Below are 57,671 nucleotides of genomic sequence, written 5' to 3' on the forward strand. Positions count from 1 at the left end.
TGTGCATGGCCACGGAATTTGAAGCCAGAACGGGCAGGGTAGTCGGGCAAATAGCCTCCCTTGATCAGTATTGTGACGCTCACCAACGAAAGCGGTACAGCAAGCATAATCAGCGGCTCGGCTGAATCCAATAGCAATCTGAATGTCATCTATCAGCATTAAGCTGAGAATTTCTTACGTGTAAAAATTCCTTTTGAAGAAGCCAGAACCACAGACGTCTCTCATTACGCCTTAAAACGCCCATATTGTGTTTTAACTTCCTGCAGTGTGAACAAAAAAAGCTGAGTTTCTATAGAGCTATCAGCTAGTGCCTGTCTAGTTAAAGAGGAGATATATGCCTGTCTAATTAAAAAGAGGTGCCTGTCCTGATATGAGGGTATTAAAACGCCCATATTGTGTTTTAACTTCCTGCTGTATGAACAAAAAATGCTGAGTTTCTATAGAGCTATCAGCTAGTGCCTGTCTAGTTAAAGAGGAGATATGTGCCTGTCTAATTAAAAAGAGGTGCCTGTCCTGATATGAGGGTAAAACGCGTTTTGTTGATGGCGTTTTACCCTGAGGGGTGGGCGGCTAGTAGTATTTTCTGAGGTGGTTGGTTAGTAGCATTTTGCTTGTTTTTGGCGGGATATTAGGGTGTCGTAGATGGCGAGGTTGGCGGGCATGTTGGTTTGTAAGTCTTCAATGCGGGTGTCATGTGAAGGGTGGGTGGATAGCAGTTCTGGGGTTTTGCTGCTGCCTGCGGCTGCCATGTTACGCCACAGTGCGACGCTTTCTCTGGGATCAAATCCGGCTTTTGCCATGTATTCTAAGCCAAGTAAGTCTGCTTCAGATTCATGTGTACGACTAAATGGCAGAATAATACCCACTTGCACGCCGATACCGAGGGCTTGGAAAATAGCGGTTTTCTGCGCTGAGTCTTCACCGCTTAGTTGGTAGCCTAATGCTAAGGCTTGGCTGGTGGCCATTTGTGTGGAAACCCTTTCGTTGCCGTGACGGGCGATCACATGGGCGATTTCGTGGCCTACGACTGCAGCCAATTGAGATTGATTTTTGGCGACGCTTAGAAGGCCAGTATAGATACCGATTTTATAACCAGGTAGTGCAAAGGCGTTCACTTGTTTGTCGTCAAATAGCACCACTTCCCAATCTTGAGTACGGTATTTGTCGGGTAATATGGCGATGAGTGCATCGGCCACGCATTGTACTTGTTGACGCAATTGGGTGTCGTTGGAGGTGGGGATTTCTTGTTTCATGGTGGTAAAGGATTCTTCCCCCATTTGGTCTAGCTGACTGTCTGGTAATGCGACGAATTGAGTCCGGCCTGTGGGTGAGGCGCTGCAGCCAACTAGAAGAATGATTGCGGCCGCTAAAGTGATTTTTTTTGAGTGTGTTGTAAGTTTCATATCTGAACCGCCTTGAAAATGATCAATATAGGGTCGAGTTTTCTTTATTTTAGCAGCAAATATTTCGCTTTAACTGTGAGATATTTGTTAATGAGTGTTGAGTAAGGATGAGCCAGCAGAGCATTTCTAGCCACTGCAAACCAGTTTAGTAAGAGTGATTTGTCTCTCTGACCGATTTTTATGTCTCATCTATTGAAGATGACACTTTTTTATCGCTGCTTGAGTCGAGTATAATTGTGGCCCCTCCATCAACACGTTACGAAGCATTTTTATGACAGAATCCAGTTTCAGTTTAGATTTGGCCGCTGAATTAAAGGCCATTGTAGGAAGTCAATATACCTTAATGGATGAAGACAAAAAGCAGCCATATTGTCAGGGTTTTCGTCTTGGTGGTGGTAATGCTTATGCGGTAGTGCGACCAGGCAGTTTGGTGGAGGTTTGGCAAGTACTAAAAGCCTGTGTGAAGGCGGATGTGATTGTCATTATGCAAGCGGCAAACACCGGCTTGACTGGTGGTTCTACCCCTAATGGTACTGAGTACGACCGCCCAATTGTGATTATTAGCACTATGCGCATTAACGATATTCAATTGATCGACCAAGGCAAACAAATTGTTGGTTTGGCTGGCAGTACTTTATTTGGCTTAGAGGAAACATTAAAGCCATACGGTCGCGAGCCTCATTCGGTGATAGGCTCGTCGTGTATCGGTGCGTCGATTGTTGGCGGTATTTGTAACAACTCAGGCGGGGCCTTGGTACAGCGTGGTCCTGCCTATACTGAAATGTCCTTGTTTGCTCAGGTGACAAGCGATGGCGAGTTAGAGTTGGTCAATAACTTGGGCATTGATTTAGGTGAAACACCGGAGCAGGTGTTAGAAAACCTTGGTAATCAAAATTACCAAGAGAAAGACATTCATTTCCCCGATAAGCGGGGCTCGGATAATGAATACCAGCAACGTATTCGTGACGTCGATGCCGACACGCCTTCTCGCTTTAATGCTGATGCAAGACGTTTGTTTGAAGCCTCAGGCTGTGCGGGTAAGTTGGCGGTTTTTGCGGTGCGTATTGATACCTTCCCGATCCCAGAAAAATATCAGGTGTTTTACATTGGCACTAACGATCCTGCGGTGATGGAAAAAATGCGTCGCGATATGTTGTCGACCTTTAAAAACCTTCCCGTGTCAGGGGAGTACATGCACCGCAGTAGTTACGATATCAGTAAAAAATACGGTAAAGATAGCTTTTTAGTGATTGATAAATTAGGCACTAAATACATTCCTAAGATGTTTGCCTTGAAGCGTACTGTCGACCGTTGGGCAAGCAAATTTAAGTTTATGCCGAATAAATTTTCGGACCGTTTGATGCAGTACATTAGCCAAATGTTTCCGAATCATTTGCCGAAGCGAATGGAAGAATACCGTGATAAGTATGAGCACCATTGGATTGTAGAAACCAGTAACGATGGGGTAGCAGAAACCAAGGCCTATTTGGAAAGCTTCTTTAAAAGCAATGAAGGGGATTTCCTAGAGTGTACCGAGCGTGAAGCCGATCAAGCGTTATTACATCGTTATGTGACCGGTGGTGCATTGGGCCGTTACCATGTAATGAATGGGAAGGATTTAGGTTCTATCATGACTATAGATGTGGCGTTCCCGCGAAATGAACAAGATTGGTTTGAGCAATTGCCGCCGGAGATCGACGATAAAGTGGCGGTAAAAATGTACTACGGACATTTCTTCTGCCACGTGATGCATCAAAATTACATCATGAAAAAAGGCGTGGATGCGAAGGCGGTTAAAAAGCAAATCCTATCAAGCTATGACGCCCGTGGTGCTGAGTACCCAGCAGAACATAATGTTGGTCACGAATACATCGCAAAACCGGCGTTGCGTGAGTTTTATCAAAAAACGGACCCGACCAATAGTTTTAATGCAGGTATTGGTGGGACCAGTAAGCTGAAAAACTGGCAATCGCTGGACGATAAACATCAGGGTTGTGGCTGTAAATAAGCGCGCCTAGCGTTACAACTAGATGGGTTAGAAGCCGAGATGGATACGTCTCGGCTTTTTTAGATTTGCCGCATAAGCTCTTTTATGGTGAATAAATGCCGTGGCACTTTTACGGGCAAGAATTGTCTATCTCATTTATGCTATGTTTTGCTTTATTATAGCTCGACTGTATTTTTGCTTTTACCTTGGAACCCAAAAATTATGAACAGCACACCCACACACAAGCCACGTCCGATGGTTGATCTTATGGTAAGTGTTATCTTGCCTTCTTTTATTTTGATGAAAATGAGCGGTGAAGACAAACTTGGCGTAAGTGGTGGCTTAGTGGCTGCACTTGCGTTTCCTCTTGGCTGGGGGGTGTTTGAGCTTATTAAATATAAGAAATTCAACTTTATCGCCTTATTAGGTTTGGTCAGTGTGTTGCTCACTGGCAGCATTGGTTTGTTTGAATTAGACAACCAATGGCTGGCCATCAAAGAGGCGGCGATTCCTGCGCTAATCGGTATCGGCGTTTGGCTCTCTACCTTTACCCGCTATCCATTGGTGCGGGCGCTGTTTTTTAATGCCTCTATCATGGACGTTGACACCATTAAACAAAAGCTCGAAGAAAACCACAGTACGGCTCAGTTTGAGCGACAGCTGATGAAGGCTACCTACTTTATTGTGGCGTCGTTTGCCTTTTCTGCGACGATGAATTACATCTTGGCCAAATGGATTGTAACCAGTCCCGCAGGCACTGAGGCGTTCAATGAAGAGTTGGGTCAGATGACATTGTACAGCTACCCAATGATTGCGATTCCGTCGATGATCATGATGATGAGTATTTTTTATTATTTATGGCGTAGCATTCATAAAGCGACGGGGCTAAAGCTCGAAGAGCTGCTGCAAAAAAAGTAGGCAATTTCTCGTCTCTTGGTTCACATCTTAGCTTTTTGAATCGTATCAACTCTCCCATGGCCATGCTTATTCTTGTCGATAAGCATGGCCATTTTTATGCTGGCGAGCAGAACGCCTTTTCGCGTTCGCGTCTCGTTTTCTATTCTTTGTTTTTCTTCCTTACTGCATTTTTCTAGCGAATCCTTCCTAGCGATGACGGCGCTCATCATTGCCTGATAGCTTTTGCGCGAGTCGCTTTTGGTATTCCTCTCGTCGTTTCCAGCCAGCTCTCTGTTGAATCGAAAAATTACACTGAGTTTATTGGTGTTTAGCAATTTTAGAGCCTCGATGTTAATCAGGAAGGAAGCGCAATGAACGCAGCAGAATTACATCAAAAAGCCATTGTGATCGATGGTTTGATTTGTGCGAAGTGGAACCGTGAACTCTTTGAAGACATGGCCAAGGGCAAGTTAACTGCCGCTAATTGTACTGTGTCGTTCTGGGAAAACTTTGAAGGTACTGTTCGTAATGTGGTGGAAATGAATCAGTTGATCGAAGCTAACAGCGATTTATTAACCAAGGTTTATACCACCAAAGACATTTATCGAGCCAAAGCGGAGGGTAAGACAGGGGTCATGATGGGGTTTCAAAACGCCCATGCCTTTGAAGACCAAATTGGCTATGTACAAATATTTAAAGAGCTAGGCGTTGGAATTGTTCAAATGTGCTACAACACGCAAAACTTAGTTGGCACAGGTTGCTACGAGCGTGATGGCGGTTTATCAGGGTTTGGTCGTGAGATTGTCGCTGAGATGAACCGTGTTGGTATGCTGTGTGATCTCTCTCATGTGGGACCAAATACCGCAAAAGAAGTGATTCTTGAATCGAAAATGCCAGTCGCTTATTCCCATTGTTTGCCCTCAGGATTAAAAGAGCACCCTCGAAACCGCAGCGATGAAGAGCTTAGGTTCATCGCTGACCATGGTGGCTTTGTTGGGGTCACCATGTTTACCCCTTTCTTGCGTGCCGGCGTTAATGCCACAGTTGAAGATTATGTCGAAGCCATTCGTTATATCTACAACATAGTAGGTGAAGACGCCATCGGTATTGGCACCGATTTTACTCAAGGTCACGGTGAAGACTTTTTCGAATATCTAACCCATGACAAAGGTTATGCCCGTCGTTTAACGCGTTTTGGGGAAATCATTAATCCGAAAGGCATTCGTACCGTAGGGGAATTTCCTAATTTAACCGAGGCGCTATTAAAAGGTGGTTTTAGCGAGCGCCAAGTAAGCAAGATCATGGGTGAAAACTGGGTCTCCTTGCTGGAAAACGTCTGGGGCGAGTAAAACACAATGCCACCTAAAATGAATAAACACAGTGAAACAGTCACGGCAAAAGGAAAAATTATGGGAACGCACGCACCAGAAATGCCAATTGAAGTGGACGATGAAACCGGTGTTTGGAATACCGATGCTTTGCCCATGCTGTACGTACCACGCCACTTTTTTGTTAATAACCATATGGGCATCGAAGCGGAGATTGGTGCGGAACGATACGCCGAAATTCTCTACAAGGCGGGTTATAAGTCGGCGTATTTTTGGTGTGAAAAGGAGGCCGAGCTACACGGTTTTACTGGCGATGAAGTGTGGCACCATTATTTAAAACGTCTGTCGCAACGCGGATGGGGGTTGTTTATTACCGAGGCCCTAAACGTTGCAGAAGGAACGGCCAGAGTACGTTTAGAAAACTCCGCGTTTGTTTATCACTATCTGCAAGAGCATGGCGCCAAGGTGAATCGCAAAGTGGATTATATGTTCACAGGTTGGTTTGCTGGTGCCCTGGACCAAGTGGCTGCCAGCCAAGGGTTAGCGGTGCGCAGCCAAGCCATTCAAACACAGAGTGCTGCAGAAGAAGGTTGTGATGTGGGCTATTTCTCTGTGTCACCGCGTTAATCTGTTTATTGACTGTCCGTTATTTTAACTAAGGCGGGGTTTTACTATGTCCCAGTATGATGCGTTATTCGAGCCACTCAAGATCAATAAATTAACGATACGCAACCGTATTGTTAGTACGGCTCACGCGGAGGTCTATGCAACAGATGGCGGGATGACCACCGACCGCTATGTGAAATATTACGAGGAAAAAGCCAAAGGTGGATGCGGGCTGTGTATTTGCGGCGGCTCCAGTGTGGTGTCGATCGACAGCCCGCAAAGCTGGTGGAGTTCGGTGAACCTGTCTGTCGACCGTATTATTCCGCATTTTCAAAACCTAGCCGACGCTGTGCATAAGCACGGTGGCAAGATCATGATTCAAATTACCCACATGGGGCGCCGCTCCCGCTGGGATGGTGAAAACTGGCCCAGCCTGATGTCGCCGTCGGGTATCCGTGAACCCGTCCATCGGGCGACTTGTAAAACCATCGAAGTAGAAGAAATTTGGCGTATTGTGGGGGATTTCGCTCAAGCCGCGCGCCGTGCCAAAGAAGGCGGGTTAGACGGTGTTGAGCTGTCTGCAGTACACCAACATATGATCGATCAGTTCTGGTCACCACGAGTTAATAAGCGTACCGATGAATGGGGCGGGACTTTTGAAGGGCGAATGAAATTCGGCCTAGAAGTGCTCAAAGCGGTGCGCGCAGAAGTCGGTCCAGACTTTGTTGTGGGCCTGCGTATTTCTGGTGATGAATTCCACCCAGATGGTTTGAATCACGAGGACATGAAACAGATTGCCAAATACTTTAACGACACCGGCATGATCGATTATTTCGGTGTGGTGGGATCGGGGTGTGATACGCACAATACCTTGGCCAATGTGATTCCTAACATGAGCTATCCTCCTGAGCCATTTTTACATCTTGCGGCTGGGATCAAGGCAGTCGTCGATGTGCCTGTGATTCATGCGCAAAATATTAAAGACCCAAATCAAGCCAAGCGAATTATTGAAGGAGGGTATGTGGATTTTGTTGGTATGACGCGCGCGCACATTGCCGATCCGCATTTTATCGCCAAAATCAAGATGGATCAGGTGGATCAAATTCGCCAGTGTGTTGGTGCAAATTACTGTATCGACCGTCAATACCAAGGTTTGGACGTGCTCTGTATTCAAAATGCAGCGACCTCTCGAGAGTACATGGGGCTGCCCCATACCATTGAGAAAACCAGTGGTGTAATTCGTGAGGTGTTGGTAATTGGTGGTGGACCAGGAGGAATGGAAGCCGCTCGCGTGGCCGCAGAGCGCGGACATAAAGTCACGCTAATTGAAGCGGCGTCTGAATTAGGTGGGCAAATTAATTTAGCGGCAAAAGCGCCACAGCGAGATCAAATTGCGGGCATCAGTCGCTGGTTAATTATGGAGTTAGAGCGTTTAGGCGTGACGATTCGAGTTAATACCGCTGCGGATGAATCTCTGGTAACCAGTTTGGCGCCTGACGTTTGTATTTTGGCAACGGGAGGGCGCCCTTTCCTTGAGCAGAACCCAGAGTGGGGAGCGGAAGACGACTTGGTGGTATCCACTTGGGATATTTTAAGCGGCAAGGTCGAGCCTGGTAAAAATGTACTGATCTACGACACGATTTGCGAATTTTCTGGTATGTCTGCCGCGGATTATTTGGCGGCAAAAAGGGCCTTGGTGGAACTAGTAACGGACGACATCAAGCCTGGGGTGGGCATTGGTGGCACTACGTTTCCGACTTACTATCGTTCGCTGTATGAGCAAGAAGTTATTATGTCTTCAGACCTCAAATTGGAAAAAGTCTATCGTGAAGACAGTCATTTAGTGGCGCTGTTAGAAAATGAATACACCGGCCAGCAAGAAGAGCGGGTGGTTGATCAAGTGGTGATTGAAAACGGAACCCGCCCGAATGAAGACTTGTACTACGCGTTAAAAGCAGCGTCTTGCAATAAGGGGCAGATTGATATGCAAGCCTTGTTTGATATCGAGCCACAGCCAGTGCTTAAGGCGCAGGGTGATGAGGCAGTGGATGGCATGATTCTATGGCGGTTAGGGGATTGTGTGTCACAGCGAAATATCCATGCGGCGCTATACGATGCTTTGCGCCTTTGCAAAGACCTTTAACGATGAGCCTATTTGGCGGATGAGGATTCATCATGGCGATTGACTGGTTACCTTCAGTATTGATTGTGACACTGCTTATATTGGCGGTGATTGGCGGTGTGCGGCGAGCCAATTTATGGCGTGCAGGGCAGCCAGAAAAAGTCGATATAGTGGCTGGCTTGTTGGCACTGCCAAAACGCTACTTGCAGGACCTTCATCATGTGGTTGCACGGGACAAATACATGTCTCAGAGCCACGTTGCCACCGCCGGTGGTTTTGTCTTATCCATGATTTTAGTGCTCTTAGTGCATGTCTTTGGCGTCAGCAATCGGTTATTGGCAGGGGCGTTATTAGTGGCGTTAGGACTGATGTTTGTTGGTGCTTTATTTATCGCGAAACGTCGTTTACAGCCGCCTAGTCGGTTATCCAAAGGGCCTTGGATGCGCTTGCCGAAAAGCCTACTGACGTTTGCTGTGACATTTTTTGTACTGACGCTGCCCATGGCTGGAGTATTGCCTGAGGGGACTGGCAATTGGTTGTTAACGATGATTTTGTCGGCAGGCATCATTATCAGCTTGTCGGAGCTGCTGTTTGGTATGACGTGGGGCGGGCCGATGAAGCATGCTTTTGCGGGGGCGTTACACCTTGCTTTCCACCGTCGTCCGGAGCGATTTGGTGGTGGTCGTTCGACTGGATTGAAGCCCGCAGCCTTGGGGGGAGAGGTTCATGGGGTGGCCAAACCGAGTGATTTCAAATGGAATCAATTGCTGGGTTTTGATGCGTGTGTACAGTGTGGCAAATGCGAAGCCATGTGCCCCGCGTTTGCCGCAGGGCAACCATTGAATCCAAAGAAGTTGATCCAAGATATGGTGGTGGGCTTGGCGGGCGGCACAGATGCTAACTACGCTGGCAGTCCTTATCCAGCTGGTAAAGGCGAGGCCAGAGCGTTAGGCAGTGCCAAAGGCGGGGCCGATAATGTGATCACCGCAGGTTTGGTTGATGCCGATACTTTATGGTCTTGCACCACATGTCGCGCCTGCGTAGAAGAGTGTCCGATGATGATTGAACACGTGGATGCCATTGTGGATATGCGCCGCTTTGTAACGATGGAAAAAGGCCAAACCCCTAATAAGGGGGCGCAGGTGTTAGAAAATATAATTGCCACCGATAACCCCAATGGCTATGCCCCAGGGAGCCGAACCCATTGGGCTGCTGACCAGAACCTGCCTTTGATGAAAGATAAGCAGCAAGTGGATGTATTATTTTGGGTGTCTGATGGCGCTTTTGATATGCGCAGTCAGCGTATTCTTCGCGCTTTTGTGACGCTTATGAAAGCCGCTAAGGTGGACGTGGCTATCTTGGGTGACGAAGAGCGCGACTGTGGCGATGTAGCGAGGCGGTTAGGCGATGACGCCAGTTTTCAGAGTTTGGCGAAGCGTAATTTGGCCACACTGTCGCAGTATAAGTTCAACAAAATAGTCACTACTGATCCCCATGCTTACCACTGCTTGCGTAATGAATACAGTGACTTGGATGTGAATGGGGTGCTTTCTCAAGGGGCATCAGGACAAGCTGTTGAGGTGCTTCATCATACGACTTTTTTGAATCATTTGGTTGAACAAGGCTTGCTTAATTTTGAGCGCTTTAGTGACACCCGGATGACTTACCATGACCCTTGTTATCTAGGTCGTTATAACGGTGAATACGAAGCACCTCGTGAGCTGTTGCGTTCGTTAGGCATTAATATTACCGAGATGGCCCGCTCCGGCTACCGTTCTCGCTGTTGTGGCGGTGGCGGCGGTGCACCGATTACCGATATTCCAGGAGAGCGTCGTATCGCCGATATGCGCATGGCCGACGTCACTGAGACCGGCGCTGAGCTGGTGGCAGTTGGCTGTCAGCAATGCACAGCCATGTTGGAAGGGGTGGTTGAACCTCGACCAGTGGTGAAAGACATTGCGGAAATTCTGGTAGGGCAGTTGATTGAGGAGGTCCATTGATGAATGACTTCTCCTCTGTCGCTGTGTCCCCTGTGGGGGTGGTACGGCGTGATCCGCGTAAAGAATGGATGGCTCGAAATCGCTTACACCCACGACATCATGAGGTGATTAGCGAAGGCGTCGGCGGCGAGATGGGGGCAAATGGCTTAATGCGTAGAAACCCACGTCAAATCGGGTTTATTGGCCCTAATGGTATTAAGCGCATTGATCGCCTCAAAGGAAATGCAGTTCAGACGCCCAATAAACGACAATCGGTAGTGCCAGAAGTCGTGTTGCCATGGCATGTAGTCGCCACGGCAGATTTCTATATTTTCGTGGTGCCGGATATGGTGGGGGGGCGATTATCTGGCCATGACAAAGACATATTAGGCCTGGCTCATCGCTTACAAAAGGAAATAGCAGGACAAGGTGCGGTGGTGGCGGTGTGCTTTGGTGAAGTCAAAGAAACACAGTTTGAGTTGGCTGGAGTGGATCGCTTGGTGCACTTTGCAGGCGCTGAGTTTGAGGGCTTTGCAGCAGAAGCAAAAGCCGCCGCGTTGGCTGCTATGGACGAACGATGGGCACCAAAACACTGGCTGTTTCCTGATAGCATTCATGGTGGTACAGATTTGGGCTCTCGTCTTGCGGCTGAGTTAGGAGAGCGGCCGGCGACGCAAGCATGGCAAGTGGATCTGGAAAAAACCGTCGCTCGTGGCGCAGGGGGGAGCCTTGATATAAGCCGAGCCACGCCACGTATTTTATTCTTGCTAGAAGAATGTGCGTACCCCATTGATGAAACGCGTCATCAAGTTTTATCTCTAGAGATGCCTGAGGTACAGCGTCCTGCGCCGCGCTTACTTGACCAAGGGTTAGTGGCTGTCGACCCGAATGAAATTCCATTGGCTGAAGCCGAGTTCATATTGTCGGCAGGCAATGGCATCCATAACTGGGCGCAATTTCACCAGACTGCTAAGGCGTTAGGCGCCACGGAAGGAGCGAGTCGAGTGGCGGTTGATGATGGTTTTATGCCACGTTCTCGTCAAGTGGGCGCATCGGGCACCTGGGTGACAGCGCGTGTTTACATAGCCGTGGGCATTTCAGGGGCAATCCAGCATCTACAGGGGATTGCCCAGTGCGACAAAATCATAGCGATTAACACTGATGCAGGTTGTGACATGGTAAAACGAGCGAATTTAGCTGTGATTGACGACAGTGATGCGATTTTGTCTGCCTTGATGATGTTAGCGAACGAGAAGCTTGTTGAGCCCGGTGCTGTTCAAGGAAACACTAACAAGGAGGACAGCGATGCCGCTTAATATTGTGTCTTTGGTGTCAGTGGGCCGCCACCCTCAGTCGGGGCGGTCGCGACGTGCTGAACAAGATGGCCGTGCTGTCGAAATGGGGTTGAAGCTTGCAGGTCAGCAATTATCAGTGGTTCATGTGGGCAACCCTGATGAGCCAGTTTTACGTCAATATGCAGGTATGGGACTATCGTCTTTAACGGTTTTAAAACAAGCAGATAGATTTGATGCTGTGCCTGTTCTGCAGCGTTATTTAGAACAAAAAAACATCGACATAGTGCTCACTGGAGTCCGTAGTGAGAGTGGTGAGTCGTCTGGTATGGTGCCCTATTTATTAGCACATGCTTTAGGTTGGCCAGTGGTGGCTCGAGTAGCAGACATTGTGTGTGTAGAAAAGGGGGAGGCGCAGGTGTTATTGGCGTTACCACGGGGTCAACGCCGTGCGGTGCGAGTTGCATTACCCTTTATTGCTAGCCTGGATTTGGCTGCCCCCCCTGCGCGTCAAAGTGCGTTTGGGGTCGGCTTACGGGCCAAAATAGAAACCATTGAGAGTATTGGAGAAGTAGACCAGATTCGTGTAGATTGGCAAGAGGCTGAGGCAAAACCTCGTGCCAAACGTCTTAAAACGGTAAAAGCGAAAACCGCTGCCGAACGCTTTAAGGCGGCCACAGCAAAACCGCAAGGTGATGCTGGCAAGGTGCTGATAAACGAAACGACGCAACAAAAAGCACAAGCTATTTTTGATCTATTACTGGAAGAGAAAGTGATTCGCTAGGTACTAAACTATGATGATTGTAGACTTGGTTGATGAAGTAGATTTTAAAGAAAAATTGATCGCCCTAGGGGCACCTGTTTGCCAGGAGCAAAGCTTGGAGGAAGTCCGCGAGGCGACCTTAGCGTGGTTAAAGGAATACCCGGAGCAGATATCGTTTGTGCAACAGCTTTGCCAAGAAATGGAGCACAACGAAGTAACGGTTCTGCCGGAAGTAAAAGCCTTGCTGCGGCGTTTTATTGGCTTTACAGGAATGGTATAAAAACCACGTTTGGTGTGGGTCTAATCAGCGGGTACTCAGCAGGCTGCACTCTAGTAAGATTCTTTAAAATGGGCGCTGATTAAGCGCCCGTTTTGGTTTGGCAGGGAGAGTTGTCGATCCGCCCAATTAGGGTGTGACAAGATTCTTTTGAATGGTAGAGGTGTACCATTCTAAAAAGTTAATGATGCCAAATTCATAGGTTTCTGAATAAGGTCCAGGCTGATAGCCAATCGAGTTAATGCCCATTTGGTTGCGCTCGCCAAGGTTTTTGTCTTGCTCGTTAGTGGCATCCCAGACATGACGTAGTTTTTCTGTCTCGTAGTCCACCCCTTCTACCGCATCTTTGTGCACAAACCACTTTGTAGTGACTATGCTTTCTTGAGCAGAAATAGGCAGTACTCGAAACACAATAAAGTGGTCTGATTGCATGTGGTTCCACGAATTAGGCAGGTGCAAAATTCGCATCGACCCTAATTCAGGATTTTTTACTCTGCCGAGCAATTTTTTGCAGGCTACGCTGCCATCCATGGTCATCACCTTAGTGCCTTTTTTTAAGGGCATACGAACCATGCGATTGCGCTGGGATCTGCCAAAGCTTTTATGTTGATGGGGAATTCCTTCGGCATCCCATTGGGCCGCTTGGGCATTATAATGATCGATGAAATCTTGTGGCGCCCTTGGGTCGTGGGTGTCGTCCCATTCGAGCAACGAATTTAACAGTTCTGGGTGGCTGCCAGCGCAGTGATAACACTCACGATTGTTTTCCAGTACCAGTTTCCAATTGGCGCGTTCATACATAGTTGATTCGGCCGCCAACTTGGTATTTTCCACATCGTAAGGGGCCATGTAATCGTCCAGTGAAGAGAGAAAGGCATCAAACTCATCATCGGGAGCCGTCTGCGCTAAACAGACAAAAATAAACCCGCCGGAGTGCTTGCAGTGAGCTGCTTGCAAACCGTGTTGGCCTTTATCAAACCCTTGATTCATCTCATTGCCAGCAAACAGCAGATTGCCTTTGAGGTCGTATGTCCATTGGTGATAGGGGCAGACGAGGTTCGCTACTTTACCGCGCTGTTCATGGCAAAGAACGGATCCTCGATGACGGCAAGTATTGTGAAAGGCATTGATATTGCCTTGAGCATCGCGCACTACCAGAATAGGGTTTTGACCGATTTGAACCGTAAAATAATTACCCTTGCTGGGGATTTCGCTGGTCATGCCAACGAACAGCCATTCTTTTTGAAACACTTCCTCCATATCGATGCGAAAAACATGAGGGTCATTGTAAAAGCGTGCTTCAAGTGAATGGTTGGTTAGGCGTTTACGCAGCGCATCCAACATGTCTGAGCGCGCCTCATCAAGGGTGGTATGGCGGACATTAAGCAGATCGTTTTGATTCATCTTTCTGGACCCTTAATTGCAAAAAGAATTAACTATATAAGTTGCTAAATTCGTCATGCTGAAGACAGCGTTTGCGGCACACGGGCATGCCGAAATTGGGCATAACCTTAAGGCTATATTGCGCTAATAACAGCCGAGTAAAGTGCCCAATCGCGACATGCTATGGTATTCAAATCGACTCTCAATGTCTGATCTCGTGCGGCTTTGGTGGCAATGAGCAAGTTATTGTCGTTTAGAGTTAATTGGTGTCTCTCTAGTCGAACGAGAATGAGCGGAATAACAGATTAACGTGCCACTGATTGGGAAGCCGCTATGACCGATTCGACGCCTAGTGTAAACGCTGATTACTTAGCCCCAGTTAATACTCAAACCTGGGTCAATGGTCGTCACAATGTACGTTGTGTAAAAGTAATTCATGAGACATGGGATGTGCGCACGTTTTGCTTTATGGCACAGCAACCTGTGATGTTTTTCTTTAAGCCTGGCCAGTTTGTGACGTTGGAGTTGGAGATAAACGACAAACAGGTGATGCGTTCTTACACCATTTCGAGTTCTCCCTCTGTGCCCTATAGCTTTTCTATTACGGTCAAACGCGTACCTGGAGGTGAAGTCTCAAATTGGCTCCATGACAACATGGTAATTGGCAGTGAGGTAGCAGTACATGGGCCGGTTGGGCAATTTAATTGTATAGATTTTGCCGCAGAGAAAGTGCTTTTGTTATCTGGGGGGGTAGGTATTACTCCTGTGATGTCGATGGCGCGTTGGTGGTTTGATACGAATGCGGATGTGGACATTACTTTTATTCATAGTGCTCGCTCTCCCCGTGATGTGATTTATCCGCGTGAGCTGGATCATATGGCGTCGCGTTTAGATAACTTTGGCCTCTACTTGATTGTAGAGCGAATGGAGAACGGTTTGCCGTGGCAGGGTTATCGGGGCTTTTTTGATGAAGATAAGCTGCGCATGATCTCCCCTGATTTTATGGAGCGAGAGATTTTTTGTTGTGGCCCGACACCCTATATGAATGCAATCAAAGCGCTGTTGCAAAAGCATGGTTTTGACATGAGTCATTACCATGAAGAATCCTTTGGTGCGACACCAGAAAGTGTGGTGGAAGATGCGCTAGAGCAGGCAGAAGTGGCGCAGGCAGAAGCGGATGCGATTAACCAAGATGATTTGCTGCGAGTCGAGTTTGTTAACAGTGGTAAAAGTATTCAAGTGTCGGCTGGGGAAACCTTGCATACCGCGGCAGCAAAATTGGACTTAATGATACCGAAAGCCTGTGGAATGGGAATCTGCGGTACATGCAAGGTGCTGGTAACAGAGGGTAAAACTCAGATGGATCATAATGGTGGCATTACTGATGATGATGTAGAAGAGGGGTATGTGCTGTCTTGTTGTACTGTGGCTAAGACTAATGTGGTTGTGGAATTCTAACGAAAAGGCTATTTTTATTAAATGCTGGATCAATAAAAGAGCCATGGTGGATTAAAACAGTGCAAAATTTTTATCAAAGATGGGGGCTACTGACCTCAGGGTTGCTAAATAACGCTGTATTGTGTGTCTAGAGCAGTCCAATGCCATGGTTTTGTCTCTTATTGCGACGGTATCACCCCAAATAATAAAAAATGCATTTTCTTTAATCTTGGTCTGATTTTTGCCTAAGTTTAAGAAGTGAAAATAAGAGGGCACAGCCATGGTCACAACAACACATTCCATTCCTCCTCAAACAGCGAAAAAAACCACAAAAGTCGGCTTTTTGCTGCTCGATCACTTTACTATGATTGCCTTAGCGTCTTCGATAGAACCCTTACGAATGGCAAATCAACTGTCAGCGGAAGAGCTTTATAGCTGGCACTTAATTTCTGAGGATGGATTGCCCATATCGGCCAGCGACGGTTTGAGTCTAACGCCAGACCATGCCATGGCAAATGCGCCAGATTTGGATTTAATTATTGTGGCTGGTGGATTAGATATTACGCGCTCTTTTACCGGTAAACAGGTCACTTGGCTACAGCAAAAAGCTCGCAAAGGTGTTCACCTTGGTAGTATTTGCACTGGGGCGTATCTTTTGGCCCATGCCGGTTTGCTTGATGGTTATAACTGCAGTGTGCATTGGGAATGCCTCACCGCACTGCAGGAACGTTTCCCTAAAGTAAATTGCAATAATCTGCTCTTTTCTATTGATCGTAATCGATCTACCTCGTCTGGTGGCAATGCGCCGATGGACATGTTTTTAACAATGATAGCGCGTCAGCATGGGGTCAAACTGTCCAATGCGGTATCCGATATGTTTATCTGTGAACGGATTCGTACTGAATCCGATCAGCAGCGAATGCCGTTACGCCAATTAAACAATGGAGGGGGATGTAAACCTAAATTGGTGGATGTGATTCAGTTAATGGAAAACAACTTAGAAGAACCGATTGAATTAGATGAAATGGCGAGCTTCGTGAATGTCTCTCGCCGTCAAATAGAGCGTATGTTCCATAAATATTTGGACTGCTCGCCTTCGCGCTATTATTTGCGCTTGCGATTGGATCGTGCGCGCCAATTATTAAAACAGTCGAATATGTCGATTGTCGAAATTTCTACCGCCTGCGGCTTTATATCCACTCCGCATTTTAGCCGCTGCTATCGTAAGCATATTGGTATTTCGCCGCGGGATGAGCGCAAAATGGCATGGGCTCATGCTGGTATGCTACCAACGATTAATGGCACCAATACAAGCAGTATGATGTATATCGCTCATGCCTCTTCTGCATTACAGCATGCTCATGCGGAACCAAGCTATGGTTCGGTTACGATTTAGCCATTGCTGGCAAGCAGAAAAAGTCAGTTAAATAAGGGAGGCGTGGCCTCCCTTATTTAACTGCGTTACGCGCTGATTTATTGCTGGCAATACAACAGTGTCTTTTTGCGCTCTTGGCTTCTTTGTGAACAAGACCAATTAGGGTAGCTTTCCTTAGCATCAGATCGTTGCACGATGAAAAAAGGCTTGTGCTGGGCTTTTAGCCAAGCTTTATTGGCCTCTGAGCGCTGTAATGCTTTGCCATTGGAATAGAATTGTGCAGAAAACGGACGGTGTCTTAGATAGAAAAGGTCCGCACTTTCACTTTCCTTTTGTTGTTTCCAAATGGCCATAATGCCGGCTTCTGAACGAGCCTCTCCATAGTGAAAATGAAGAGCGGTAATAAACACAATTAACATAGCAGGGGTTAGGAAACCGATGCCATAGAGCCAGCGAGGGAGGGCCTGTTGACGCTGATAATGTAGCAGTAATAGCGCCGTGGCAGGTAAAGAAGGCATTACATAAGTGATTAAGATATTGCCAGCAAAAGTGAATAACAAAAGAGGGGCTATGGCCCAGCAAAGAAGGAAGCTGCCAAATCCGCTAGCGGCTTCTTGAGTGTCTTGGTTGCTGCGCAGCAATCTTGCCCATTGGGCAAAAATAAGAGGTGTCCAAGGTAACATGGCAATCATGCCATAGAGCCAGATGGTGCCCCGCACACGTTCATGAGCGGTACCATACAGATCACCTTTCCAGCCTCCAATAATAAAACGTTTGATGTGCTCGCCGACAATAAAGTAATCCAAGAAACCGGGCGTTCGATATTCTGCGAGGGCATACCAAGGCAATGTAATCAGTAGCAACAGCAGACTGCCATAACCCCAAGGTAAAACCTGCCATAGTTTTTTCCAGCGAGCATTGGGAAGCAACCAGAGTGCCAGGCTGATGCCTACCAGTACCAGTGCAAGAGGGCCTTTTGAAAGCATGCCGAGCGCCAAACCGACAAAGAATAGGTAACCCCAAATAGGGTGCTTTTTGTTCCAGGCGAACCAAAAACTGACCATGCTAAGCGCAATGGAGAAGGTGAGAGCTGTGTCTGTTGTAACGGCGCCAGAAATCAGAATAAAAGAGAAGCTAGAGGCCAGAATGCTGCTGGCAAATAATCCCATTTTTCTTGAATTATAATGTGTTTTTGCCAACAAATAGGTGAGCCAAAGAATGCCTAAGGCGACGAGCAAATGAGGTATTCGAGCGGCAAATTCAGTCACGCCAAACAGTTCAAATCCCGCACTGCTAAGCCAGCTAAAAATGGGGGGCTTTCCCCAAAATGGCACATTGTAATCAAACATGGGGGTTATCCAGTTGCCTGTTTCTACCATGATGCGAGCCATTTCGCCGTAGCGTGCTTCTGTGGTGTCCATTAATGGATAAAGGCTGAGGGAAAACAATCGTATCAGTAGACAGCTAAATAGCAGTAGCATGAGCTGTTTTGAAGTAGGTAATGCGTGGCGATTAAGGGGCATACTCGAGTTCCTGGTGGGTACAAGTGGGGTGACTGAATGACTCTTCCATAAGGACATAAAGTGGTCGTTGTTTGGATTCAATGAACAGGCGTCCTACGTATTCACCAAGTACGCCAATTGACAGGAGCTGAATGCCGCCTAAAAATAAAATCATCAGCATGGTGGAAGGGTAACCGGTCACTGGATCTCCCCAAAGAAGGGTTTTGGTGAATATTATTAGCGCCATGACAAAGGCGCTGAGAGAAGTAAGTACACCTGCGGTTGTGGCCCAGCGTAATGGCTTAGTACTAAAGGAGGTAATCCCCTCTAATGCCAAATGAATGAGTTTTGAGTAGTTCCATTTCGTGCTGCCCGCTAGGCGAGGATCACGGTCAAATTGCAAGATGGTACGCTGAAACCCTGGCCACGCGAGAAGGCCTTTCATAAAGCGAGTGCGCTCTGGTAGCTGATTAATCACGGACACGACTTTTTCATCCAACAGGCGAAAGTCACCGACGTTCTCAGTGATCGGCTGATCGCTCATTTTCGACATCAGTTTATAAAACAGACGTGCGCTAAAACGCTTCAGGAAATTTTCTCCATGACGCGCTTTGCGTTGCATCTCAACCACATGAGCGCCATTTCGCCAGGCTTGTACCATCTCTTTAATGCATTCTGGTGGGTCTTGTAGATCTGCATCCAATAAAATGACACAGCGAGCGGTTGCGGCTTTTAATCCTGCGCTGGTAGCGGCTTCTTTGCCAAAATTACGGCTAAAACGTAAGCATCTAACCTGATGCATCGGATGATTAAAGCGTGTTACCAAGCGCCAGCTGAGGTCTGTACTACCATCATCGATGTAAAGGATTTCACAATGCTGGCCAAGCGCATCCAGTGCTCGACAGACGCGTTCATGGCAGATGGCTAAGACATCCATTTCATTGAAGAATGGAATAATAACGCTTACTAATGCTTGTTCTGATGTTGGCTTTCTTGTTGGCGCTTTATAAAGGTAGGGTACTGCACTCATGATTCACCTTTTCTGTACCTTGATGGGAATAACACGATGTTACGCATCAACAAGTCGTAAAAAGATGATTCACTTTTTTTTCATGCTGCTATGGCATAATTTAGGCTAGCGAAGATGCGACTGACTGAGACAGAGAGCGAATGAAATTACTATTAGTGGAAGACCATAAAGATATCGCAGGGGTTATTTTTGATTATTTTGAAATCAAAGGTGACATCCTAGACTACGCAAGCAATGGTGTGCAAGGCCTCGAATTGGCGAAAAATGGTCACTACGATGCGATTATTCTGGACGTAATGCTACCAAAAATGGATGGTTTAACCGTCTGCCGGTTATTGCGTGAAAGTGGCAAGGATACCCCTGTTTTGATGCTCACCGCGCGTGATACAAAAGAAGATATTCTAAGTGGTTTTAGTCATGCCGCAGACGATTACTTAATTAAGCCTTTTGATTTAGAGATTTTAGATACGCGGTTGCAGGCGTTAATACGACGTCATACTGGTGCCGTCGCCAATCGAGTATTAAATTTTGGTGCTTTAACCCTTGATATGAATACGCGCGTGTTACAACGTGAAGGCAGTCGCTATTCATTAAACCCTTCGCAATATACTATTTTAAAATGTCTAATGAACCGAGCACCAGAAGTGGTGAGCAAAGCAGAAATTTGTGATGCTTTGTGGGGAGACGAAGAGCCTGATAGTAAAGTGCTGCGCAGCCATATTTACCAGTTGCGCAGTTTGATTGATCGTCCTTTTGAACATGCTTATTTGCGCACGATTTCGAAAGTGGGATATCGCTTGGTGGCAGAAGACGAAGTATGAGGCTAATGAGAACTTCAAAACAATTGACGGTTACCTATTTCTCGATTGTCGCCTTCGCCATTATTGCGTTTCATTTCTCTATGCTGGTCTCAATGATAGAGAATATGGAGTCGATTTATGCAAAAACCCGAATGGATAAAGACATAGCGACAGCAACGGATATGTTTCAAGGTACCACGCTTTCACATGTTACTGTGCCGCCGTTTTCCGATGCATATTTAGGTAAGCAGAATTTGCCTGTTTGGGTGGTATTAAAAGACGATGTTTCTGATGACAAGCCTTACCATTTGGATTCTGACTCTGACACCAATCTTGAATTTTTCTCGATGGTGAAAAAGGTGGTTATTAACGGCCAGGCCCGCGATCTTTATTTGATTCACTATGATGAAATCTACGAAACCAGTGAAGCTAAGATGTTTGATACGCAGACCACTCAGTTGGCGATTTCACTCTTATTGTTGGTGGTGAGTCTGTGGGTGGTAATGCGTATTTCAAGCCGTTTAACAGCACCACTGTCTAGCTTGTCTAAGAATTTAGCATCACGCAGTCCAGAAGATTTTGCACCTATTCCCGTGCCAGATGGCGCAGCGACACGTGAAATACACCAGCTAGTGGAGCGTCTCAATAGCTATCAAAGCCAAATTCGCAGTTTGATCGACCGTGAGCGAGCGTTTAACCGTAATGCAAGCCATGAGTTACGAACACCGTTAATGGTCATGCGTGGCGGTCTCACTCTGTTGGCGAAATCCGATTCAAAAGAGTTTATTGAGCGCCAGCGCCAGCGCATGATGCATGCTTGCCAAGAAATGGAAGACTACATTAAGACGTTATTATCCTTAACGCGGGATGAAGATACAGAAAGCCTGTCGTTACGTATTTTAACCGAGGCGGAACTGCAATTGATTTGCAGTGCTCATATGGATTTTCGACCGAAAAGTGACGTGCTGTTAGAGACGGTCGTAGAAGGCACGGTGGCAACCAAACTGCCGTTGCCTACCTTGCATATCTTGATCGGCAACTTGGTGAAAAATGCCTTGTCGTGTACCGAATCCGGCTCGATTAAGTTGATTATGCAGGACAATGTGATCAAGGTTGTCGACACTGGATGTGGCTTGCAAGGCAAGCCGTCGGGTGAAAGTTACGGCTTAGGTTTGATGATTGTGCGAGACATATGCAGCAAATATCATTGTCAGTTTTCACTGGTGGATAATGACACGGTTGGCTGTACCGCCAGCATAGTATTTCCTGCTGAGTAGGCGCTTTAAGGTGCTAAGTTGTTCTCTGGAGAAGGGCTACTATCTATGGAAGTAGCCCTTTTTTATGCTTTGGGGTTGGCAAATACCCAAGATCGAGACAAACTGTAATTAAATAAAAGCCCTATTAGGATGCCTGGAATCATAGCGAGATAGGGCCATAATAAAACGAATTCAGAAGCACTAGGTTGAAGCTTGATTAATAGGTAATAACATCCCCAGTTAGGGACAAAAGATAGGGTGGAACAAAATAGAAAATGCAACCATTGGCGTAGTTGTTGTGAGCGCTGCATTGAAGTTTGCGCTTGAAAGGTGAAGCGCCGGTTCCATAACCAGTTAGAACTGGCAGCAAGCCAGAATGAACCGATTCTTGCTGTTATCGGCGGCAGCCAAATGGACAAGAGTAGCATGGAGCCAAGGTCAACAAGAAAGCCAATACTGCCCACTAGAGCAAAGCGCATAAAAGTTTTTTGAAGAAAAGTAAAAGTCATGCATTTAGTATGACAATGAATGCATCAAAAAAAGATGAATTGCGAGTCCATTTAATTTAGGAGAAAAGCGATGAAAGTATTAGCATTTGGCGCAAGCTCAAGTACGCACTCTATCAATAAAGCCTTAGCGACTTATGCCGCTGGCATGATTGAGGGGGCGACGGTGACAGTATTGGATTTAAATGACTTTGCGATGCCGGTGTTCTCCGAGGACCGAGAAAAAGAATTTGGGGTGCCCAATGAAGCTCAGGCGTTTCTTGATGAAATTGCCGACGCGGATTTGCTGGTTGTGTCTTTTGCTGAACATAATGGCTGTTATACCGCAGCCTATAAAAACACCTTTGATTGGGCGTCGCGCCTAGTGAATAAGGTTTATCAAAATAAGCCTGTTATCGCATTATCTACCTCCCCAGGTCCAGGAGGTGCTAAAAGTGTCTTGGCGTTAGCGCTAAACAATCTGCCGTTTTTCCAAGCCAAGGTGTTGGGTAGTTTAAGTGTCCCTTCTTTTTACGATGTGATGAAAGAGGGGGAAATTGTCGATGCAGGAGTGAAACAGTCTTTAGCAGAGCTGATGGCGAAAGCTCAGGCATAATTTTTTGGATGATGAGGTGTCACATGGATCAGGAAGTAAAATTAGTGGTTTTAATCGATGTGCAAGCGGGTAAGGCAGAGCAGCAAATTCGTCTCTTTAATAACCTAAAGCCTTTAGTACTTGAGGAAGAAGGCTGCTTTGAATATGAGCTGCATCGGGTGACGGATAACGAAGATCAGCTTGTGCTAACTGAGCGTTGGTCCAGTGAAGCGGCTTGGAAAGCCCATCATGAAACGCCTCACATGAAAGAAGCCAGTAAGCTAACGCCTTCGTTTCGAGCAGGTCCAACTAAAGTACTGCGTTTAGACTTGGTTTAACCGCTCTTTTGGGGAGCCAGAGGCATAATAAAGCAAAAATTTAAGGATGATGAGTGATGCCGCTAATGTGGGTAGTGATAGGGACTTTTGTACAATTGGGGTTGGCTGTATATGTATTCATTGCCAGCGTTTTCGCTGGCGGTGCTATTGCTCAACACCATGTACTGACAGACTTTGACGGCAAGGTTATTAATTCATCTTTTTTCGTTTTGCCTCTGTCCTTTGTGAGCGCTGCTATTTTGGTGTTGATTCAATACTGGAGAGGCGGTTCAGGCACAAGTTTTTGGTGGTATGCACTGCCGTGGAGTGTCATCGCCTTGTATATTTTCTATAGTATGGTGTTTTTACAGCCCGAAACATAATCGGGCTGATGGCCTTTTTTGTGATACGAACATTATGAGAAAAGGTAGCTATCTAACGATAAAATGTCCCTCTCAACGTCTTTGTGGAGGCGTTCTACAGTTAATAAATCACTGCTGCCTAGGGCGGAAATCAACGGCAAAAAGTGCTCTTGAGACGGGTGATTAAAAGACGCATAAGGTGCTTCTTGTTGATAATTTAATAAGGCATCAAGATCTTTGTGGATCAACTTATCATGTACCCAATCGGTGAAGCTGCTGACCATTTCTACGCGGTTTTTTGTTGGCGTTCGACTGAATAGTTCTTTTAGATTGTGGCTGATACCGCCGGAGCCGATGATTAATATATTGTCGTCTTTTAGAGAGCTAATGAGTTTTCCGTAAAGGTGATTTCTGGATGCGCCTAAGCCACTATTAATGGATATTTGAACAATCGGCACGTCGGCATTTGGGTACATTAGTCGCAACGGAATCCATACTCCATGATCCCAACCTTGGTTCTCATCTAACACTGGATGTAATCCAGAATTCTCAAACAATTGGGCGATTTTCTTGGCCAATGCTGGATCGCCAGGGGCGTTATATTGGATTTCATAAAATGATTTCGGGAAACCGTAAAAATCATGAATGGTTTCAGGCTGCTCGCCTGAGGTGATAACAATGTCTGCCGCCATATCAAAATGAGCCGAGAACACGATGATAGCCTTAGGTCGACTTAATTCCTTACCTAATTGGCTCAGAAAAATGGAGGTGCTACTGATTTCAGCGGCCATCATTGGGGAGCCGTGTGAAATGAACAAGGTAGGTTGTCGGTTCATAAGTAATGTCTCAATCAAAAGAAAAGGAAGTCATCCGTATAAGCTCATCACAGCCATCTGACTAACCGTCTTGCGGTATTGTGTCTTTAACGGTAGTGAGTCTCTAGGCTCTGTTGTTGAGCCGTAGTGCGTGTGAGCTAACGTGTTCGATGCACTGAAATAGCCCTGTGTGCTTTTGTCTCGTTTTATACGAACGAATGGTAATATCATATTGTCCTCTTATATGAAGATAAATCCTGATGCTGTTTAATGATTAACAACGCCATGTTGCTAATTGGCAATGATCTATCATGGGATTTAGCTGTCTGCTTGCAGTTTCTCGCGCTAAGGTGTATCTGTTGCGAGTCGCAATGTGAGATGTTTGGGGCGCTGTCAGGCTATGTATTTAGCCAGCTAATTTTTTATTGATGGTGTTTTCAGGGAGAGACGTATGGTCAGTATCGAGCAAATGGCAAAAGTATTAGAAGCATTACCGGACCCCGTCTTTGTGCTTTCTAGAAGTGGTCGCTATGTGGCGGTGTTTGGCGGCCATGATACGCGTTATTACCATAGTGCAGAGGGGCTGGTAGGGCTGCGAATTAGCGACATAGTCAGTGCAGATAAAGCAGATTGGTTTCTAGAGCAAATAGCGGTTGCCTTAGAAGCTGAGACCCTATTGATCCGAGAATACGAACTCAGTATCAGAGAGGTTGGCAGTGATGTCGAAGAGGGGCCAGTTGAACCGATTTGGTTTGAAGGACGGATTCAAAAACTAGACTTTCAAATAGCCGGTGAGGACGTGGTGCTCTGGATGGCCAGCAACATCACAGAACGTCATAAGCTGGAGGCCAAATTACGCAAACTGAGCGATACCGATAAGCTCACTGGACTGTTTAATCGGCGCCGGCTTGAGCGTGAGCTAAAAGCCGATTACCGTGCTTTTATCGGGCAAGGAGTGCCAACGTCAATTGTGATTTTTGATCTGGATAATTTAAAAACCATTAATGACACTTTAGGGCACTATGTTGGTGATGAGGTCATTGTTGCCATCGCGAATATCTGTCGTAATGAATTAGCTGACCATGGCATAGCGTGTCGTTACGGTGGGGATGAATTCGTAGTGGCTTTATTTAATGCTGAGGTCACACAGGCAAAGCAGTTTGCAGATAGGCTGCATGAAAAAGTGATGCATCATTTCCAGCAATTTTTCACCAAGAATCTAGCCGCTAGTATTGGTATTAGCGTCGGCATTTCTGGCATGTTGCCTGATGACACTTCATACAAGGCGGTCTTGAAACGTGCTGATGATGCTTTATATCAAGCTAAGCGCAGTGGTAAAAACAAAACGATTGTCGGTTGATATAGGCGTTTTTGGTCTTTTTAACGCCATCTTATTCTGGTTTTCTTATGCCTAAATCCAGCCCTTAAAATCTGCGTTAAAATAGCGCTAAAAATTCTTCTTAGTTACCCAATTTGCGCCCCTAATTGCTTTTACAAACGCCCTCTCAAGCCTCATGCTTAGCGCCTTTGAAGCTGGTCTAGGAATACATTAGTTATATGTGGGTTTTTATCACTTTGTTCGCGGCAGCGTGCCAATCGGTTCGTACCGCTTATCAAAATACATTGGCGACTGAAGCGGGTTTTTTACACGCGACTATGGCGCGATCGCTTTATGCTTTGCCTTTGGTAACAGGGTATTTGTTGCTCTGTATTGTGTTGTTTGGTGGGGTGTCATTGCCTACTGATTCGATGTTTTTTATGGCGGCTAGTCTTTGTGCGTTAGCACAAATTATGGCGACTTATTTCATGCTTCGAGTGTTTCAGTCAGGCAGTTTTGCCTTGGGTACCATGCTGGCTAAGACTGAGGCGGTGTTAGCGGCATTAATTGGTTTGCCTTTGTTGCATTATGGGTTATCTGCCATGGCTTGGTTAGGTATTGCAGTTGGTGTATTTGGTGCTTTGGTAATGAGTATAAAGTGGAAAAACTTGGCCAATATTCACCGTGATGCCTCCTTTGTATTTGGCTTGGGAAGTGGGTTTTGTTTTGCGGTTACGTCTGTTATGGCGTCGTTGGCAAGTCACTCATTTGAGGGCTCAATCATGACCAGTGCGGGAGTCACCTTGTTGTATGTTCTCCTCTTGCAATCGGCTATTTTGTGTGGCCTTCAGATGGTGAAAAGCCGTGACCTTATGACCCCTTTTAGAAAAAGCCCACAGCTAAGTTGGAAAGTTGGAATAATGAGTGGTTTAGGGTCAATTGGTTGGTTTACCGCCTTTGCGTTGGTGAATCCGGCGATGGTGAAAACCTTAGGGCAATTGGAGATCTTAGGCACTTTGTATTACTCAAAATATCGCTTTTCAGAGAAAATGAACATGCGTCAGTGGTTTGGTGGTGTGATGATTATTATCAGCGTGATCTTGGTAACCGCCGCGACGATAAAGTAATAAAGATTGCTAGAAAAAAGGGTTTGAGGACAGTCTTCAAACCCTTTTTTTTGCCTGTGCTAGTGCGAATTGCTTAGGCGCTGAATTCGTTGCAGAGGTTTATGTCCCATTGGTTATGGATATCCTGGTAGTCATTACCTTGTGCTAGCAAGAAGTGCAATTTGCAAAAGGCCGCTTCTAAGGTCATGTCGTATCCACTGAGTACTTTCATAGAAGACAGTACAGAGCCTGCGGCATACGCACCTTGAGAAACACCACCATGCAAACACTGGGTCAGATTTACCACGACTTTTTTGCGCAACAAGGTTTCGCTTAAGAAATCTAAGAATGTGGTATTTTGGTCTGGTACATTGCCTGCGCCATAGGTCATTAAAACAATCGCCTGACAATTTTCATCGTCTAGCACACTTTGATAAATAGACGCTGGCTGGCTTGGGTGAAGTGTCAATACTGCCACAGCGCCTTCTTTAAAGGTGAGGGCTCGTTCAGAGATCGGTTGAGAATCTGCTGATGAGGTTTGTTTGAGCATGCGGTCGTAGTGCAACTGCATGTCAATGGCAATTTCACCTAATAGTTCGTCGTTAGGTGTGGCAAAGGCTTTGAAGCGGCCGCTGCTGACCTTTTGCACACGATTGCCCCGCATTAGTTTTCCATCAAAAACCAGACTGACGTCTGGGATTGGGTGGTTGCATGCCAGTGATAAGGCGGCTTGTAAATTACTGGTTGCATCGCTGCGGTTCATTCCTAGCGGGATTTGTGAGCCAGTAACGAGAACATTTTTATCACAGCTGCCCAGCATAAAAGACAGGGCAGACGTAGTGTATGCCATGGTGTCAGTGCCATGCAGAATGATAAAGCCATCGTAATCTTGCCAGTGTGTCGCCAGAGTGCTGACTAATTGTGTCCAGTTGCTCGGGGTAATGTTGGCACTGTCGATTAAAGGCGACAGCTCCATAACCTCAAAGCTGGGTAAATCTGGCAAGCTTGCGCCCATTGCCAATTCAATGCGTTCTTGCAGGCCAGACGCCGGCGCTAAGCCTAAGTCTGTCTGTACCATACCAATGGTACCGCCAGTATAAAGTATTAAAACTTGAGATTTCATACACCAACCTTACTAGGAGATAGCATAGATTTAGGGTCTAACAGAGTGTTTAGCTGCTCTTCTGTTAATAGGTTTTCTTCAATCACTAAAGCGCGTACTGTGCTGCCGGTATTGAGTGCGGTATTGGCAATACGAGACGCATTAGCGTAGCCGATATGCGGTACCAGTGCAGTAATAATGCCAATGCTATTTTCAACATGCCCAGCACAAACGCTTTCGTTGGCTTGGATGCCTCGAATGCAGCGGTGCTCCATCATATGGCATGCTTCTTTTAGCATTTTTAGTGAGTTAAGTAAGTTGTATATGATCATAGGTTCCATGGCGTTTAGCTGCAATTGGCCCGCTTCAGCCGCCAGTGTTACCGCCAAATCAGAAGCGATGACTTGGTATGCCGTTTGGTTCATTGCCTCTGGAATAACAGGGTTTACTTTGCCAGGCATGATAGAAGAACCGGGTTGCATTGCAGGTAGGTTTATTTCACCCAAACCGGTACGAGGTCCGCTAGAAAGCAAGCGTAAATCATTGCTCATTTTGCTTAGCTTAATCGCCAGGCGTTTTAAAATGCCGGAGAAGAGTACGAACGCGCCCATGTCAGACGTGGCTTCTACTAGGTTGCTCGCAGGCACTAATGGTTTCGCGGAAATGGTTGCCAGCTTTTCTACTACCAAGTTGGCGTAGCCTTCAGTGGTGTTAATGCCGGTGCCGATGGCTGTACCACCGAGGTTGACTTCGCAAAGTAGAGCGCATGCTTCGCCGATACGATCAATGTCTTCCCCTAGGGTCACAGCGAAAGCGTCAAACTCTTGGCCTAGTGTCATAGGTACCGCATCTTGTAATTGTGTGCGACCCATTTTGACAATGTGCGCAAACTCTCGGCCTTTCTCTTCTAGGGCTTCTTTGAGAGAAGCCAAACTTGGAACAAAGTTATCGGCCGCAAACTGAATACCCAAGCAAGCCGCTGTTGGGTAGGCGTCATTAGTAGATTGTGAGCGGTTTACGTCGTCATTAGGGTGTAGGTGCTGGTATTCACCTTTGTTATGACCCAGTTTGCCTAAGGCAATGTTGGCGATCACTTCGTTGGCATTCATGTTTGTAGAGGTGCCAGCCCCGCCTTGAATGACGTCGACAATAAATTGGTCGTGATGATCACCTTGTATGAGATCTTGGCAGGCAAAGACAATGGCATCGGCTTTTTCAGTAGACAGCAAATTCATTTCTTGGTTGGTTCGAGCTGCCGCTGCTTTTACCATTGCCAACGCCTTAATTAACTCAGGAAAATGAGAAATAGGAACGCCAGTAATGGAGAAGTTTTGTGCCGCACGCTGAGTCTGGATGCCATACAAGGCGTCAGCAGGGACTTCCATATTACCAAGTAAATCGTATTCAGAGCGTGTAGTCATGTTAGCAGGTCCTCATTACTAAAAAGGAGCGCCACACCTCTTTAGGTGTGGCGTTTGGGGTTAGTGGCTATTTTTATTGGCTTCAGGCCAGGCTTTCTTATCTAAATCGAGTTCGGGAAATTGCGCCGAATCAAACACAGGCTGGGCTGTGCCCGCTTTTATCTGTTTGTCGTAGTCGTTAATTACGCTGCGAGCTTTGTTAAACAAAAGGGCTAGGCCAAATAGGTTAGCAAGCGCGAGTAGACCCATTGTTAGGTCAGCAAAAGAAAAAATCGTGCCCAAATTCAGCACCGCACCGAGGCAACATAAAACCAGAATTAAGATACGGAAGGCATTCATTAGCAGCTTGCTGTTTTTCCCCTTGGTTAGATAGCTTAGGCTATTTTCACCTAGGTAATAGTTATAGAGCACCGTACTAAAGCTAAACAGCAATAAAGCTATGCTGACGAAGATACGACCTGTCTCACCAATATGGGTTGCGAGTGAGGCTTGGGTCAAAGCAATGCCATCTGCTGCGCTGACGGTAGTTGGGTCGTAGGCAGTGCCAAGCAGAATAATCAAAGCGGTGCAGGTGCATAGTAGGATGGTGTCAATAAAAACGGAGAACGCTTGTACCACGCCTTGGCTAGCCGGGTGAGGAACATAAGCCACTGCGGCAACATTTGGCGCGCTACCAAGGCCTGCCTCGTTAGAAAATAAGCCTCGTTTTACACCCATTAGAATAGCCGCGCCAACGCCGCCACCCACAGCAGGTCCTATACCGAAGGCACTGTTAACTATCATCATTAAGGTGTCAGGGATTGCGCTGATGTTCATTGCGAGTACCACAAGCGCAATAATTAAGTAGCCGCCAGCCATCACAGGAACCAAGATTTCAGCCACCTTAGCAATGCGTTTAACGCCACCAAAAATAATTAAGCCAACCACAATGGCGAGGCCAATACCGCTGTAAGAGAGGGGGATGTTGAACGCATCTTGTAGCGAATTGGCGACTGCATAAGACTGTAAAGCGACGAACGCAATACCAAATGTGATGAACAGCAAAATAGCGTACACCACGGCTAACCATTTCCATTGGGCGCCTAAGCCCTTTTCGATGTAATAAGCCGGGCCGCCTCGATAAGTGCCATCGTCTTCAGCCGTTTTATAAACTTGGGCGAGGGTGCACTCAACAAAGCTGGTTGCCATGCCGATCAGGCCTACAACCCACATCCAAAAAATAGCGCCAGGGCCGCCGAGAGTAATAGCAACCGCTACCCCAGCAATGTTGCCGCCACCAACACGGCCAGCAACCGATAATATTAATGCTTGAAAGGAGCTCAAGTGACCATCGGTGTCATGATGGCGAGCGGTTAGGATAGAAAACATTTTACCGAAGTAACGAAACTGGATAAAACGCGACGCGAGGGTAAACCAGAGACCTAGGCCAAGTAGAACGGCAATCAGGATTTTACTCCATAGAAGGTCGCTTAAAAGAGAAAGCATATATGTGCTCCTGTATAAGGAATGTGTAGATTGTTTTTATTCAAATTCAGCGAGGCTATTGAACAGCAGCGGCTGGGTCATAGGTAGTTTGTGACCTGTTACTGATTGGTGCTAGTTGATGCTATTAAGGATTCAACTTGCACTATTTTGGGGTTCGGCTTTGGCTTTTTTTACTTTAGAATGGGCGCCCTAGACTCGGGGGAGCACAATGGGTTATGAGTGATGACTTTAAAGATAATTTGCGATTGCTATGCAGCTATTACAAATCGACGGCTGAAGTATGTCGACGGCTGGGCATTAATCGACCGCAATTTAATCGATATTTAAGTGGCACTAATCGACCTTCGGCCAACACCATGCGCCGCTTTTGTGAGTTTTTCGGAGTGGAAAACCATGAGATAGTCTTGCCACATCAAGAATTCTTGCGTTTGGTGCAGACGCGCCCAGTGTCTCTTAAGCAGCAAAGTAGTTCGGTTGCGGCGGCGCATCTGTCTAGATTAAATGAGCTAGGGCAAACTGGGTTAGCGTCTTATTACGGCTATTATTTTGAATATTATCTTTCGATGGCGCACCCAGGTGAAATATTACGAACCCTGATTTGCATTGAAGAGCATGACGGTCATGCGGTTTATCAAAGAACAGAAAGATTGTTGGAAGATGGCCGCAGTAAACCCTTTCATAATGTTTATAAGGGGATGGTGCAGTTTCTGTCAGGACGAATTTTTTTAATGGATTATGAGTCGCTTACTGGCGTTGAAATGACCCAAACGATTTTATTTCCCTCTTTCAAAAGCCGTATCGACCGCTTAAATGGGTTGCGTTTAGGGGTTTCTGGGAGTGGTGAGAGAATGCCGTGCTGTGCTCGAGTGGTATACGAATATCTTGGCGAGAAGATAGATCAATACCGAGCTTTGCGTCAATGTGGCCTGTATTCAAGAGACAGTGAGGACATTGATTTTGGTATTCGTCAGTCGATTATCAATCAAATGGCACCCGATGAATGGCATTTTCGGGCGCGTTTTTAGTGCTAAGCGCGTAGCAAGCTAATTGGCGGTAAGGAAACCGCCATAAACAGAGAAGTGGTTAGCCTTGAGGCTCGTCTGCTGACTCTGTTGTGCTGCTGACTTCGCCATTCTCAAGAGCGGTGTTTTCCGCTTCCATCTTTGCTCTATCTGCTTTAGAGATATACTTTGGCTTAGCTTTCTTCGGATTGGCTTTTAAGTTGGCTTGCTTCATCCGCTTATCGTAGATGTCTTTGATCTTTTTGCGACGATTCATCGGCTAGGTTCCTAACGTAGGATTGTTGAACATTCCATTAAGGAACGAAAAAAAAAGCCCTGATCAAAGATCAGGGCTTTTTTATGTTGGTACCAGTAGGCGGACTCGAACCGCCACGCCTTTCGGCAACGGATTTTGAATCCGTCGTGTCTACCAATTCCACCACACTGGCCTTGAAAAAGGTGAGGCGTATCTTATAGGAATTAATTATCTTGTCAATACGCTTATTGCCTTTTTTTCATTATGTTTCAGGTATTTCTTTATGGTCGTACCTTTTTGGGTGGAAATTCGCTAAAATGCCGGGTCATTTTTTCTAGGTCGTTTTCTTTATCATGCGAGTTTCTGATTACCATTTTGACTTACCAGAAAAACTAATTGCCACCTATCCTATGCCGGATAGAACGGCGAGCCGCTTGTTGCACCTTGATGGCGAGAGTGGCAATCTGGCGCACCTACAATTTCCAAATATATTAGATCTAGTTCGCCCAGGCGATTTAATGGTCTTTAATAACACTCGCGTGATTCCTGCGCGCGTGTTTGGGCAAAAAGAGTCCGGCGGTAAAATCGAAATTTTGATTGAGCGTATTGTCGATGAAAAACAAGCCTTGGCTCACATACGAGCAAGCAAGTCCCCCAAGCCTGGTAACAAGTTAATTCTTGGGCAGGACAAAGGTGAAGCCATTGATGCTGTGATGCTCGATCGTTCGGGGCCTTTGTTTCGGGTTGCCTTTGCTGAGCCAGTATTAGATGTGCTGGCACGGATAGGGCATATGCCTTTGCCGCCATACATTGAACGGCCTGATGAAGACAGTGACCAAGAAAGGTATCAAACTGTTTATAATCAAAAGCCTGGAGCGGTTGCCGCACCTACTGCGGGTCTGCATTTTGACGAGACAATACTTGCCAAGCTCAAAGAAAAAGGCGTAGACACAGCGTTTGTTACCTTGCACGTTGGGGCGGGAACCTTTCAGCCAGTGAAAGTAGAAGATGTGAAAGATCACATCATGCACGCGGAATATGTTGAAGTAGAAGACAGTGTTGTTGAACAGGTTCGCGCGACAAAAGCCCGTGGCGGACGCGTTATTGCGGTAGGCACAACAAGTGTACGTAGCCTTGAGTCGGCGAGTCAAAGTGGCGAGCTGCAGGCGATGAAAGACGACACCAGTATTTTTATTTATCCAGGCTATAAATTTAAAACAGTTGACTGCATGGTAACGAATTTTCACTTGCCAGAGTCAACGCTAATTATGCTAATCAGTGCGTTTGCTGGTTATGATCAAGTGATGGCGGCGTATCGGTCTGCTGTCGAAAATGAATATCGCTTTTTTAGTTATGGCGATGCCATGTTTATAACGCGAAATGAGCAGGCCAAAGGCCCGCAGAGTGAGGAATAAGGCGTATGTCAGATAAACGTCCAGAATGTTTTATGGACTTTGACCTTCACACAACATCAGGAAAGGCGCGTCGTGCTACGCTGACCTTCCCTCGTGGTAAAGTGGAAACCCCAGCTTTTATGCCGGTGGGTACTTACGGTACAGTGAAAGGCATGTTGACCAAAGATATTGAAGAAATTGGTGCCGATATTATTTTGGGTAACACCTTTCATTTGTGGTTACGTCCGGGTACGGAAGTGGTGAAGGCGCACGGTGATCTGCACGATTTCACCCAATGGAAAAAGCCAATTTTGACGGATTCAGGTGGTTTTCAGGTTTTTTCGTTAGGCGAAATGCGTAAAATCACGGAAGAAGGTGTGAGCTTTCGTTCACCAATAAATGGCTCTAAGGTCTTTTTAAGCCCTGAAATATCGATGCAGGTGCAAAAAGATTTAGGCTCAGACATTGTGATGATTTTTGACGAGTGTACGCCTTACCCCGCGACCCCTGAACGAGCGGCGGATTCCATGCGTATGAGTTTGCGTTGGGCAAAACGCTCGAAGCAAGAGCATGGCGACAGTCCATCGGCTTTGTTTGGTATTATTCAAGGCAGTATGTATGAAAACCTAAGAGATGAGTCTCTAGAAGGGTTGGTAGACATTGGTTTTGATGGTTATGCTATTGGCGGTTTGTCGGTGGGTGAGCCAAAAGAAGAAATGATGAAAGTACTGGACTATGTCACCCCGAAAATGCCGCAAGATAAGCCGCGTTATTTGATGGGCGTGGGTAAGCCAGAAGACTTGGTCGAAGGTGTGCGTCGTGGCGTTGATATGTTTGACTGTGTAATGCCGACACGAAATGCACGTAATGGTCATTTGTTTACTTCTGAAGGGGTTGTGCGCATTCGAAACGCAACGCATCGTCATGATACGGCGCCTTTGGATAAAGAATGTGATTGTTACACTTGTAAAAACTTTTCTCGGTCTTATCTACATCATTTGGATAAGTGCCAAGAAATGGTTGGTGCTCAATTAAACACCATTCATAACTTACGGTATTACCAAACGCTCATGGCGGGATTGCGTCAAGCGCTCGATGAAGGTAGATTTGACGCCTTTGTTGATGAGTTTTATGCGAAGCGTGGCTTGGAAACACCACCTTTGAGTGAATAATAATCAATTTATAAGAGTCACTTTGTATCAGAGTGACTCACAGTTTCATAAACCATTGGAGAGTTTAACACCATGATCTCATTGATCTCATCCGCGTACGCGGCAGATGCAGCACCAGCCAGTGCCGGCATTTTTAACTTAGTTTTGCTTGGCGGCTTTGTCGTTATCTTTTATTTCCTTATGTGGCGCCCACAAGCAAAACGTACTAAAGAGCATAAAAATTTGATTGCGTCTTTAGCGAAAGGTGCAGAAGTAGTAACTGGCGGTGGCGTACTAGGTAAAGTGTCCCGTGTAGATGATAACTACGTTGTACTAGAAGTTGCTGATGGCGTTGAAATCAAATTCCAAAAGTCTTCAGTGGCTGCAGTGTTGCCAAAAGGAACGTTGAAATCCATCTAACCTTCCCTGAAAAGCGCCGAGTAAGGCGCTTTTCTTATTTTAGTCTGTCTTAATTTTTTAGGTGTAAGGGATTTTTCATGCTCAACAAGTACCCCTTGTGGAAGTATTTGCTAATTCTTCTTGTATTGGCGTTAGGGGTTATCTACGCCGTGCCCAATTTATATCCGGATGATCCGGCGTTGCAAATATCGACTCAAAAAGCAACGGCCGTGGTTGATGAGCGCACATTAGAAAAAGCAAAAAAGGCGCTTTCTGACGCCGACATTAATTTGAAAAAAGCAGAGCTTACCTCTGCTGGTGGTACCTTGCGCTTCAATAGTGGTGAGGACCAATTAGCCGCTAAGCCAGTAGTGGCTGCAGCGCTAGGCGACAACTATGTAACGGCATTAAACCTTGTGCCAACTACGCCAAATTGGTTGGCGTCCATTGGTGCGGGCCCAGCTAAGCTAGGTTTGGATTTGCGTGGTGGTGTGCATTTCTTATTGCAAGTCGATATGCCTGCTGCGCTTAAGCAGAAGCTCGATGTAGCTTCAAGTGAAATGAAAGCCGCGTTGCGTAAAGACCGAGTGCGTTACCGCAGTGTGACGATCGATAACGGCGTTTTATCTATTCGCTTCTTGCAAGAAGGTGACCTGGATCGAGCTGAATCCTTGCTGAAAGACCAATTTGGTGAGTATGTTTACAGTACCCGCCAAAATGGCTCGGATTATTACCTTGATGCGGGCTTTACTGAAGCCTCTCGCAAGAGTATCGAGTCCTATGCGATTCAACAAAACCTTACCACCTTACGTAACCGTGTGAATGAGCTGGGTGTTGCTGAGCCATTGGTGCAGCGTCAAGGCAGTGATCGTATTGTGGTCGAGCTTCCAGGTGTTCAAGATACCGCAGCGGCAAAACGTATTATCGGTGCGACAGCAAACCTAGAGTTTCATTTAGAAGCGGGTTTGGATGACCAAGGTGGCGATGTTGAAACGTTAAATTTCCGAAATGGCAGCGGCCGTACCGCACGTTTGGATCGCGATATTATCATCACGGGTGATAGTGTATCTGATGCGAGCTCATCGTTTGATGAGAATGGTCGTCCACAGGTTAACATTAGCCTGGACTCTAAAGGTGGTCAGAAGATGGCAAAAGTCACGCGTGCGGCGGTTGGTCGTAACATGGCGGTTGTCTTCATTGAGCATAAATCACGAACACGTTTTGTTAAAACCGATGGTAAGCTTGAAGAGGTGCGTAAGAGTTACAGTGAAAAGGGCATTATCTCTTTAGCCACCATTCAAACAACGTTGGGTAATTCATTCCGAATTACAGGTCTTGATAGTCCTCGTGAATCTTCTGAATTGGCCTTGCTGCTACGCGCTGGTGCGCTGGCTGCGCCAATTTATTTTGTCGAAGAACGTACCATAGGGCCAAGCTTGGGTGCTGAGAATATTCATTTGGGTATGGTTTCTGCGCAAATTGGTTTGTTGGTCGTGATGCTGTTTATGCTGGTGTATTACCGAGTGTTTGGTATTTTCGCGAACGTTTCTTTGGTCTTGAACGTAGTGCTTCTATTGGCCTGCATGTCTGTGCTTGGGGCGACGTTAACTCTGCCTGGTATTGCTGGTATCGTACTGACGATGGGGATGGCGGTGGATGCCAACGTGCTCATATTCTCTAGGATAAAAGAAGAGTTGGCGAATGGAACACCAAGCCATCAGGCGATACATTCCGGCTTTAATCGTGCCTTTACAACCATATTTGATGCCAACATAACCACTTTATTGGTGGCAGTTATCTTGTTTGCAGTCGGTACTGGTTCGGTGAAAGGGTTTGCGGTGACCTTATCGTTAGGTATTTTAACCTCCATGTTTACTGCCATTGTAGTGACACGCGCACAAGTGAACCTTGTCTACGGCGGTCGCCCTAACAAGAAACTTTATATTTAAGGAGAAAGCCATGAAAGTGACAAAAATTCCATTTATGGCGATGCGTAAAGTCGTAGCTTTGATTTCGATTACGCTGATCCTTATTTCTATTGCCTCTTTGGCGACCAAGGGTATTAAGTTCGGCTTAGACTTTACTGGCGGTACCTTGATTGAGGTTAGCTACCAACAGGCGCCACAGCTCGATGATGTGCGTGGGCTGTTGGACAAAGGTGGCTACAGCGATGTGGTAGTGCAAAACTTTGGCTCTCCAACGGACGTTGTGGTGCGTATGGCAAATGCTTATACGCCAGAGTTGGGTAGTCAGGTTTTGGCGACGCTTGAGGATAGCGGCAATGTGTCTGTTTCTTTGAAGCGTTCAGAGTTTGTCGGCGCGCAAGTGGGTGAAGAGTTACGTGAACAGGGCGGCCTAGGTATGTTGCTAGCACTGCTGATCGTAATGATTTACGTTGCGGTACGTTTCCAGTTCAAGTTCTCTGTAGCATCCGTTGTGGCCTTGATTCACGATGTGACCATTACATTGGGCTTTTTCTCTTTGTTTGGTTATGAGTTCGATTTGACTGTGTTAGCGGCTATTCTGGCGCTGATCGGTTACTCATTGAATGACACCATAGTTGTGTGTGACCGGATCCGTGAAAACTTCCGTATCCTGCGTGATATCAAGCCTTATGACTTGATTAACTTGTCCATCAACCAAACATTAGGGCGTACTATTATCACGTCCTTAACGACCTTGTTTACCTTGTTTGTGTTGTTCTTCTATGGTGGTGAATCAATTCACAACTTTGCTTTGGCTTTGTTGTTTGGTATTTTGATTGGTACTTACTCTTCTATTTTCGTAGCGGCAAACTTGCTACTGACAATGAAGGTGACTCGCGAAGACCTTATCCCTGCACCAAAAGAGCAGTTGGAAGACGAGCTGCCTTAGTCTGCTGACATTGCGCCCTTATTGCGGGCGCGGTGTTTTGTTTTGAATGAAAAAAAAGCCTGCATCAGCAGGCTTTTTTTTGGGGTTGTCTTGTCTATTGGGGTTGGTTGATGGTGCCAAATGGCATGCCCATAGTGGTTGGGGTTTCAGCTTGTAGGCTCTCTTCCCAATTCACTGCATCTTTGCCGAATAGAACGATGGCGGTTGAGCCTAGTTTGAAGCGACCCATTTCTTCACCTTTTTGTATTTCGACTTGATTCAGGGCGCTGTAATCCCAGGTCACCACATTTTTATTAAAGGGCGTCACTTGTCCTGCCCAAACTGTTTCGATGCTGGCAACAATCATAGCGCCAACCAGAATGACAGCCATCGGGCCTGCTTCGGTGTCAAATAGGCAGACCGTGCGTTCGTTGCGAGCAAAAACGCTAGGAATTTGTTCTGCGGTTACCTTGTTGACTGAAAATAATTTGCCTGGGATGTGAATCATCTTTGTGAGTTTGCCTGTCAGTGGCATGTGCACACGGTGATAATCTTTTGGCGATAAGTAAACCGTGGCAAAAGAGCCGCCTAGGAACTGGTCAGATAAAGCAGCGTCACCACCTAGTAAGCTGGTTAGGCTGTAATGATGGCCTTTCGCTTGCAAAATGGTGCCGTGTTCAATTTTACCTAATTGGCTGATGGCTCCATCTGCAGGGCAAGCAATGCTGTCGCTTTGCTCGCTGATAGGGCGCAGTTCTGGGCGAATAGCGCGGGTGAAAAAATCATTAAAGTTGCGGTAAGACAGAGGGTCACTGTTGATTGCCTCAGACATATCAACTTGGTATTTCTTGATAAACTGAGTAATGAAAGTGTTTTTAACCCAAGATGTTTCGCATTCTGCAATTTTGCCTATCACTCTGGAAAGGGTTTTTTGTGGTGTTATTTGTTGCGCGAACGCAAAAAGTTGATCTTTGGTCACAGGTTTTTCCTAGTTTAAAGTGTCTATCTGGGATTGTGGCTGATAAGCATCACAATTTTCTTTAGGGTCGAGTAATCTTTGTTGTTAAATTGTTGGGCAGTGACTAGCCAAAAAATCCCCGTTTCTGTTGCTGAGATTGGGGTTGACGCAAGCATCAATTGGCCGTTTTTATCAATCAGGCTGTCCGCTAAATAAGGAAGGTCGTTAATCAGCTCGACAAGAGTTCGCCCTTGGCAATGGATGGCGGAGCGTTTACGAACCAGCTTTTCAAATAAGGGCGACGGCATATTCCATTTTACCTTTTTTATCATGGCGACATCTTGCCCATATTGCATGGCAGGACTAATTTTTCCCTCGCTATGTTTCAGTAAGATGGCTTGCTCGGCGTTTGGTATCGAGATTTTAATGGTTTTTAATGCCAGATTCAGCTTTTCTTTTGTAGTAAGAGTAGGGTTTGCAAGCTGGGTTTTGAGTTTATCGAGCGCAGAGCGTGGTGCTTTAGTTTTTGGTTTGGTTTGTTTGACTGCCGGTAGATAGAGGGTGGGTGATAATAGTTGGCAGGCCAGTGGTGCTTTAGCTGTGTTGAGATAAAGGGTCGCGGCTTCCGCGCAGCCTAAATGCGCGCTCTGGATCGCTTTGCCCAAGTAGTCATGGGTGATGGTGGCGATGACGCGATAGTAAAAATGCAATGTGTTGCCTTGCCAGCCGTGGAGTAATGCCTCTTGAATGAGTTTGTTGGCGCAATACACAAACATCAGCGGGCTATTGGCTAAAATTGTCAGCCGTTTGTCTTCAATAAAACCAGGGAGTTGATCTGGCGTGTGGCTTAACCTGGCGAGGGTTTTAAGTTCTTCGTTGTTGGGGACGTGGCTGGTGAGAAAAGATTCAATGATGGCTCTCGGGGCATGCCAGTATTTGCACATGTGGACGGTGATTTCGTCAATACGACAGCCAAGAACGCTGACTTCGGCGTGGGCTGCGTTTTCTCCGGCGCGTAATTTGCCTTGTAGGCGTTCCATGGTTGGCTGGGCGAAAAACCACATTAACCAGCGTGCTGCGTTTCTAAAAAACGTCAGCCAGAAGATCTCTTCGTGTTCAGTGCTTTTGGCAACTGACCAGCGCTGAGCAATGCCTGCTGCTTCGTAACTGGTTTGTATTTCTTGTAAAAAAGCCCTGTGAGCTGGATTATTATTGTCATGTTGATAGGGGGCTAGTGTGGCAAGACTTTGCTTTATGCCGTTTATGCCTAGCATTGAGCCTGCGTGGTACGGGTTTTTGATTTCGCCACGTTTATTGGGGATGATTTTATTTGCTTGGTTAAGCAGTGCAAACGCCACCATGGGTTGGTGTTTGATTTTGGTTTGTAAGTTTTCAATGGTAGCATCTGGGTGCGATATGTGTTTCTTTAAACTTGCTAAGTTTTCGGACCTAACAGGCAGTTTGTGTTCCTTTAGAAAGCGTAGCCATTTATTAAGGCCATAAGGTGACTTGTCATTCATAGGTCGCTGCATTAAAAGCTCTAAAATACTTGATACCATTAATCATACTGTATATTTATTAAAGAGCATACTTTGTCATATTAAGGAAGAAAATATGTTTGCGTTAGCGGGCATGCTGATTGTTATTATCAGTGTTGTGAGTGGCTATTTGGCATCGCACGGTAATATGGCTGTTTTATGGCAGCCGTTCGAAATTTTGATTATTTGTGGCGCCGCTTTGGGGGCGTTTATGATGGCTAACCCCTTTTCTTTGCAGAAAAAAGTGCTATCAATGGCGCCTCAGGTAATCACAGGCAGTCGTCACAATAAGGCGTTTTACCTTCAGCTTTTGGGGTTAGTGTATTCGTTATTTCAAAAGAGTCGTCAGGATGGCTTTTTGGCCATTGAGGATGATATTGAATCGCCTTTTACCAGTGAGCTGTTTGCGCGTTTTCCTGATGTGTTGCGGGATCATGAAATAGTCAATTTCTTGACCGATAATTATCGGATTTTCACTCTTACTGGGCTTCCTGCGTATGAGTTGGAAGCCATAATGGATTCAGAAATAGAGCAAATTTCCGAGGAGCTATTAGCGCCAAGTCATGCGGTAAATCGTGTGGCAGAGGCTTTGCCTGGGTTTGGTATTGTGGCTGCGGTGCTAGGGATTGTTATTACCATGGGCTCGATTGGCGGCCCAATGACAGAAATAGGCAACCATGTGGCGGCTGCGTTGGTCGGTACTTTTTTGGGGATATTTTTTGCTTATGGCTTTATTGGTCCTGCTTCAGCGCACCTTGAAAACCTAGGGGCGCACGAATTGAAAGCCTACCTATGCATTAAATCCTGTTTGATTTCAGTGGTTTCTGGTTATGCCCCTCCTGTGGCGGCAGAAACGGGTCGTAAATTGTTACCACCAGAGATGAGACCTACTTTTATTGAGCTGTCTGATCAGTTGAAGCAATACCGATGAGTATGTTGTGGCTGGTAAGTAGGGAGGTCTTGTTATGGCGATAGGCTCTGGAAATATCATTATTCGCCGAGTGAAAAAAGTTAAGAAAGGTGGTCACCATGGTGGTGCCTGGAAAATAGCTCTGGCGGACTTTGCTTTGGCTATGATGGCCTTTTTCCTGGTGTTATGGGTCATTAATGTTGCCTCGCCTGAAGAGTTGGTGACTATACAGGGGTATTTTAACGATCCCCTTGGGCAGTCGACTTCTGGTTTTAGTGCGGAGCCTATTGATTTGGGTGGCAGTCCGGCGAAAAGTACGGAAAAAAAGTTGGATCTTGATTTGCCTGATCCAGGCAGTACCAAGGAGCTCAATAAGCAACAAGAAAAAGCGCGGGATGACGCTCAAAAAGAGCGTGAGGAAATGAATCGGGTGTTGCAGGCTGATTTAAAGAAAATGAACCTAAGCAATGCTCTGATGAATAACATCCGTATTGAAATTACGCCACAAGGGGTGCGGATTACCTTGTTGGATGATCCTGACAAGCCAATGTTTGAGCGTGGTAGTGCGCAATTTATTCCAGATTTTGAAAACATGCTGCTCAGTATGGCCCCCATTTTTGCCAATGTTAGCAATCCGATTACCATTACAGGACACACGGATTCGGTGAAATTTGGAGGAGATGGTTTGGATAACTGGGATCTGTCCTCACGTCGAGCCAATGCGGCGCGCCGTATTTTGGAAGAAGGTGGGGTAAATGATCGGCGTATTGCTCAGGTGATTGGCTTGTCAGACACTGTACCATACAACCGAGTGGACCCTAATAGTCCAGAAAATCGTCGTATTAGTATTACCTTATTAACCGACTCGGCTTACAAAGAATTGCTAGCGAGAAATCGGCTTAATTACGGCCCAGTGGGTCAGCAAGATGCGTTAGATTTGTCTCCTGAAGCGGTATTTTAGGAGAGTAAGAAAGAACAGCGCCTTCGTTTAGAAGGCGTTGTTGTCGCGGATTGATTGCTTGATTCTTAAGTAGCTTTCAAATCGATGTTGTTCTATTTCGCCTTTTTCAAGGGCTTCTAGAATGGCACAGCCTGGTTCTTTTTCATGGGCGCAATCTCTAAAGCGGCAGTAGCCAATATGTGGCCGAAACTCAATAAAGCCATTGAGAAGTTCTTCTTCAGAAATATGCCATAAGCCGAACTCTCGGATTCCTGGTGAGTCAATCAAATCTCCCCCTTTAGGCATGTGGAAGAGGCGAGCGGCGGTGGTAGTGTGAACCCCTTTCTTTCTTTTTTGAGAAAGCTCACCGACAGTAATGTCGACACCTGGTAACAGGGTGCTAATTAAAGACGATTTACCGACCCCAGATTGACCAACAAAAACGCTGGTTTTGTTTTGCATAAAATCATACAAAGACTCCATGCCTGCTTGGTTAGAAATAGAGGTGCGGATAATTTGATAGCCAAGGTTTTCGTAGGTGCTCATTAATGAGTCGAGCCCAGCTTTGTTGCTCTCATTGATGAGGTCGCTTTTGTTGAGCAAGATGACGGGTGGAATGCCGACTGTCTCTGCGGCCACCAAGTAGCGGTCAATAAGATTGGCGTGAGCCTCGGGTTCCACCGCGATCACAATTACGATGTGGTCAATATTGGCGGCCACGGGTTTTAATCGGCCGTGCATGTCTGGGCGAGAAAGTGAGGTTGCGCGTGGCGTGGTTGCCACCACGACACCGCCTTCATTTTGTTTTGCTCTCCAGATAACTTTGTCGCCGGTCACCAGTTGGCCCAGGTTGGCGCGTAAGTTACAGCGTGTAGCCACCCCAATAAAAGGTTCTTGGGTGCCTTCTACTTCTACCTGAGTGCCAAAATGCGACAAAATAATACCGCTGGTTTCTGGTCCTAGGTCTGAGGATTGTAACGCCTCTTCGGCGCGTTCATTACGCTTTTGTGTGCGTTCTATGCGTTCTTTTTGAATTCTTTCGATTCGCCAAGTTTGCTGTTTGGTTAGTTTTCGCTTCGACATTAGATTCGACTGGTCATATAGTAAGGGGCATAGAGTATAATGCTTGGCATTGATAATAAAGGATTTGGGCAAAGATGAGCTTTAGTAATGAAAATTTAGTGTGGATTGATCTAGAAATGACCGGATTGGATCCAGAAAAAGAAACCATCATCGAAATTGCGACCGTGGTGACGGATAAAGACTTAAATGTGTTGGCCAAAGGGCCAAACCTGGTGATTCACCAAGATAAAGCGGTAATGGATGCCATGGATGAGTGGTGTACGCAGCACCACGGAGAGTCAGGATTAACGGCGCGTGTTTTGTCATCGGATATCAGCATGGCCCAGGCTGAAGCAGAAACCATTGCTTTCTTAGAGCAGTATTTGCCTGCTGGTGCGTCCCCAATTTGCGGTAACAGTGTGGGGCAAGATCGCCGCTTCTTATATCGTTACATGCCGAAGCTAGAGGCGTTTTTCCACTACCGTTATATTGATGTGAGCACCATCAAAGAGTTGGCGAGACGTTGGAAGCCAGAGGCGTTAGAAGGTTTTACGAAAAAAGGTGCGCATCTAGCGTTGGACGATATTATGGAATCCATTGGTGAGCTGCAGCATTATCGTAGTACTATGTTTGGTTTGACCTGATATTGACAGGGTATTTTCGAAAAGGCGCGCTTAGTTAAGTGCGTCTTTTTTATATAATGGCCATGATGCCGTCGTAACTGAGTTTGAGGCCGGTGAGAAAAAGAAAAGTGAAGATGCATTTAAAAAAAGTATCAGAAGACAGCCTGTAATGCAGCCAAGCACCTAGCTGTACACCAAGGTAGGCTAGGGGAGTGAAGCATAGCGACAGTAGGATTGTGCGGCTATCAAACTCGCCAAGAAGAGAGTATGGAATGAGCTTTGCGTAGTTTATGGCGGCAAAAATAACCGCCGCAGTGGCAACATAATGGGTTTTCCCCAGCTTTGCTCTTAGTAGATGAACACTCATTGGGGCACCGCCAGCATGGGCGATAAAGCTGGTAAATCCGCCTAATGTGCACCAGCTTTTTGATGCTAGAGCGCTTAGCGGTTGAAGTGTTTGTTTGCGTTTTTCCGTGGGCCAAGAGTTGATGGAGAAGCCGATAGCAATTACCCCGACTAGTATTTTTAGCCAGTCCTCTGAAAACCAGCTAGCTGTTAGGCCGCCGATAATAACGCCTATAATAGCGGGTGGTATGCATGTTTTTAATTGTGCGGCGTCCCATTTCTGCCAAAATTTTTGTACCGTAAAAAGATCCATAAGGCAGAGCACTGGAAGCATGATTGCCGCCGCGTGCATGGGGGAAGTTTTTAGGGAGATGAGTGGTACCGCTAGAATGCCAAAGGCACCTGAAAAACCGCCTTTAGAAATACCTGTTAAAATAACAGCCAGTGCAATCAGTGAGATCAGTAGCCAATCCATAGATAACCTTATATCTCGGGCATAGGAGATGAAAATAATGAGACATATTGGTGCTTTTTCGACTCAGCCTGTTTTCAATGTGGCGTCTATCAGGCAGATAGAGAAAGCATTGTTTTCATTTGAGGGAAACAGTTTTACCGTTATGGAGCGAGCAGCTCAAGCTTTGTTTAAGCATATTGTCACAAAATGGCCTGATGCTCAGCATTTTGTCATCTTAGCTGGGGCTGGTAATAATGGCGGAGATGGCCTGTTGTTGGCGGTTTTGCTCAAGCAGGCGGGGTTGCAGGTATTGGTGCTGGATTGTGCTCACTCCCCACGCAGCGGTGATGCTCTGCGTGCCTTTGAGGCAGCGCAACGGGCTAAGGTAAACGTTGAGTTGTTTTCTATTGAGCAGGTATGTTCCGCTGCGGTTGTGGTGGATGGGGTGTTGGGGATTGGTGCACGTTTGCCGCTTAGGGAAGATTTGCAGTGCGTGGTGCACTGGATCAATCAGACCAAGCATAAGGGGGCGGCCGTGGTGGCCATCGACCTGCCGACTGGGGTTGATGCGGATACTGGCTATGCTCAGCAATGTGTTGAGGCGGACTTAACCATATCTATGGTGCAGCTAAAAATAGGCAACTTACTTGGACGTGGTGGCATAGCGGCCGGACAGTTAATAAATGACAGTTTGGGTTCGCAGTCAATAATGGCTGAAATGTCGTTAGCGGGTGGTCAGCTGCACTGGCTGGATGTGCGACAGTTCGTAAAACAGAAGCCTTGCCCGCGTTATTTGGACAGTCATAAAGGCAGTTATGGTCATGTTGCTGTTGTTGGGGGTGATCATGGCTATGGTGGGGCGGCTTTGATGGCGAGTGAAGCGGCATCGAAAACCGGCGCAGGAACCGTTGCGTTACTTACTCGATGGGAACATGTGACAGCTTCGTTGGTGCGTAATCCGAATGTTATGGCGTTTGATGCACAGCAGGAACAAGTGTTGTCATTAGGTATTCGCAATCACTGTGTGTTGGTGTTGGGTCCAGGGTTGGGGCGCGCACGGTGGGGGCAGCAGCTATTTACACAAATGATGGCTTTGTCTTTGCCTACCGTGCTGGATGCTGATGGGCTTTTTTGGTTGTCACAAGACTCTGAGGTTGAGTTGCCAATAGGCTCTGTTATTACGCCTCATTTGGGGGAGGCTGCTCGCTTATTGGGTTGGCAAATTGAGCAAGTGAACCGCTCGCCAATAAAGGCTGCGTTATTGCTGGCGCGGCGTTATCGCTGTGTCGTGGTGTTGAAAGGAGTGACAACATTGGTGGTCAATGAGCGAGGAGACGTGTATATGGCAGGCAAATCTGAACCTGTGTTATCTAAAGGTGGTTCGGGGGATGTGTTGAGTGGCATGCTTGGTGCTACGCTGGCCTACTATAAAGACACTTTGGAGGCTGCTTTAATGGCGGTTTCTTGGCACAATTACGCCGCAGGTGAAATGGCGGTGCATAAGGGGGTTCATTGTGGTCAGCCTTATGATGTATTGGATTATTTAGATTGAACGGCCAGCAACTATTGAGGAATGACAAAGTAATGCGAGTTGAAAAAGAAGTGTATGGCGAAGAGGCCATGGAGGCATTTGGTGCTGGCTTGGCGCAAGCGTTTAATAAAGGTGCGGTGGTTTACCTTGAAGGGGATCTTGGTATGGGTAAAACAACCATGGTGCGTGGCGTATTACGAGGCCTAGGATATGAAGGTCCAGTGAAGAGTCCGACGTATACGCTTGTTGAGCCTTATGAGTTTACCGACTTAGAAGTGTTTCATTTTGATTTGTATCGCGTGGGCGATGCGGAAGAATTGGAATACATGGGGATTCGGGACTATTTTACAGAACGCGGCGTGTGCTTGATTGAGTGGGCTGAAATGGGGCTTGGCGTGTTGCCTGAGGCTGATGTGATTGTCTCGATTGAGCGTATTGCTCAAGGGCGCAAAGTGGTCGTCGCTTCGGGCACTGAAAAAGGCTCGTTGGCTTTGCGCAGTTTATCGGAGGTGAAGATTTAGTTGGTCTGTTAATGTCTTTCTACTGACTAAGATTGAGATCCACTTAGTCAGCAGTTATAGTGTGTCACATATACTAGCTAGCTGTCTGATATGCATAATAAATTTCGCACTTATCTAATTTTTTTCTGCCACTTTTTTTTATTGTTGGCGTGTTTTGATGTGTCTGCGGCTGAAATTCGCGACATTCGTGTGGGGCAACAAAATGGTGTCACACGATTGGTCTTTGAATTGACGGCAGCATCAGAGCACAGAATGTTTCCATTATCTAATCCAGATCGTGTGGTGTTGGATATTAGTAAAGTCCATTTAAGTGAGACTGTGGTTAATCATTTGTCCGCGCTGTCTTCTGGTGTTTTGATGCGGGTGCGTTACGCTCGCCGAAACGACGGGGTTCGATTCGTGCTCGATTTATCCCAACAGGTGCGTGCGAAAAGCACGGTGTTGGCAGCCAATGGTCAATATGGCCCGCGTATTTTGGTGGAACTCAGTTATGGCACTAAGCAGGTTGCGAAAGCCGTCAAAAGCTTAGCGTCTATCGAAAGTGCAAAACGGGATATTGTTATTGCGATCGACCCAGGTCACGGTGGCAAAGACCCTGGTGCGTTGGGTAAGTATCGGGTTCGTGAAAAAGACATTGTGCTGTCTATCGCAAAAGAATTGGCTAGGCGCATCAATAAAGTGGATGGTTTTAAAGCGGTGCTAACCCGTTCTACTGATGTGTTTTTAAAGCTTAGGGATCGATCTAAGGTTGCGCGCGAAGCGAATGCTGACTTAATGGTGTCGATACACGCTGACTCCTTTACCCGGGCCAGTGCTCGTGGGGCTTCGGTATGGGCGTTATCGTTAAGTGGTAAATCCTCTGAAATGGGGCGCTGGTTGGCGCAGCAAGAAAACTCTGCAGATTTGGTGGGCGGGATTTCGCTGGACGATAAAGATCAGTTGTTGGCTGAAGTCTTGCTGGATATGTCGATGAATTCGACGATTCAAATGAGCTTAAACGTAGGTACTAGCGTTCTGAGTGATTTAAAGGGCGTGGCTAGGTTGCACAAAAATACGGTTCAACAAGCGGGCTTTGTGGTCTTGAAATCTCCGGATATTCCATCCATTTTGATAGAAACCGGTTTTGTTTCTAACAGTACCGAAGCGAAGAATCTGTCCAGCAAAACCTATCGTTATAAGATGGCGGCTGCGATTTCCAGTGGCATAGTGGGCTATTTTACTAACAATGCACCGAAAGGGACCTTGCTGGCATGGAAGCAACAACGTCATGCTGGTTATGCTTATACGGTGGCCCGAGGCGATACGCTTTCCCAGATTGCGCGTCGTAACAATGTTTCTCTTAGTGCCTTAAGAAGTGCCAATTCCCTAAAAAATGATGTTATTTGGGTGGGCCAAAAACTTCTTATTCCGGCAAGTTAATCGATAGCAACTCCTGCTTACAGGTGGGAGTTGTTCCCAATGAAAGGCAGTTCATGCAAAGAATTAATCTTTTATCCCCTCGTTTAGCAAACCAAATCGCGGCAGGTGAGGTGGTCGAACGTCCAGCTTCTGTGGTTAAAGAGTTGCTTGAAAATAGCCTGGACGCAGGTGCAACGCAGCTTGATATTGATGTGGAGCAGGGCGGCGTTAGGCGCATCAAAATTCGTGATAATGGTGCGGGCATATTAAAAGACGATTTGTCCTTGGCGTTGAGTCGCCATGCGACCAGTAAAATTATCACCTTGGACGATCTGGAAGCGGTTCGTACGCTCGGCTTTCGCGGAGAAGCGTTGGCCAGTATTAGTTCGGTGTCGCGTTTGCATTTAACTTCCCAGGCAGAAGGTGAGGATGATGCATGGCGGGTGGAAACAGAAGGCAAGGATATGAGCACCTCAGTGCGCCCTGCCTCTCACCCTAAAGGCACCACGATAGATGTCCGAGATTTGTTTTTTAATACGCCGGCTCGGCGTAAGTTTCTGCGTACTGAAAAAACCGAATTTAACCATCTTGAAGAGGTGGTGAAGCGGCTTGCCTTGAGTCGTTACGACACAGGTTTTCGATTAAGTCACAATGGCAAGCAGGTGTATGACCTTCGTCCTGTGACAGATCAGTTGCACGCAGAGCATCGGTTGGCCAGTTTGTTGGGTAAGAAGTTCATCGAAAATGCTTTGACTATCGATGTGGAGGCAGCTGGGTTGCGCTTGTGGGGTTGGATTGGTCTGCCAACTTTCTCGCGTTCGCAGGCGGATTTGCAGTACTTTTTTGTTAACGGTCGGGTGGTGAAAGATAAGCTGGTGGCCCATGCGGTGCGTCAAGCCTATCGAGATGTTTTATACAATGGTCGTCACCCTACCTTTGTTTTGTATTTGGAATTAGACCCAGCAACAGTGGATGTTAACGTTCATCCTACTAAGCATGAAGTACGTTTTCGTGATGGCCGCTTAGTGCATGATTTTCTGTTTAGTCGGATTCATAAAGCGATTGCTGATGTGCGTCCTGAATCGGAAGGGACAGAGGATGCAGAGACAGGATTAAGTGTTTCACAAGGTGGCGTGCATCAAGAGCCAGCAATCACGGAGCAGTCTGCATTGCCCTTGGCAAATCGGCCTACGGGCGGTTCGGACTGGATGCAGGCGTCACCAACGCGAGTCGATTCCGGACAAGTAGCAGGGCAGCTGGAAGGGATGCAGCGTTTGTCTGGTTATGCCAATGATTACGCTTCCGCTTCTGGTTATACGCCGACTGGTGGTTTTTCCTCGGCTGATGGTGAGCAGGTGGATCCGCTGACGGGTGAAATTCGCCAAGTGAATGGTTTTGCTTTGCCTGTGAACTCGACTTTTTCTGGGGAGATAAAAGAGGGTTACCAAACTGTGCCGCCCTTGGGTTTTGCTGTGGCTCAGTTGCATGGTGTTTATATCTTGTCAGAAAGCGAAAATGGCTTGATTCTAGTGGATATGCATGCGGCCCATGAACGTATTGTTTACGAACGAATGAAAGCCTCATTTTATGAGAAAAGCATCGCTACTCAGCCCTTGTTGGTTCCCATTAATGTGTCTGTCTCACAAAGCGAAGCGGATTTGGTGGAAGAGAGCGCTGATGTGTTTTCTGCCTTTGGTTTCAGGGTTGAGCGCACCGGTCTAGAGAGTGTGATGGTGCGAGAAGTGCCTATTATCCTGATTAAAGCAGATGCTGAGGCGCTTGTTCGAGATGTTATTAGTGATCTGTCTACTAACGGTGTGTCTGATTTGTTAGAAGCCAGAGCAAATGAATTAATGGCTACCATGTCTTGTCATGGTGCGGTGCGGGCGAATCGTAAATTGACGATTGCGGAAATGAACAGCCTGCTGCGTGACATGGAGATTACCGAGAGGAGTGGTCAGTGTAATCATGGTCGCCCAACCTGGACTCAGATGACAATGTCTGATCTTGATAAATTATTTTTACGAGGGCGCTAGTATGGCAAAACCGAGTGTTGTTTGTTTAATGGGGCCGACGGCGTCAGGTAAGACAGGGTTGGCGGTTGAGTTGGCACAAAATCACGGCTATGAAATTATTAGTGTTGACTCTGCCTTGGTTTATAAAGGTATGGATATTGGTACCGCCAAACCGGATGCCAGCATCTTGGCGAAAGCGCCACACCGCCTGATTGATATTATTGACCCTCTTGAGTCCTATTCGGCGGCGGATTTTGTAGAAGATGCCGTGACTCAGTCGCAGGAAATTATTGCGGCGGGCAAAACGCCTTTGTTAGTGGGTGGCACCATGATGTATTTCAATGCTTTGCAAAAGGGCTTGGCGCCACTGCCTAGTGCTGATGACAGTATTAGGGCCGCTCTTGAGCAGGAAGCGGCAGACAAGGGTTGGCCGGCGTTGCACGAGGAGTTGGCGCGGGTCGACCCTGAGTCAGCGTTACGTATTCATCCTAACGACCCTCAGCGTTTACAAAGGGCGTTAGAAGTGTACCGAGTGTCGGGGCGTTCGATGACTCAATGGTGGGCGGAACAAGAGCCGGTCTCTTTGCCCTTTGATATGGTGAATTTGGCTGTTATGCCAAAAGAAAGAAGTGAGTTGCACGCACGAATTGAGCAGCGTTTTTACGAGATGATGGATCAAGGCTTTTTACAGGAGGTTGAATCCTTATATCAGCGTGGTGATTTGTCGATTGATCTGCCTTCTATGCGCTGTGTTGGTTATCGGCAGCTGTGGCACTATTTAAATGGTGACGATTTGCTTGAAGATGCTATCTTTAAGGGAGTGGTTGCCACTCGCCAGCTTGCCAAAAGACAGCTAACTTGGCTTCGAGGGTGGGATGATTTGATGATTTTTGACAGTTTGTCGAAAGATCTTGTCTCTCAGGCCTTGAATTACATAGAAAGCAGGATTATATAGGGGAAATAAAGAAAGATTTCGTGTACTATCTACCGTATTGTTTTACTAAGATTAATTTTATTTTTTTGCGCTTGCTTAAGGAGATTCCAATGTCGAAAGGGCAATCATTACAAGACCCTTATCTAAATGTTTTACGTAAAGAGAGAGTGCCTGTTTCTATCTTTCTTGTAAATGGTATTAAACTTCAAGGTCAAATCGAATCCTTTGATCAGTTTGTGATTCTTTTGAAAAACACAGTCAGCCAAATGGTATATAAGCATGCCATTTCAACTGTTGTGCCTTCTCGTACTATCCGTGTCCCGTCTCCTGATCAGCCGGAAGATGCTACTGAATAGTTTGCTGTTAACAGGGCAAACTGAGGAATATTAATTTGTTTTTTGAACGCCCCGATAGTGGTGAAATTGCAGTATTGGTTCATATGGAGTTTCATGATCAGCGTGAATCCTATGGACCGGAAGAGTTTGTTGAACTTTCCATCTCTGCTGGTGCAGATCCGATAGCGGTTGTTACCGGATCTCGCCAGCGTCCTGATTCCAGATATTTTGTCGGTACTGGCAAATTGGATGAAATCAAAGGCATTGTTGATCGAGAAGGGGCAGAAGTCGTCCTTTTTGATCACGCTTTGTCTCCTTCTCAAGAGCGTAACCTAGAAAGTATTTTGAATTGTCGAGTGCTTGACCGCACTGGATTGATCTTGGATATTTTTGCCCAGCGTGCACGTACCCATGAAGGTAAGTTACAAGTAGAGCTTGCCCAGCTTCAGCATATGTCTACACGGCTGATTCGAGGCTGGACTCACTTGGAGCGCCAGAAAGGCGGTATTGGTATGCGTGGCCCAGGTGAAACTCAGCTAGAAACTGACCGTCGTTTGTTGCGTGAGCGTATCAAAGCCATTCAAAAACGCTTAGATAAAGTAAATGCACAACGTGACCAAAGTCGTCGAGCTCGTTCCCGTTCAGCGGTACCGACTGTGTCTTTGGTGGGCTACACCAATGCGGGTAAATCAACCTTGTTTAATCGTGCCACTGGCGCGGACGTGTATGCGGCCGACCAGTTGTTTGCTACCTTGGATCCAACGTTGCGACGTTTAGATCTAGAGCAAATCGGAACGGTTGTATTGGCGGATACGGTAGGTTTTATTCGACAATTACCGCACCGCTTGGTAAAAGCGTTTCAGGCGACATTAAAAGAGTCTTCTGAAGCGGATTTGTTGCTTCACATTGTTGATGCGGCGGATTTATCCCGAGATGAAAATATTTCAGAAGTGGAAAGTGTGCTGCAAGAGATTGGCGCAGAGGAAGTGCCAACACTTAAAGTCTTCAATAAGATTGATATGTTGCCAACGGGTGAGGCTCGTATTGATCGAGATCCAGATGGTAAGCCAGTTCGTGTCTGGGTATCTGCTCGTGACGGTGTGGGAATTGACTTGTTACAGCAGGCGATAGCGGAACTTTTGGCGGAAGATGTACTCAATGAAACGCTAGTGTTGCCAAATGAGTATGGTCGCTTACGGGCGATGTTGTTTGAGCAAGGAGCGGTTCGTTCTGAACGCTATGATGAGTTTGGGCAGTCTATCTTAGAAGTAAGGTTGCCAAAAAAGGACTATTTACAAATACTAGCGCGTGCTGGAATGTCTGAAGATCAGATTGAAGCTGCATAACTCAAGATTTGATTATCATTAAAATAAAGTGGAGATGTAGTATGGCCTGGAATGAACCGGGTAATAACGACAAGGACCCATGGAATCCGGATAAAAACCGTACCGATGGGGGTCGCCCAAATGACGGTCGCGAAAAGGATTCCAATGGTAGTGATCCGTGGGGTCGTCAAACTGGTGGTAATGATCAAAGTCCACCAGACCTTGATGAAGCCTTCAGAAAGCTAATGGGTATGCTGGGCGTCAAGAAAGGCCGTAAAGGTGGTTCTGGCGGCGGCGGTGATTCTGGCTTCTCTGGTAAATTTGGCGGTAGCTTAATTGCGATTGTGCTGATTGCTTTGCTGGGTTTGTGGGCTGCGTCAGGGGTTTATCAGGTAGATCAGCAAGAGCGTGGCGTAGTGCTGCGTTTGGGTAAATACCATGAGACCGTGATGCCTGGTTTGCATTGGAATGCGCCTTTGGTGGATTCTGTGAGCAAGGTGAATGTGACAAAAGTACGTTCCCACGATCACAAGGCTTTGATGTTGACAGTTGATGATAATATCGTTGATGTCAGTGTTTCTGTGCAGTATTCGGTAGAAAATCCAAAAGATTTCCTGTTGAATGTGCGTGATCCTGAAGAGTCTCTTGCCCAGGCAACAGAAAGTGCGTTGCGTCATGTTGTTGGTAGCTCTGAAATGGATCAGATTCTTACAGAAGGTCGTGAATTGTTAGCGACAGAAGTAAAAGCTCGCCTGCAAGATTACAACAACGCTTATGGTACTGGCTTACTTATTTCTAAAGTAAACGTGGAAAACACTCAGGCTCCGACTCAGGTGCAAGAGGCGTTTGATGACGTTATCAAGGCGAAAGAAGATGAGTTGCGCGTGCGCAACGAAGCGGAATCCTATGCTAACGGTATTATTCCTGAGGCGCGTGGTAAAGCGCAGCGTATTAGAGAAGAAGCTGAGGCGTATCGTTCTGAAATAGTGGCTCGTGCAAGTGGTCAAGCGGATCGTTTTGATCGTTTATACCGTGAGTATGTTAAAGCACCAGATGTGACGCGTCGTCGTCTCTACATTGAGACCATGGAGTCTGTTTATAAAGACACTAATAAGGTCGTTGTGGATACCGAAGACGGTAATAATATGATGTACCTGCCTCTGGACCAGTTGATGAAAAATCAAGCTTCAGGAAGCAAAGTAGACGTTAGGTCTCTCGATTCTAATAGCATTGGTACGATAACGGACCAAGTAATAGATGAGCTTCGTAAGCGCCAAGGTTCAACGGTAAATAGACAGGGGAGAAACTAATGAAAGGACTTTCTTTTTCAATTCTATTTGCTGCGTTGATTGCTATTTTGGTGGCATCTCAAACACTTTATGTTGTGAAAGAGACGCAGCGAGCTGTGGTGCTTAAATTTGGTGAGATTGTGGATGCGGATGTTAAGCCGGGTCTGCATTTTAAGATTCCTGTTGTTAATGAAGTGAAGAAATTTGACGCACGTATTTTGACAATGGACTCACGCCCACAGCGTTATTTGACGCTTGAGAAGAAAGCGGTAATCGTTGATTCTTACGTTAAATGGAAAATCGAATCCGTTGATAAGTTTTATCAAGCAACGTCAGGTGACGAGTTTGTTGCAAACCGAGTACTTTCCTCTCGAGTAGACACAGGGTTGCGTAACCAATTTGGTGAGCGCACCATGACAGAGGTGGTTTCTGGTCAGCGTGATCAGTTGATGACAGAGTTGCGTGACAACTTGGATAAAGTGGCTCAGTCTGAATTGGGTATCAAGATCGTTGATATTCGAGTCAAACGAATCGAGCTACCACCAGATGTTAGTGAGTCTGTTTATCAGCGTATGAGAACGGAGCGTGAGCGAGAAGCGCGTGAGCACAGATCGAAAGGTCTTGAGTTGGCGGAAGGTATTCGAGCGGATGCAGATCGTCAGCGCGTCGTGCTTGAAGCGGAAGCTCAGCGTGATGCAGAAATGATTCGCGGTGACGGTGATGCGCAAGCGGCAGCGATTTATTCTAAAGTCTATAAGCAAGATCCAGAGTTCTATGATTTCTATCGTAGTCTTCAAGCTTACCGAGATAGTTTCGAAGGTAAGAAAGATTTGTTTGTGCTTAAGCCTGACAGCGAGTTCTTTAAGTATTTGAATAGTTCAACTCTTTCTAAGTAAGGATGAATTATTCAGCAATATTGGATCGTGAAGCCTATTTGTTGAAATAGGAAACATGGTACTATTACACAAACCGGGTCCTGCCCGGTTTTTTAATGGTCAAAATAAAGAGAGTCTATGCAGGAATTGTTGCAGTCGCTGCTTATTGGCGTCAGCCTGTTATTGATCGCCGAGGGAATTTTGCCGTTTTTAGCTCCTCAGTTATGGAGAAAAATGATGGCGAAAGCAGTCGCGAGTTCGGATTTGAATTTGCGTATTCTGGGTGTGGTTAGTATGTTTCTTGGATTAATGCTCCTTTTACTGACTCGAAGCTAAGAGGATATAGTTTAATGACATTAGCAGACCGTTGGTTGCTTCCTGAAGGTGTGGATGAAGCGTTGCCTGAACAGGCCGCTAAAATAGAACATCTTCGAAGAACCCTGCTGAATCTCCATGAAAGTTGGGGTTATCATCTTGTAATTCCACCTCTCTTAGAATACCTAGACTCCCTTCTTATCGGTGCTGGCTCAGACCTAGAAATCGAAACATTTAAGGTGATTGATCAATTATCTGGTCGTCTTATGGGAGTTCGTGCGGATTTCACTTCGCAGGTGTCGCGCATTGATGCTCATTGCCTGAAAGGTGAGGGTGTTCAACGCTTGAGCTATTGCGGTAGTGTGTTACGTACTATGCCAGCAGGCTTGGATGGTACTCGCAGCCCAATACAGCTGGGCGCAGAATTGTATGGTCACGGTGGCTTAGAAAGCGACATTGAAGTTTTGTCTTTAATGTTGGAGACCTTGTTCTCGGCTGGCTTGTCCAATCTCGTGCTCGACTTGAGTCACGTGAATATCGTACGTGGTGTGCTAGCTGCTTGTGAGTTAACCGATGAGCAAGAAAGCAAGCTGTTGGAACTTTATAATGCCAAAGACCTTCCTGAGCTTGATGCCTTTGTAAAAGGGCTATCCTTAACATCAGATCAGGCGGCTTGGTTGGTGCTTTTACCTCGCCTGTGTGGTGGTGTTGAAGTGTTGCAAACGGCAGTGCAGGGGTTGGGCGGTATTAGTCAATCTATCGACGATGCGCTGGCGCTATTAAGCAGTGTGAGTGCGGTGATTGAACGCCGTTATCCTGCCATTGGTCTGCATTTCGATTTGAGTGATTTGGTGTCTTATAGTTACCACACAGGCTTGCTTTTCGCGGCTTATGTACCAGGTCACGGTAACGCCATTGCTCGCGGTGGTCGTTACAACAATATTGGTGAAGCGTTTGGTCGTTCTCGACCTGCGACTGGCTTTAGTACCGATGTGAAAGCCTTAGTTGCTCTTGCGAATGTGCATGTTGCTACGCCAAAAACTGTGTTGTCGCCTGTCTGTCAAAGCGATGCGTTATGGGCAAAAGTTAATGCGTTGCGAGCGCAGGGATATCGAGTGATTGAAGCCTTAGATGATGGCTGTGTCGATACTGTAGATTTTACGTTAGTGTTTGTTGATGATGCTTGGCAGCTTGTGTCAGCCGAACAATAGATTTTCTTTAAGAACTATCAAGATGAGACCTGATATTATGGGTAAAAATGTCGTTATTCTAGGCACCCAATGGGGTGATGAAGGTAAGGGTAAAGTAGTTGATCTACTTACAGAAGATGTCGCTGCTGTAGTTCGCTTTCAAGGCGGACATAATGCAGGTCATACCTTAGTGATCGACGGTAAAAAAACCGTATTGCATTTGATTCCTTCTGGCATTCTACGTGAAGGCGTGCAATGTATTATTGGTAACGGTGTGGTGCTTTCACCGGCAGCGCTGAAGAAAGAAGTGGAAGAGCTTCTGGAGCAGGGCGTACCAGCGGTCGATCGTTTGAAAGTGAGTGCAGCGTGTCCGTTGATCCTTTCTTACCACATTGCTATGGACCAGGCTCGTGAGCTTGCTAAAGGCGAGAAAAAAATTGGTACAACGGGTCGTGGTATCGGGCCAGCGTACGAAGATAAGGTAGCTCGTCGTGCGATTCGTGTTGGTGATCTGTTGGATCCTGAGCGTTTTGCCTGCAAGTTGAAAGAAGTGCTTGAATACTACAACTTCATTTTGACTAACTATCATCAAGTTGAGCCTATTTCTTACGATGAAGTGTATGCAGAAGGCTTGGCGATGGCTGAGTTCTTGCGTCCAATGGTGGCAGATACTATTTCTCTTCTACATGACTTGAGAAAATCTGGCGCGAACATCATGTTTGAAGGTGCGCAAGGTTCCTTGTTGGATGTGGATCACGGTACTTACCCTTATGTGACCTCTTCTAATACGACCGCCGGTGGTGCGCCAGCAGGTACCGGATTTGGTCCACTGTACTTAGATTACGTGCTAGGTATTACCAAAGCATACACGACACGTGTTGGTTCTGGCCCTTTCCCGACTGAGTTGTTTGACGAAGATGGCGAGCGCCTTGGTACTCGTGGTCACGAGTTCGGTGCAACCACTGGTCGTTCACGTCGTTGTGGTTGGTTTGATGCTGTGGCGCTTCGTCACGCGGTGCAAATTAACTCTGTGTCTGGTATGTGTTTAACAAAACTGGACGTACTAGATGGTTCTAGTGTGATCAAGGTTTGTGTTTCTTACGCGGACGCTGACGGTAACCCAGTTGTGGGTTCTCTTGTTGATAGTGAAGGCTATGAGCAAGCTCGCCCGGTTTATGTTGAGCTTCCTGGTTGGAGTGAATCAACAGTAGGCGCGCCAAGCTTTGAAGCCCTACCTAAAAATGCACAAGACTACATTCGCTTCTTAGAAGAGCATGTAGGTGTGCCGGTTGACATTATTTCAACGGGCCCTGATCGCAACGAGACTATTGTGTTGCGTGACCCTTTCAAAAGCTAATTGCTTGTGAAATAGACAAAAAAGCCGCTGATGCGGCTTTTTTTGTTTGCTTTTGGCGAGAAGAGGTCATTTATTAGTATTAATTGTAAATAGAGTGAAAATGGGGGCGGGTCTTTATTTGCGCCTAAGGTAATATTTACAATTGATGTTACGGACGCGTCGACGTCGTAAGACAATGCACCTATTTAATAAGAGATAAGGTAATTATGATGAAGTTACTGTTAGCAGATGATGATGCACGTTTGTCTGATTTGATCAA

At 46.4% G+C, this 57,671-nt stretch carries 55 protein-coding genes and 1 tRNA gene (1 of these 56 running past the window's edge); 40 read left to right on the forward strand and 16 right to left on the reverse strand.

The features are described from left to right. Positions 1-596: 596 nt before the first annotated feature. The gene (locus DFP81_RS14985; RefSeq protein WP_115898715.1) at positions 597-1,403 is read right to left on the reverse strand and encodes a M48 family metallopeptidase; all 807 of its coding nucleotides are present in this window, start codon (positions 1,401-1,403) and stop codon (positions 597-599) included. A gap of 271 nt (positions 1,404-1,674) precedes the next feature. Between DFP81_RS14985 and dld the strand changes: the two genes are divergently transcribed. Both dld and DFP81_RS14995 read left to right on the forward strand, forming a co-directional pair. Beyond that, positions 1,675-3,411: a D-lactate dehydrogenase gene (dld, locus tag DFP81_RS14990; protein ID WP_115898716.1), complete on the forward strand. Its 1,737-nt coding sequence runs from the start codon at positions 1,675-1,677 to the stop codon at positions 3,409-3,411. Positions 3,412-3,612: 201 nt separating this feature from the next. Next, positions 3,613-4,308 (forward strand): VC0807 family protein, encoded by a 696-nt coding sequence (locus tag DFP81_RS14995; RefSeq protein WP_115898717.1) that lies wholly within the window; start codon positions 3,613-3,615, stop codon positions 4,306-4,308. Between the two features lie 20 nt (positions 4,309-4,328). Here the strand turns inward: DFP81_RS14995 and DFP81_RS18375 are convergent, their stop codons facing one another. Further along, complete coding sequence (locus DFP81_RS18375; RefSeq protein ID WP_115898718.1) at positions 4,329-4,622, reverse strand: hypothetical protein; 294 nt, start codon at positions 4,620-4,622, stop codon at positions 4,329-4,331. A gap of 36 nt (positions 4,623-4,658) precedes the next feature. Between DFP81_RS18375 and DFP81_RS15005 the strand changes: the two genes are divergently transcribed. The 7 genes from DFP81_RS15005 to DFP81_RS15035 are packed head-to-tail and all read left to right on the forward strand — an operon-like array spanning position 4,659 to position 12,657. After that, entirely contained in the window at positions 4,659-5,636 is a 978-nt protein-coding gene (locus tag DFP81_RS15005; protein WP_115898719.1) for a dipeptidase, read from the forward strand. A 60-nt stretch (positions 5,637-5,696) separates the two neighbouring features. Then, positions 5,697-6,242: a DUF5943 domain-containing protein gene (locus DFP81_RS15010; protein ID WP_115898720.1), complete on the forward strand. Its 546-nt coding sequence runs from the start codon at positions 5,697-5,699 to the stop codon at positions 6,240-6,242. Positions 6,243-6,288: 46 nt separating this feature from the next. Further along, positions 6,289-8,364, forward strand: coding sequence for an NADH:flavin oxidoreductase (locus tag DFP81_RS15015; RefSeq protein ID WP_115898721.1), 2,076 nt, complete (start codon positions 6,289-6,291; stop codon positions 8,362-8,364). Between the two features lie 32 nt (positions 8,365-8,396). Then, on the forward strand, positions 8,397-10,343 hold the full coding sequence (locus tag DFP81_RS15020; protein WP_115898722.1) for a (Fe-S)-binding protein: 1,947 nt from the start codon (positions 8,397-8,399) through the stop codon (positions 10,341-10,343). Continuing rightward, positions 10,343-11,638: an electron transfer flavoprotein subunit alpha gene (gene etfA / locus DFP81_RS15025; RefSeq protein WP_115898723.1), complete on the forward strand. Its 1,296-nt coding sequence runs from the start codon at positions 10,343-10,345 to the stop codon at positions 11,636-11,638. The genes DFP81_RS15020 and etfA overlap by 1 nt, the downstream gene beginning before the upstream one ends. Next, positions 11,628-12,398, forward strand: coding sequence for an electron transfer flavoprotein subunit beta (gene etfB, locus DFP81_RS15030; protein WP_115898724.1), 771 nt, complete (start codon positions 11,628-11,630; stop codon positions 12,396-12,398). Before etfA ends, etfB begins: the two co-directional genes overlap by 11 nt. A 10-nt stretch (positions 12,399-12,408) precedes the next feature. Beyond that, positions 12,409-12,657 (forward strand): hypothetical protein, encoded by a 249-nt coding sequence (locus DFP81_RS15035; RefSeq protein WP_115898725.1) that lies wholly within the window; start codon positions 12,409-12,411, stop codon positions 12,655-12,657. Positions 12,658-12,783: 126 nt separating this feature from the next. Here DFP81_RS15035 and DFP81_RS15040 read toward each other — a convergent pair whose 3' ends face one another. After that, positions 12,784-14,058 (reverse strand): aromatic ring-hydroxylating oxygenase subunit alpha, encoded by a 1,275-nt coding sequence (locus tag DFP81_RS15040; protein WP_115898726.1) that lies wholly within the window; start codon positions 14,056-14,058, stop codon positions 12,784-12,786. 312 nt (positions 14,059-14,370) lie between these two features. Between DFP81_RS15040 and DFP81_RS15045 the strand changes: the two genes are divergently transcribed. Together DFP81_RS15045 and gbdR are read left to right on the forward strand one after the other, a co-directional pair. After that, positions 14,371-15,495 (forward strand): FAD-binding oxidoreductase, encoded by a 1,125-nt coding sequence (locus DFP81_RS15045; RefSeq protein WP_115898727.1) that lies wholly within the window; start codon positions 14,371-14,373, stop codon positions 15,493-15,495. Between the two features lie 259 nt (positions 15,496-15,754). Continuing rightward, positions 15,755-16,870, forward strand: a complete 1,116-nt coding sequence (gbdR, locus tag DFP81_RS15055) for a choline metabolism transcriptional regulator GbdR (RefSeq protein ID WP_115898729.1) — start codon at positions 15,755-15,757, stop codon at positions 16,868-16,870. A 77-nt stretch (positions 16,871-16,947) separates the two neighbouring features. On the opposite strand, the gene DFP81_RS15060 is transcribed toward gbdR, so the two are convergent. Both DFP81_RS15060 and DFP81_RS15065 read right to left on the reverse strand, forming a co-directional pair. After that, positions 16,948-18,372 (reverse strand): ArnT family glycosyltransferase, encoded by a 1,425-nt coding sequence (locus tag DFP81_RS15060; RefSeq protein ID WP_115898730.1) that lies wholly within the window; start codon positions 18,370-18,372, stop codon positions 16,948-16,950. Then, a complete protein-coding gene (locus DFP81_RS15065) occupies positions 18,362-19,381 on the reverse strand; it encodes a glycosyltransferase family 2 protein (protein WP_115898731.1) in 1,020 nt (339 codons plus the stop codon). Before DFP81_RS15065 ends, DFP81_RS15060 begins: the two co-directional genes overlap by 11 nt. 140 nt (positions 19,382-19,521) lie before the next feature. Between DFP81_RS15065 and DFP81_RS15070 the strand changes: the two genes are divergently transcribed. Next, positions 19,522-20,202, forward strand: coding sequence for a response regulator transcription factor (locus DFP81_RS15070; RefSeq protein ID WP_115898732.1), 681 nt, complete (start codon positions 19,522-19,524; stop codon positions 20,200-20,202). Positions 20,203-20,207: 5 nt separating this feature from the next. Next, positions 20,208-21,458: a sensor histidine kinase gene (locus tag DFP81_RS15075; RefSeq protein WP_245959184.1), complete on the forward strand. Its 1,251-nt coding sequence runs from the start codon at positions 20,208-20,210 to the stop codon at positions 21,456-21,458. A 62-nt stretch (positions 21,459-21,520) separates the two neighbouring features. Here the strand turns inward: DFP81_RS15075 and DFP81_RS15080 are convergent, their stop codons facing one another. Further along, positions 21,521-21,916: a GtrA family protein gene (locus tag DFP81_RS15080; protein ID WP_245959185.1), complete on the reverse strand. Its 396-nt coding sequence runs from the start codon at positions 21,914-21,916 to the stop codon at positions 21,521-21,523. Positions 21,917-22,016: 100 nt separating this feature from the next. Here DFP81_RS15080 and DFP81_RS15085 point away from each other — a divergent pair, with 100 nt between their 5' ends. From DFP81_RS15085 to DFP81_RS15095, 3 genes are read left to right on the forward strand one after another with little or no spacing between them, the layout of a single operon-like run. Continuing rightward, positions 22,017-22,538 (forward strand): NADPH-dependent FMN reductase, encoded by a 522-nt coding sequence (locus DFP81_RS15085; RefSeq protein ID WP_115898735.1) that lies wholly within the window; start codon positions 22,017-22,019, stop codon positions 22,536-22,538. 23 nt (positions 22,539-22,561) lie between these two features. Next, a complete protein-coding gene (locus DFP81_RS15090) occupies positions 22,562-22,855 on the forward strand; it encodes a putative quinol monooxygenase (RefSeq protein WP_115898736.1) in 294 nt (97 codons plus the stop codon). Positions 22,856-22,911: 56 nt separating this feature from the next. Next, on the forward strand, positions 22,912-23,217 hold the full coding sequence (locus tag DFP81_RS15095; protein ID WP_115898737.1) for a hypothetical protein: 306 nt from the start codon (positions 22,912-22,914) through the stop codon (positions 23,215-23,217). 32 nt (positions 23,218-23,249) lie between these two features. On the opposite strand, the gene DFP81_RS15100 is transcribed toward DFP81_RS15095, so the two are convergent. Next, the gene (locus tag DFP81_RS15100; protein ID WP_115898738.1) at positions 23,250-24,032 is read right to left on the reverse strand and encodes a DODA-type extradiol aromatic ring-opening family dioxygenase; all 783 of its coding nucleotides are present in this window, start codon (positions 24,030-24,032) and stop codon (positions 23,250-23,252) included. Between the two features lie 430 nt (positions 24,033-24,462). Here DFP81_RS15100 and DFP81_RS15105 point away from each other — a divergent pair, with 430 nt between their 5' ends. Together DFP81_RS15105 and DFP81_RS15110 are read left to right on the forward strand one after the other, a co-directional pair. Next, entirely contained in the window at positions 24,463-25,371 is a 909-nt protein-coding gene (locus tag DFP81_RS15105; protein WP_115898739.1) for a GGDEF domain-containing protein, read from the forward strand. Between the two features lie 197 nt (positions 25,372-25,568). After that, positions 25,569-26,456: a DMT family transporter gene (locus DFP81_RS15110; protein ID WP_115898740.1), complete on the forward strand. Its 888-nt coding sequence runs from the start codon at positions 25,569-25,571 to the stop codon at positions 26,454-26,456. A 73-nt stretch (positions 26,457-26,529) separates the two neighbouring features. Here DFP81_RS15110 and DFP81_RS15115 read toward each other — a convergent pair whose 3' ends face one another. From DFP81_RS15115 to DFP81_RS15125, 3 genes are read right to left on the reverse strand one after another with little or no spacing between them, the layout of a single operon-like run. Continuing rightward, positions 26,530-27,558 carry an asparaginase gene (locus DFP81_RS15115; RefSeq protein ID WP_115898741.1) on the reverse strand — a complete coding sequence of 343 codons (1,029 nt, stop codon included), beginning with the start codon at positions 27,556-27,558 and terminating at the stop codon, positions 26,530-26,532. Continuing rightward, positions 27,555-28,958 carry an aspartate ammonia-lyase gene (locus tag DFP81_RS15120; RefSeq protein ID WP_115898742.1) on the reverse strand — a complete coding sequence of 468 codons (1,404 nt, stop codon included), beginning with the start codon at positions 28,956-28,958 and terminating at the stop codon, positions 27,555-27,557. The genes DFP81_RS15115 and DFP81_RS15120 overlap by 4 nt, the downstream gene beginning before the upstream one ends. Positions 28,959-29,018: 60 nt before the next feature. Further along, positions 29,019-30,443: an alanine/glycine:cation symporter family protein gene (locus DFP81_RS15125; RefSeq protein ID WP_115898743.1), complete on the reverse strand. Its 1,425-nt coding sequence runs from the start codon at positions 30,441-30,443 to the stop codon at positions 29,019-29,021. Between the two features lie 215 nt (positions 30,444-30,658). Here DFP81_RS15125 and DFP81_RS15130 point away from each other — a divergent pair, with 215 nt between their 5' ends. Continuing rightward, positions 30,659-31,468, forward strand: a complete 810-nt coding sequence (locus DFP81_RS15130; RefSeq protein ID WP_115898744.1) for a helix-turn-helix domain-containing protein — start codon at positions 30,659-30,661, stop codon at positions 31,466-31,468. 58 nt (positions 31,469-31,526) lie between these two features. Here DFP81_RS15130 and DFP81_RS15135 read toward each other — a convergent pair whose 3' ends face one another. Beyond that, the gene (locus DFP81_RS15135) at positions 31,527-31,721 is read right to left on the reverse strand and encodes a DUF2986 domain-containing protein (protein WP_115898745.1); all 195 of its coding nucleotides are present in this window, start codon (positions 31,719-31,721) and stop codon (positions 31,527-31,529) included. Between the two features lie 87 nt (positions 31,722-31,808). Continuing rightward, positions 31,809-31,893 (reverse strand) — tRNA-Leu (locus tag DFP81_RS15140). A gap of 160 nt (positions 31,894-32,053) precedes the next feature. Here DFP81_RS15140 and queA point away from each other — a divergent pair. From queA to secF, 5 genes are all read left to right on the forward strand, one after another. Further along, positions 32,054-33,115, forward strand: a complete 1,062-nt coding sequence (gene queA, locus DFP81_RS15145; protein WP_115898746.1) for a tRNA preQ1(34) S-adenosylmethionine ribosyltransferase-isomerase QueA — start codon at positions 32,054-32,056, stop codon at positions 33,113-33,115. A 32-nt stretch (positions 33,116-33,147) separates the two neighbouring features. Then, a complete protein-coding gene (gene tgt, locus DFP81_RS15150; protein ID WP_220343017.1) occupies positions 33,148-34,266 on the forward strand; it encodes a tRNA guanosine(34) transglycosylase Tgt in 1,119 nt (372 codons plus the stop codon). 72 nt (positions 34,267-34,338) lie between these two features. Continuing rightward, positions 34,339-34,665: a preprotein translocase subunit YajC gene (yajC, locus tag DFP81_RS15155; protein ID WP_115898748.1), complete on the forward strand. Its 327-nt coding sequence runs from the start codon at positions 34,339-34,341 to the stop codon at positions 34,663-34,665. A gap of 77 nt (positions 34,666-34,742) precedes the next feature. Next, the gene (gene secD, locus DFP81_RS15160; protein ID WP_115898749.1) at positions 34,743-36,593 is read left to right on the forward strand and encodes a protein translocase subunit SecD; all 1,851 of its coding nucleotides are present in this window, start codon (positions 34,743-34,745) and stop codon (positions 36,591-36,593) included. A 10-nt stretch (positions 36,594-36,603) separates the two neighbouring features. After that, a complete protein-coding gene (gene secF, locus DFP81_RS15165; RefSeq protein ID WP_115898750.1) occupies positions 36,604-37,518 on the forward strand; it encodes a protein translocase subunit SecF in 915 nt (304 codons plus the stop codon). A 94-nt stretch (positions 37,519-37,612) separates the two neighbouring features. On the opposite strand, the gene asd is transcribed toward secF, so the two are convergent. Together asd and DFP81_RS15175 are read right to left on the reverse strand one after the other, a co-directional pair. Next, entirely contained in the window at positions 37,613-38,476 is an 864-nt protein-coding gene (gene asd / locus DFP81_RS15170) for an archaetidylserine decarboxylase (protein ID WP_115898751.1), read from the reverse strand. 23 nt (positions 38,477-38,499) lie between these two features. After that, on the reverse strand, positions 38,500-39,987 hold the full coding sequence (locus DFP81_RS15175; protein WP_245959186.1) for an HDOD domain-containing protein: 1,488 nt from the start codon (positions 39,985-39,987) through the stop codon (positions 38,500-38,502). 82 nt (positions 39,988-40,069) lie between these two features. On the opposite strand from DFP81_RS15175, the gene motA reads away from it, so the two are divergent. Next, positions 40,070-40,924 (forward strand): flagellar motor stator protein MotA, encoded by an 855-nt coding sequence (gene motA, locus DFP81_RS15180; protein WP_115898752.1) that lies wholly within the window; start codon positions 40,070-40,072, stop codon positions 40,922-40,924. 34 nt (positions 40,925-40,958) lie between these two features. After that, complete coding sequence (locus DFP81_RS15185; protein ID WP_115898753.1) at positions 40,959-41,864, forward strand: flagellar motor protein MotB; 906 nt, start codon at positions 40,959-40,961, stop codon at positions 41,862-41,864. A 27-nt stretch (positions 41,865-41,891) separates the two neighbouring features. Here the strand turns inward: DFP81_RS15185 and rsgA are convergent, their stop codons facing one another. Next, complete coding sequence (gene rsgA / locus DFP81_RS15190; RefSeq protein ID WP_115898754.1) at positions 41,892-42,926, reverse strand: small ribosomal subunit biogenesis GTPase RsgA; 1,035 nt, start codon at positions 42,924-42,926, stop codon at positions 41,892-41,894. Between the two features lie 74 nt (positions 42,927-43,000). Between rsgA and orn the strand changes: the two genes are divergently transcribed. Beyond that, entirely contained in the window at positions 43,001-43,549 is a 549-nt protein-coding gene (orn, locus tag DFP81_RS15195; protein WP_115898755.1) for an oligoribonuclease, read from the forward strand. Positions 43,550-43,598: 49 nt separating this feature from the next. Here the strand turns inward: orn and DFP81_RS15200 are convergent, their stop codons facing one another. Continuing rightward, positions 43,599-44,348: a sulfite exporter TauE/SafE family protein gene (locus DFP81_RS15200; protein ID WP_115898756.1), complete on the reverse strand. Its 750-nt coding sequence runs from the start codon at positions 44,346-44,348 to the stop codon at positions 43,599-43,601. Positions 44,349-44,385: 37 nt separating this feature from the next. On the opposite strand from DFP81_RS15200, the gene DFP81_RS15205 reads away from it, so the two are divergent. The 13 genes from DFP81_RS15205 to DFP81_RS15265 all read left to right on the forward strand — a co-directional run. Beyond that, entirely contained in the window at positions 44,386-45,879 is a 1,494-nt protein-coding gene (locus tag DFP81_RS15205; RefSeq protein ID WP_181903115.1) for an NAD(P)H-hydrate dehydratase, read from the forward strand. A gap of 32 nt (positions 45,880-45,911) precedes the next feature. Beyond that, positions 45,912-46,379, forward strand: coding sequence for a tRNA (adenosine(37)-N6)-threonylcarbamoyltransferase complex ATPase subunit type 1 TsaE (tsaE, locus tag DFP81_RS15210; RefSeq protein WP_115898758.1), 468 nt, complete (start codon positions 45,912-45,914; stop codon positions 46,377-46,379). Positions 46,380-46,469: 90 nt separating this feature from the next. After that, positions 46,470-47,798: an N-acetylmuramoyl-L-alanine amidase gene (locus tag DFP81_RS15215; RefSeq protein WP_115898759.1), complete on the forward strand. Its 1,329-nt coding sequence runs from the start codon at positions 46,470-46,472 to the stop codon at positions 47,796-47,798. Between the two features lie 53 nt (positions 47,799-47,851). Then, positions 47,852-49,813, forward strand: a complete 1,962-nt coding sequence (gene mutL, locus DFP81_RS15220) for a DNA mismatch repair endonuclease MutL (RefSeq protein WP_115898760.1) — start codon at positions 47,852-47,854, stop codon at positions 49,811-49,813. A gap of 1 nt (position 49,814) precedes the next feature. After that, positions 49,815-50,747: a tRNA (adenosine(37)-N6)-dimethylallyltransferase MiaA gene (miaA, locus tag DFP81_RS15225; RefSeq protein ID WP_115898761.1), complete on the forward strand. Its 933-nt coding sequence runs from the start codon at positions 49,815-49,817 to the stop codon at positions 50,745-50,747. 89 nt (positions 50,748-50,836) lie between these two features. Then, positions 50,837-51,082, forward strand: a complete 246-nt coding sequence (gene hfq / locus DFP81_RS15230) for an RNA chaperone Hfq (protein WP_115898762.1) — start codon at positions 50,837-50,839, stop codon at positions 51,080-51,082. 35 nt (positions 51,083-51,117) lie between these two features. Then, on the forward strand, positions 51,118-52,407 hold the full coding sequence (gene hflX, locus DFP81_RS15235) for a ribosome rescue GTPase HflX (RefSeq protein WP_115898763.1): 1,290 nt from the start codon (positions 51,118-51,120) through the stop codon (positions 52,405-52,407). A gap of 41 nt (positions 52,408-52,448) precedes the next feature. Next, entirely contained in the window at positions 52,449-53,696 is a 1,248-nt protein-coding gene (hflK, locus tag DFP81_RS15240; protein WP_115898764.1) for an FtsH protease activity modulator HflK, read from the forward strand. Continuing rightward, positions 53,696-54,571 carry a protease modulator HflC gene (gene hflC / locus DFP81_RS15245; RefSeq protein ID WP_115898765.1) on the forward strand — a complete coding sequence of 292 codons (876 nt, stop codon included), beginning with the start codon at positions 53,696-53,698 and terminating at the stop codon, positions 54,569-54,571. Before hflK ends, hflC begins: the two co-directional genes overlap by 1 nt. A gap of 117 nt (positions 54,572-54,688) precedes the next feature. Next, positions 54,689-54,886 carry a DUF2065 domain-containing protein gene (locus DFP81_RS15250; protein WP_115898766.1) on the forward strand — a complete coding sequence of 66 codons (198 nt, stop codon included), beginning with the start codon at positions 54,689-54,691 and terminating at the stop codon, positions 54,884-54,886. Between the two features lie 14 nt (positions 54,887-54,900). Further along, on the forward strand, positions 54,901-56,076 hold the full coding sequence (locus DFP81_RS15255; RefSeq protein WP_115898767.1) for an ATP phosphoribosyltransferase regulatory subunit: 1,176 nt from the start codon (positions 54,901-54,903) through the stop codon (positions 56,074-56,076). Positions 56,077-56,113: 37 nt separating this feature from the next. Next, entirely contained in the window at positions 56,114-57,412 is a 1,299-nt protein-coding gene (locus tag DFP81_RS15260; RefSeq protein ID WP_115898789.1) for an adenylosuccinate synthase, read from the forward strand. Between the two features lie 206 nt (positions 57,413-57,618). After that, a protein-coding gene (locus DFP81_RS15265) for a response regulator transcription factor (RefSeq protein WP_115898768.1) crosses the window boundary here: on the forward strand, positions 57,619-57,671 show its start. Its footprint extends 646 nt past the window's final position; only the first 53 of its 699 coding nucleotides appear in the window; its start codon is at positions 57,619-57,621; its stop codon lies beyond the right edge, outside the window.

The organism is Marinomonas pollencensis, from assembly GCF_003387375.1.
In the GTDB taxonomy this organism is placed as follows: Bacteria; Pseudomonadota; Gammaproteobacteria; order Pseudomonadales; family Marinomonadaceae; genus Marinomonas; species Marinomonas pollencensis.

Coding starts and splice junctions, on each gene's coding strand:
- DFP81_RS14985 (WP_115898715.1), bottom strand. CDS start 1,403: ATGAAACTTACAACACACTCAAAAAAAATCACTTTAGCGGCCGCAATC.
- dld (WP_115898716.1), top strand. CDS start 1,675: ATGACAGAATCCAGTTTCAGTTTAGATTTGGCCGCTGAATTAAAGGCC.
- DFP81_RS14995 (WP_115898717.1), top strand. CDS start 3,613: ATGAACAGCACACCCACACACAAGCCACGTCCGATGGTTGATCTTATG.
- DFP81_RS15005 (WP_115898719.1), top strand. CDS start 4,659: ATGAACGCAGCAGAATTACATCAAAAAGCCATTGTGATCGATGGTTTG.
- DFP81_RS15010 (WP_115898720.1), top strand. CDS start 5,697: ATGGGAACGCACGCACCAGAAATGCCAATTGAAGTGGACGATGAAACC.
- DFP81_RS15015 (WP_115898721.1), top strand. CDS start 6,289: ATGTCCCAGTATGATGCGTTATTCGAGCCACTCAAGATCAATAAATTA.
- DFP81_RS15020 (WP_115898722.1), top strand. CDS start 8,397: ATGGCGATTGACTGGTTACCTTCAGTATTGATTGTGACACTGCTTATA.
- etfA (WP_115898723.1), top strand. CDS start 10,343: ATGAATGACTTCTCCTCTGTCGCTGTGTCCCCTGTGGGGGTGGTACGG.
- etfB (WP_115898724.1), top strand. CDS start 11,628: ATGCCGCTTAATATTGTGTCTTTGGTGTCAGTGGGCCGCCACCCTCAG.
- DFP81_RS15035 (WP_115898725.1), top strand. CDS start 12,409: ATGATGATTGTAGACTTGGTTGATGAAGTAGATTTTAAAGAAAAATTG.
- DFP81_RS15040 (WP_115898726.1), bottom strand. CDS start 14,058: ATGAATCAAAACGATCTGCTTAATGTCCGCCATACCACCCTTGATGAG.
- DFP81_RS15045 (WP_115898727.1), top strand. CDS start 14,371: ATGACCGATTCGACGCCTAGTGTAAACGCTGATTACTTAGCCCCAGTT.
- gbdR (WP_115898729.1), top strand. CDS start 15,755: ATGGTCACAACAACACATTCCATTCCTCCTCAAACAGCGAAAAAAACC.
- DFP81_RS15060 (WP_115898730.1), bottom strand. CDS start 18,372: ATGCCCCTTAATCGCCACGCATTACCTACTTCAAAACAGCTCATGCTA.
- DFP81_RS15065 (WP_115898731.1), bottom strand. CDS start 19,381: ATGAGTGCAGTACCCTACCTTTATAAAGCGCCAACAAGAAAGCCAACA.
- DFP81_RS15070 (WP_115898732.1), top strand. CDS start 19,522: ATGAAATTACTATTAGTGGAAGACCATAAAGATATCGCAGGGGTTATT.
- DFP81_RS15075 (WP_245959184.1), top strand. CDS start 20,208: ATGAGAACTTCAAAACAATTGACGGTTACCTATTTCTCGATTGTCGCC.
- DFP81_RS15080 (WP_245959185.1), bottom strand. CDS start 21,916: ATGCGCTTTGCTCTAGTGGGCAGTATTGGCTTTCTTGTTGACCTTGGC.
- DFP81_RS15085 (WP_115898735.1), top strand. CDS start 22,017: ATGAAAGTATTAGCATTTGGCGCAAGCTCAAGTACGCACTCTATCAAT.
- DFP81_RS15090 (WP_115898736.1), top strand. CDS start 22,562: ATGGATCAGGAAGTAAAATTAGTGGTTTTAATCGATGTGCAAGCGGGT.
- DFP81_RS15095 (WP_115898737.1), top strand. CDS start 22,912: ATGCCGCTAATGTGGGTAGTGATAGGGACTTTTGTACAATTGGGGTTG.
- DFP81_RS15100 (WP_115898738.1), bottom strand. CDS start 24,032: ATGAACCGACAACCTACCTTGTTCATTTCACACGGCTCCCCAATGATG.
- DFP81_RS15105 (WP_115898739.1), top strand. CDS start 24,463: ATGGTCAGTATCGAGCAAATGGCAAAAGTATTAGAAGCATTACCGGAC.
- DFP81_RS15110 (WP_115898740.1), top strand. CDS start 25,569: ATGTGGGTTTTTATCACTTTGTTCGCGGCAGCGTGCCAATCGGTTCGT.
- DFP81_RS15115 (WP_115898741.1), bottom strand. CDS start 27,558: ATGAAATCTCAAGTTTTAATACTTTATACTGGCGGTACCATTGGTATG.
- DFP81_RS15120 (WP_115898742.1), bottom strand. CDS start 28,958: ATGACTACACGCTCTGAATACGATTTACTTGGTAATATGGAAGTCCCT.
- DFP81_RS15125 (WP_115898743.1), bottom strand. CDS start 30,443: ATGCTTTCTCTTTTAAGCGACCTTCTATGGAGTAAAATCCTGATTGCC.
- DFP81_RS15130 (WP_115898744.1), top strand. CDS start 30,659: ATGAGTGATGACTTTAAAGATAATTTGCGATTGCTATGCAGCTATTAC.
- DFP81_RS15135 (WP_115898745.1), bottom strand. CDS start 31,721: ATGAATCGTCGCAAAAAGATCAAAGACATCTACGATAAGCGGATGAAG.
- queA (WP_115898746.1), top strand. CDS start 32,054: ATGCGAGTTTCTGATTACCATTTTGACTTACCAGAAAAACTAATTGCC.
- tgt (WP_220343017.1), top strand. CDS start 33,148: ATGGACTTTGACCTTCACACAACATCAGGAAAGGCGCGTCGTGCTACG.
- yajC (WP_115898748.1), top strand. CDS start 34,339: ATGATCTCATTGATCTCATCCGCGTACGCGGCAGATGCAGCACCAGCC.
- secD (WP_115898749.1), top strand. CDS start 34,743: ATGCTCAACAAGTACCCCTTGTGGAAGTATTTGCTAATTCTTCTTGTA.
- secF (WP_115898750.1), top strand. CDS start 36,604: ATGAAAGTGACAAAAATTCCATTTATGGCGATGCGTAAAGTCGTAGCT.
- DFP81_RS15175 (WP_245959186.1), bottom strand. CDS start 39,987: ATGCAGCGACCTATGAATGACAAGTCACCTTATGGCCTTAATAAATGG.
- motA (WP_115898752.1), top strand. CDS start 40,070: ATGTTTGCGTTAGCGGGCATGCTGATTGTTATTATCAGTGTTGTGAGT.
- DFP81_RS15185 (WP_115898753.1), top strand. CDS start 40,959: ATGGCGATAGGCTCTGGAAATATCATTATTCGCCGAGTGAAAAAAGTT.
- rsgA (WP_115898754.1), bottom strand. CDS start 42,926: ATGTCGAAGCGAAAACTAACCAAACAGCAAACTTGGCGAATCGAAAGA.
- orn (WP_115898755.1), top strand. CDS start 43,001: ATGAGCTTTAGTAATGAAAATTTAGTGTGGATTGATCTAGAAATGACC.
- DFP81_RS15200 (WP_115898756.1), bottom strand. CDS start 44,348: ATGGATTGGCTACTGATCTCACTGATTGCACTGGCTGTTATTTTAACA.
- DFP81_RS15205 (WP_181903115.1), top strand. CDS start 44,386: ATGAGACATATTGGTGCTTTTTCGACTCAGCCTGTTTTCAATGTGGCG.
- tsaE (WP_115898758.1), top strand. CDS start 45,912: ATGCGAGTTGAAAAAGAAGTGTATGGCGAAGAGGCCATGGAGGCATTT.
- DFP81_RS15215 (WP_115898759.1), top strand. CDS start 46,470: ATGCATAATAAATTTCGCACTTATCTAATTTTTTTCTGCCACTTTTTT.
- mutL (WP_115898760.1), top strand. CDS start 47,852: ATGCAAAGAATTAATCTTTTATCCCCTCGTTTAGCAAACCAAATCGCG.
- miaA (WP_115898761.1), top strand. CDS start 49,815: ATGGCAAAACCGAGTGTTGTTTGTTTAATGGGGCCGACGGCGTCAGGT.
- hfq (WP_115898762.1), top strand. CDS start 50,837: ATGTCGAAAGGGCAATCATTACAAGACCCTTATCTAAATGTTTTACGT.
- hflK (WP_115898764.1), top strand. CDS start 52,449: ATGGCCTGGAATGAACCGGGTAATAACGACAAGGACCCATGGAATCCG.
- hflC (WP_115898765.1), top strand. CDS start 53,696: ATGAAAGGACTTTCTTTTTCAATTCTATTTGCTGCGTTGATTGCTATT.
- DFP81_RS15250 (WP_115898766.1), top strand. CDS start 54,689: ATGCAGGAATTGTTGCAGTCGCTGCTTATTGGCGTCAGCCTGTTATTG.
- DFP81_RS15255 (WP_115898767.1), top strand. CDS start 54,901: ATGACATTAGCAGACCGTTGGTTGCTTCCTGAAGGTGTGGATGAAGCG.
- DFP81_RS15260 (WP_115898789.1), top strand. CDS start 56,114: ATGGGTAAAAATGTCGTTATTCTAGGCACCCAATGGGGTGATGAAGGT.